We start from the raw sequence: 57,671 nt of genomic DNA, 5'->3' as shown, positions 1-57,671 counted from the left end.
CATCCGCTATTGAGACTATGGAATAACGGCTCTATGATGTAATTCATATTGCTATGGAACAGCAAAATCATTTCGAATTTATTAATTCGCAAACTGGAAATGCGATCTGCTACCTATCGGTACCTACAGATCTTCCCTATCAGGAACTTCAAAAAAAGTTAGAGAAAAAACGAGCGGAACTCGTGGCAAATAACAAGCTTTACGTGGAGCTAATTTATTGGCAGCTAGAAGGTCATGTTATCAGATGATAAACCCAATTTTATGCAGGCCTGATTAGTTAGCGCTACGTTTCAAATATTCGGTAGCAGTGCGCCCGGTTATTTTTTTGAACGAAGCAAAAAAAGCGCTGCGCGATGCAAAGCCGGCCTCGGTAGCAATACCTTCGAGGGTGAAACGCGTCCAGATATCAGTTTGTAATAATCCAATAACGTGGTTTACCCGGTAAGTATTTATCCAATCGGTAAAGCGCTGATGATAATGGTTGTTAATAATGCCTGAAAGCTTTTTGGCAGGTATGCGCGTTTCAATTGCCACATCATTTATAGACAATCGCTTACTTTTAAAGGCTTTATGTTGGGTCATATACTGCTCCAGATCCTGTATCAGGAGCTCTTCGGGGTTTTGACGATACGTGTTTGGAGCGGCTGCAATCATCATAATAAAGGAGCGATAAGTTAGGCGCCAATGCACCTTAAGTAAGCATTCAATAGTTATTACAAGTTTATTTAAAGGCATCTAAAAATGTTATACGCAAAAGCCCCGGTTTGTTAAAACCGGGGCTTTTACCATAAGCTAGTATTTTTACTAGTTAGATATATGTTGTTTTAACCCACTTCATAAGCTTAAAGCGAAGTAAATTTATTTTTCAGGGCATATTTTATCAGCCCTACTACGTTGCGGCTATTAGTTTTCTTTAAAAGATTAGCACGATGAAAATCAACCGTTTTTGCACTTATATGCATCCGCTCTGCAATTTCTACATTAGTATACTCTTCACAAATCATTTTTAGCACTTCCACTTCCCTGCTGCTAAGTGCCTCGGGCAGCTGAGGTTCAAAATCCGTATGCGTAAATTTTCGGGTTAAACTTCTAAGAGTGTCCGCGTTCATGTAGTAGCCAGTTTGATAAACTGTTTTTATGGCTAAAAAAAGCTCTTCCTGCTTGCAGCCTTTATCTAAATAAGCGGCAGCACCGGCGTGTATCATGTTGGCAATAATGCGCTCTTCGGTGTGTTGCGAAAGTATAATAGTTTTTATATGCGGGTAATCTGCCTGTATTTTGGCGTTTAACTCCATGCCATTCATTTCGGGCATATCGATATCTATAGTTGCAATGTGAGGTGCAGGGTGGCCTTCGGTAAGCGACTTTATAAACTCCACGCCGTTCTCGTAAGTGCCGGTTACTGCAAATTCGCCGGATAAAGCAATGCTTCTGCTCAACATTTGCCTGAAGATGTTTTGATCGTCAACTATGGCGACCGCTATCTTTTCCATAAACAATTATACAAATACTTAACAGGTTCGAAACAAATTGAATATAATATAATTTTTTTAGCAGATAAAACGATGCCGGATTAATATTTTTTAAATAAAAGCGCAGGCAACTCACAACGTACTAAATACACTAAGCCTTTTAATTTTAACCACCAAAGTATATTCATTTTAGTCATTATTCGGCTCCGACGATATTTGATCATATTAAGTGATAAATTTCCGCCTTACGCCGTTTTATTGAAAAATTGATGTAAAACCAACGGATTATAAGAAACCAAGAATTGAAGAAATGGCCTTTAAAGCACAATATGCGTGTTAATTTGCAAAAATCCCGCATACCTACGAAAAAAAAAAGGTAATGGTTTTTAAAAAGTTCTACTTGTACAATTTGGCTAAAATGAACAATACGTGAACAAAGTGTTTGAATCCTTTTTATTGTGAGCGCGTTACATTTACCTACACAGATACACAAAGTTACACAGATAGATACACGAACCCAATTAGTAATTGATATGAGAGTTAAACAGATTGTGCAAACGCCTTCCATTAGTAATGACGGGCGTTCCTTCAGATTGGTTGATAACTATCCCAACCAGCTGAACAAAACAGATTTACATTACCAACCCTATGCCTACATTAATAACGGAAAAAAAGATGGGGTTGAAAACAACGACAGCGCAACAAGCGTGTATAGCATTATGAGACTCAGCCTCCTGACCACCACGTTTAGGATGATGAAGCGCGTATTGTTGCGTATATGGGACTTAACCAAAAGCACTTTATATTTTGTATTTGCCGTATTGAAGTTTATGTGGTCGGCATTAGAATTTATCGCGCTGTTTATTAAGTTCTTTTTTACACAAAAGCATTGGACTAACTAGTTCTATTAAATAAAAACTATCTGAAATTTTAGCAAAAAAAGCAATCGATTAACCTAACCTTCCTGGATACTAACTAAGCTAATTGCGCCCTCCAATACCGGCTAAAAGTGTTCCATGACCAAATCCAATAGAAAGATGAAAATAGTATTGCAACATGATCTGGAAAACCTAAAGCAATGTCTTTTAGACACCGCCGGCATAACCTCGGTTACGCCTTCTATTTTTAGAGACCTGTCTTTACAGATCTACAAATCAACTAAAAAACAAGTAAGCGATTCTACCCTAAAACGCATTTTCGGCTTTGCTGCTTATACGTTTCAACCGTCGTTATATACATTGAACGTACTCGCCGAATTCTGCGGCTTTGTAAGCTGGAACGAGTTCTGCTCAAAAAATAAACAAAAAGAACATGCGGCAGGTAAAGCCACCGAGCTACCTACCGAAAGTGATGTAATTTATAAGGCGTCGGAAATTTCGCAACATACATTACAGGCCCTAAAAAATAAATCGGGCATTCCGTTCTCATTAACTATCCCCCGCGATTTTTTAGACGAACACCTTGAGATTTTCTTACATACCGAATACCCCCTTACTATACTTACGGCTTCGGCTGGCTACGGTAAAACCATTGGCTTATGCCATTGGGTTGAAGAACAATTAAATTTTAATCGCAAAGAAGCCAACGGCAATATGATTGTTTTTCTGAGCGGCAAAGTATTAAACCGCATCAGCAATCAGGAAGACCTGCACCATTGGCTATTGGCCTTACTGGGCATCCCAATGGGCAATATCACCCTTGCCGAAAACTTTCAACAACAGATAAAACAGCACAAGTTTTATCTGATCATAGATAGTTTTGATGCTAACTCCTTTAATCAGGAACAACTGGACACTTTATTTAGCATGCTTTCTGATGTAATTTCTATTTACCAGGGCAACCCCAACTTTAAAATCATCCTCACAATGCGATCTGCATCGTGGCTTAACCTTAAACGGGAGCTGCAAATGCAAAACAAATTGGATGATTGCTTTTTAGGCTTTATGGCCGATCAGAACGAAGAGAGCAACGTTAGCCCCTTTAATGGTCACGAAATTCAACTCATCAGCAACAAAATAAAACCGGGAATAAAATTAGCCCACATGGACTCCGAACTGGTATCACTATTCGGCTATCCCCTGTTTTTTCAATACTACTACCAAAAACATCCTAAAAACTTTGCACTCAATGAGCTGGATATCTTTAGCACCTATGAAGTAATCTATAATTATATCTTAGATAAAATATACACAGGCCGCTACTGTACAGAAAAGGTATTGCTAATACACCTATTTGTAAACAACGGGAAATTCAGAAAGAACAAGTTCTGCATAGATAAGCTTAAAGTTTACGAAGAATTAAAAAATTACAGTGCAGCTTATCAAGATCTGATTAGCATAGGTATTGTACGCGAAGTAAACTTTAGCGACGAAAGTGGTTATACCGAATGTATTGAATTTGTGCACGACCGTATATTAACCTACTGTATTGCGGCAAAACTGATTTACGACAACAACGAAGTTTTTGATGAAAAGTTAATTGATGCTATCAGCGTTAAGCTCAACTGCAAATTCCGTCTGTGGATTCTAAAATGGTGTATCTATATCGCGCTTAAAAACAAAGAGTACGGCATTTTTGACGCCTTACCTCGAATTGAGCTGGTTGCCCTGGAAAAAGCAAGACTTATTAAATTCTTGAGTAAAGTAATTGAGCAAGGTTTCTTTAACAAAGCTGAAGATGATATGGATGTTTTGCCGTTCGATATCACCCGTCCGCATTTATTTGATTACTTTTTGGGACTCGAGCTTATTTCGCCCGAATATACGGATGCCTTACAAAGCTTACTAAAACTAAACCTGCAGGACACCAGCAAAATATGGATTCATACCAGCATCGGCATTAGTCACGTAATTGGCCTAAACAGCGAGGGGCTCGAAAACAGTATCGCCTCTCTAAAAAGATTCCCGACCGAAGCATTTTCAACCTTTAACATTAATCCCTTAAACTGTCTGGAGACACTTTACTACTACTTAAAATACAACGTGGTTAAAAAAGAAGCACTTGCCGAAATAACCCACTTTATGTTTAACCCGCCTTATGGGCGCAAGCAGCTTTATCAATTAGGATCAAATTATGTATTAAATCTGCTGGCATTACACACGCTTTCTGTTGCAGGCAGTCCAAATAAAGTACTACGCTTTATAAAGGTATTGCACAACATTCATCATCAAAACGATCATTTTGTGCCCGAATATCACTTCTTCTTACTAATCAACAAAGCACATATCTATGTAGATCTTGGCAAGGTAGATGAGGGTGCGAGTATCTACGACCTTTTAATGATGGATTTTCGCGATGATGAAAGCAAATTTACCCCATACATGCGTGTTTGCCTGGAAAACCTTGCCGCTCATTTAAGTTCGTATATCAATAAACCGCAACAGATAACCAACGCGGTAGAACGATTGGCCAGCCATATGGAAACATCGCCATACAAAGTTCAACAGATAAACACACTGGTTTACTATCTGACCGCCGATAAAGCCGATCAGAAATCGCCAGCACACAAAACGCTTTACTTCAGGCTCATTAAATTAATGCGCTCTAATGGCTTTAATCCTAAAAGTTTCGTACATTACTACGAAAGCTTAAGTCCACAAGACAACAATATTACCTTGCCGATACTTCGATAAACGTTTTTAACTGACTCTTGTCAGCCAAAAACGCTCCGCGGCATGTGTTAGCAATAACACATGCTTTTTTTATGCCTTTTATACAACGGTCCGCTTAGGCCTGTTAACCGGCGACCATTTTTCTAGTAAGCCAATCAATATCTCAATTTGTAGAGGTTTTTGCATGTAGTCGTCCATAAAGTCGGCTATATACTCTTCGCAATCATGCAGTGCGTTTGCGGTTAGGGCTATAACTATAGGCTGGGTGCCGTTTCTTTTACGTATAATTTTGGTAGCTTCTAAACCATCCATTTCGGGCATTTGGATATCCATTAACACTACATCAAAATGCTTTTTGGCAGTATAATCAACCGCTTGTCTGCCATTTTCGGCTACCGCAGGTTCGTATCCCAGTTTACGCAGCAGTTGCACTACAAGCAGTACATTGATCTTGTTATCATCTGCCACCAATATTTCCATTGGATGTCTTTTAGCAAATGAGGGCAAAAGTAGCGATCTCACTTTATTTTCGGAGGTTGCAGGCCTCGATGCATTCTCCAGTGCATTGAGCAGATGCTTACCTAATTGGTACTGTTTAACCGGTTTAGATAATATGCTGGTAAAGAGCCCGATGTTTTCGGGGCCATACTCGTCGCCGATGGAGCTTAACAGCATTATGGGGATATTGGGATATTGTTCTTTAACTACTGTGGCAAACTGGATGCCGCTCATACCTGGCATCTGCGCATCTGTAATGATCATATCGGGCAGCGGATCGTCAGCCAGCCGCATCAATGCATCTTCACCAGATGCAGCAATTATTGGTTCTAAACCCCAGTTTTCGATCTGTGCTTTTAAAATAATTCGATTAGTTTGGTTATCATCAACAATAAGCACTTGTTTGCCAACATGCTCAAACATGTTGTTCTCCTTTTGCTTTTCTACTTTATTGGCACCAGCTTCGGCCAGTATGGTAAAGGTAAAAACCGAACCAACTTCAGGCTCACTTTTTACCCGGATGTTACCGTTCATCAATTTCACCAATCTTTCGCAGATAGCCAGACCGAGACCCGCACCTGCATATTTACGATTGTGCGCTGAGTCTACCTGCGAAAATGCTTTGAATAAACACCTCACCTTATCTGCCGGGATACCAATACCCGTGTCGTAAACCGCAAACTTCAGCTCCAGGTTACCGTGGATATTATGCATTAACACATCAGCTTTAATACACACTTCGCCCTGCGGGGTAAATTTAAGGGCGTTGCCGGTTAAGTTAATAAGCACTTGCTGTAAATGCCCTTTATCACCAATAACCTGGTTCGGCATGTCGTTATCGATGTCGTAAGTAAGCTCAATCCCTTTTTGGGCGGCTTTTGCGCTAAACATATCAACCACCTCTTCTATGCAGTTATGCATATTAAATTCCTTTTGCTCTATCTCAATGCTCCCGGCTTCTATTTTTGAAAGGTCGATAATGTCGTTGATAACCGATAGCAAGCTCTCGCTGCAATTGGTGATGCTGTTAACAAACAGGCGTTGCTGCTCTATTAAGGGTGTTTCGGCCAATAAGTAGGCTATGCCGATCATCCCATTTAAAGGTGTGCGGATCTCGTGACTTATGGTTGCTAAAAAAATGCTTTTAGCTTTATTTGCCTGTTCCGCTTCGTATTTGGCCTTCTGCGCCGCCTCGCGCGAAAACTTGAGCGCCTGATTAGAATGGATAAGATGCTTATTATATCTTTTAAGTGCATCCTGCGCACGTTGGCGTTCTTCGTTAATAACCGAAAATTTCTGCAAACGCATCAACTGAATATGCTGTATGATCTGGTTTTCGGCATTACGTTTTAATTGATATGCCCACAGCCCGCATACAAAAAATATAAATACCGTTAAAAAAATGTGAATGGCAAAGACCTGCAGGTCGAACAGATCGTTCCGAAAATAAACTTGTTTAACCCCGATATTTTGTAGATAACCAAATGTGGCATGGTGCAATAGCACTACAAGAAAAATAGGTATCTGCAACTTCCATTTTTGGTAAGTGATAAGCAATGCGCTGCCTATAAAAGCAAAAAAATGCATTTCGGCCATGCCATGCATCTGATAGATGAACTGGGCCATAAATATGCCTAGCACAGCGCTTAGTACATATTGGTAAATATCCGACTCGGGCAACACAAATTTTGCCGAATAGTAGGCCACTATCGAAATGCAACCCACCATTAGGGCAATATTCCAGGTGCCGTAATAGCCCGACAATAACAGCCCGATAACGAAATAGAAGGCTAACAAAAAATCCATCCAACGGTCAGACCGCTTCTTCGTTTCGGCATTCAGCACTTCACGCTGTGCCAGAAACTCCATATCTGTGTAGGCAATGTGCATAGTTATCGGGTACAATCTGGCAGCTGGCAACCATACGCTTGCCATGCTAATAAATCAATATTTTTTAATGGTTGTTGTTGCAGCATATCCTGCAAGGCCATACGGGCGTATTCGGTCTTCTTGTCTTCGCAATACCTGCTTCTATTATAATTACCGCGGTAGTATAACTGCTGCTTTGCGTTGATGATAACCGCTTGGGGGGTAGAGTAAACCCCGCACATTTCGGCGATATGGCCCCGTGGTAAAACCGGGATATTAATATCGAACCGCTGCTGAATTTCGGCCGCGGCGTAGGGCTTATTGGTCATAAGCACCATTACAAAATTAACCTTGTTGCCATACTGGTTAACAAGCGATTTAAAATGTGCCATATTAAACCGCGAGCATGGGCAATCAGGGTTAAAGAAGTGCAGGAAAACAGGTTTGTTATTATGGAAGTTTAGTTGTTTTACAAGATGGATGGTTGTACCCCTTTTCACAGAAACGTAACCCTCGGGTACAGGTGTGGGCAAGCTGTATCGATACTGGTTGTACCAAAATAACACAACTACAGTTGTGGCTAATATTACAAGCCATGCGATAAGTAATAGTTTCTTCATTAAAGCCCCCCGGTTGAATGAGTTAAGCATCTGACAATAAAAACGGCCTCACATAGCACAACCGTTAACGCCTTTTTTGTAAATTTTGCAAAATACAATTACAATGCCGCCAAACATTTTATTCATTTGATAATCAACACCCCTAGTAGAATAAATGAATAAAATGACGAGCGATTTAGTATAACTTGGTAATGGCTATTATTTCACGAAGCCTGGTTTATATAACATTGTAAACGCAGGGCAATTGCTAAAGGTTACAATACTGTATTGCTGCCTTTTTTTACCGATATTCGGTGCTAATAACTAACTTGTAGTTATTCATTTACCAGCCAATTATGGATAAACAACAGATACTCGAATACTTACAGCAACACGATATTAAGCACATCAAATTTGCTTTTGCAGATATAGACGGCATTTTACGGGGCAAGGTTATCCATACAAAAAAATTCACCGACGGGCTGGGCCAGGGCTATGGTTTTTGCGATGTTGTTTTCGGCTGGGATGCTAACGATACCTGCTACGATAATGTAGATGTTACGGGCTGGCATAGTGGCTACCCGGATAAGTACTGCCATATCGATCTTTCGACTTTCCGCACTATTCCTTGGCAAGATAATATTCCTTTTTTCCTGGGTGATTTTAGCGGCGAGGGTAACGAGAGTGTACCTTGCCCACGCACACTGCTTAAAACGATTACTAAAGAGTGCGAAGATCTGGGCTTTTACCCTGAGTTTGCGCAAGAGTTTGAGTGGTTCAATTTCCGCGAAACACCAGAATCATTACACGACAAATCCTTTAACCACATAGAGCCGCTCACCCCTGGTATGTTTGGGTACTCTATTCTGCGCCCGTCGCAGCAAAGCGATTTCTATTTCGACCTACTTAACCTTCTCGAGCAATTTGGTATCCCGCTGGAAGGCCTCCATACCGAAACCGGCCCCGGCGTTTACGAGGCGGCCATTATACACGACCATGTGATGGCAGCAGCAGACAAGGCCGTGTTGTTTAAAAACGCGGTAAAAGAAATTGCCAGTAAACATGGCATTGTAGCCTCATTTATGGCTAAATGGACCGATAAGTTACCAGGCTGCAGCGGCCATGTACATCAAAGCTTGTGGAGCCCGGATAAAACAACCAATTTGTTTTATGATGCGGCCGCCGAAAATAAAATGAGCGACCTGATGAAGCATTATCTGGCCGGCCAACTATACTGTCTGCCGCATATTGTGCCTATGTATGCGCCTACCATTAACAGTTACAAACGTTTGGTAGAAGGCGCCTGGGCGCCTACCACCATAACATGGGGTATAGAAAACCGCACCACAGCATTCAGGGTTATTAATCCTTCGCATGCCTATACCCGTTTAGAAACCCGCATACCTGGTTCAGACACCAACCCATATCTGGCGCTTGCTGCTGCGCTGGCCTCGGGCTTGTATGGTATAAAACATAAATTGCCGCTTACTATACAGCCAACAATCGGTAATGGTTATGCCGAAAAAGGGAATGGCAGCATTGCGGGTAACCTATTGGATGCCGCCACAACCATGGCAACATCGCCTGTTGCAAAAGAACTATTTGGTGATATCTTTACAGAACATTTTAGCCGCACCCGCATATGGGAGTGGCGCCAGTTTAGCAAACATGTAAGCGACTGGGAACTAAAGAGATATTTTGAAATAATTTAACCATCCTGGGTTAAATACCAATTATGGAACACGAATTAAGTACGCTTATTATTACAAAAGCGTGGGAAGGATATGATGCATCGCGCACCATACGGAGCATCGAAGACATTAGTGCTAATGTATCAACCAACCAGGTTTTTCGCATTACGTTTGAAGATGATGACATTATTATAGCCAAGCTATCCAGTTTTGGCAAGTACGATCATTTTAAAGAAGACCATCGAATTATACAGAGTTTATCGAACAATCTTTTATATCCATTCGAGAACTTTTTGGCGAGGTCTTTACTTAAAAACAACCGCGTTTATATTTACCGTTACCGCCAGGGCCGCACAGATGCATGGGTAGTGTTTTATAACCCAACGCGCATTCTAGAGCGTATGCCACGCCGGTTAGACGAGGGCCATATCCGCAAGCTGGCACAGCAGGCAGCTAAATTTCATAAGGCGTGTTCGCGGGCGAGTAAGGTGTTACCAAAATCGTCTAAGACCATGCGTACGGATATTAATGCCTTGTTAGACCAGATCAACCGAGACGAAAGTAGTTTTGGTACCCGCACCCAAGTAGACCAATTGCGTTATCACTGTGATCTTTACCTGAAAGGCCGCGCCAAATATGCTGCCAATACTTTCGAAACCATTCCGGTGTTTCTGGACTGGAATATTGGTAACTTCTCCGTAAACAACAAAATGGAGTTTTACTCGCGGTGGGATTACGACTGGTTTAGGATGAGTAACCGCATTATGGACTTCTACTTCTTCAGCCGTGTAGCATCCAACGTGGGCGACCGCACGGTTTTCAGTTACTATATCACTACGCTGATGGAAGATCGTTTTATCATCTTTTTGCAGGAGTATCATAAACTAAATCCGCTTACCCTTAACGAGGTTGGGTTTATGAAAGAAGCTTATCGTTTCTTTATCCTCAATTATGTAATTAAAGATGGCAAGCATTTTTTTCACGAGCAGTACGCCCAAAAGCTACAGCAGGAAGCGTATGATATTTATCTGCCCTCGGTAGATCGTGATTTTGACGCCCGCGTAATACTCGATGCCTTAAAAATTAAATACTAACAATTATTTGCAGCTCCCTCCGATATGATACCTACAGCAGATTTTAAAAGCATTATCGATCAGTACAAGGTTATTTTTTTTGATGCCTTTGGCGTTATTAAAACATACGGAGGACTGGTGCCGGATATCCATAAAACGTTTGATTATCTGCAAAGCGAGGGTAAAGAATACTACATAGTAACTAATGATGCATCGCGCAGCCCAATGCAGCTGTCGGCCTCATTTAATAGCCTGGGGCTGGAAAGTATCACCCCCGACCGTATCATTTCCTCGGGCATGCTGGCCAAAGAGTATCTGGATCTTAAGGTAAATGATGGCATTGTAGCTTACCTGGGCACCAGTAACTCTGCCCATTATATTGACAATTCAGGCCTGCATACGCTGCCTGTTAGTGCCATAGATGAAAGCAATATCGATCAGGTAAACGCCCTGGTATTTTTAGATGATGAGGGTTTCGACTGGTTTCGCGATCTCAATAAAACGGTGAACTTATTAAGGTACCGCAACATACCTACCATTGTGGCCAATACCGATTACGCTTACCCGCTTAATATGCACGATGTATCTATAGCCATTGGCGGTATTGCCAGTATGATCCATCAGATTGTAGGTAAACGATTCATTAATTTTGGAAAGCCCGATTCGCTGATGTTTACGTTTGCTTATGATCTGGTGCGAAACAGCCAGCCCGATATTACCAAGAAAGATATTTTAATGATTGGAGATACCCTGCAAACAGACATATTGGGTGGCAATAAATTTGGACTGGATACCATGCTGGTACTCACAGGTAATACCCTACCCATTGATGCGCAAACACGCATTAATTCATCGGGCATTGTGCCAACATTTATTTGCGAAAAAGCAGTATTGTAGCATTCGGCATCCAAAGTTTCCATAGCCAACGCTATGGAACTTCAGAGTACCGCTCTTTACATCAGTTAATTAATTAGACGTTGGGCGTTTTACGTAATACGTTGGACGTTGCTGTTGATGTCCCGGTGCTTTGTATGTTTTACGTTGGCCGTTTTACGTTGACCGTCCAACGCTTAACTTCCCACGTAAAACGTCCCACGTCTAACGTCCTACTAAAACAACCTCCCGAGGTATGGGGGCGGATTCGAACCGCCGTTAAAGGTTTTGCAGACCCCTACCTAACCACTCGGCCACCCTACCTTGTTTTAAACGGGCCCGTGCCCTCACAGCAGGCCCGTTCCGGCTTGTAAATATCAAACCGGTGAAGTGCCGCAAAAACCCATAATTGCAGCAAACTTGAGTATCTATAATAATTGGGGAATAACGCGATCAGAAACTGAAGCTTGTCTTAACAACAACAACACCCACCAGGCAAAAGCTGAGCTTGGTTTGAAGCTATCGCCGACCATGCAAAATCGGGAAATGATTTTGCGGCTGGTCTGTTATTTGGTGTTAATTGATTTATCATAATATCTACTAAATCCATAGATTAAGTATACAAATATGATGATTAATATTGAAACTCAAAATATTTATTCAAAAAAATTTTATTGCCCGAGCTAATCGCTTTGTAAACATTCTACAACAATCAGACTCAACAATCGTTATATGTTGTTTAAACATCTATACCTCCACGTTAATGAAAGCAAAACCTATCCCATCGCTCAGTCGCCGATATTTTATCAGTAAAGCCGTTGCCGGGTCTGCCCTATTACTCGCGACCCCTTTACTCAGTGAGGCGCACTCTTATTTGCCAGTGGACAATAAGGTTACCGTTGGCCAAATTATGGATCTGTTTATTGGCGAAGTTCCGGGAGCGCCATTTGAAGGCACTGTAGATACGTTAAAATCGGGCAGCCGGGATATTGTTGTTACCGGTATAGTAACAACAATGTTTGCCACTATAGATGTTATTCGCAAGGCCATAGCGTTGAACGCTAACTTTATTATAGCCCATGAACCAACCTTCTACAACCACCGCGACGAAACTAATTGGCTAGAAGCTGATGATGTTTATCATTACAAAGTCGATTTACTTAAACAACACAACATTGCCGTATGGCGCAACCACGACTATATACATAGCCTCAAAACAGATGGCGTTAAGAAAGCACTTTCGGAGCAATTGGGCTGGCAAAAGTTTGCTGATATTGATGAACGGGATATTTATAACCTCGCCCCTGCGCTTACCTTAAAAGCTTTGATTGCCCACGCTAAAGCCAGGCTAAATATAGCCGAAGTACGCTACATTGGTAACCCGGAGCAAGTTTGTAAAAAGGTATTATTATTCCCTGGCGCGGCCGGAGGCACCCGCCAGATTACCGCTATAATTAAAACAAAACCCGACGTAATGATGTGTGGCGAAATATCTGAATGGGAAACCGCCGAATATGTACGCGACGCACGGGCTAAAGGAAAATCGCTATGTCTTATTGTATTGGGCCACAGTGCGAGCGAAGAGCCGGGGGCCGAGTTTATGTTAAAATGGATAAAAGATAAATATCCTGCCATAACTGTTACGCATATACCATCTGGCAGCGCGTTATCGTTTATGTAAACGGGCGCAGAACCACCTCATTACTTAAATAAGTAATTGATTATTATCGGTTTAAACACCAAATTAGCAGATTGCGACCCCGCATTTCTTTTTTTTTCTTTTAAAGAAACTTCATTAATACTAACTAAATCCATACGGGTAATACATCCGTATGTATTTTGAATGTATAGCGCAGGGTTGTGATGTTAACTCCAGGTAGAGTTTATGAGATATGCTATTTTAATTATTAATCATGTTTCGCCGAAGCAAACTCGCAGATTAATCGAGAGGTTAAACAACGATTACTTTGACTTTTATTTGCATATTGATAAAAACACCGACATTAAACCTTACCAGGAGCTCAAGCAATTACATAACGTTTTTTTTATTAAGAAGCGGGTAAATGTTAAACCCGGAGGTTATAGTGCTTTAAAGACCAACATGACCGGCCTTACCCAAATCATCAAATCCGGAATCAAATATCACTCCGTTACCCTGCTTAACGGCAGCGATTACCCTACCAAGCGAGCCGATGAAATATGTGAGTTTTTGAACGCCCATAAAGGCAATCAGTTTATTGCTTACGATGAAGAATGGAGCAAAGATATTGAAGATAAGACAAATAAGTATTTTCTTACAGATTACAATATACCTTGCAAGGCTTTTCTCGAGCGATTCTTAAATTCGTTTTTGAATAAAACTCCTTTACCTAAAAATCTTAACGTAGTAGGTAAATCAGCATACTGGACCATTACCTTAAATTGTGCGCAATATATTCTGGCTTATATTCAACGAAACCGCCTGTACAGTAGCTTAAAATTTGTACATGACAGCGACAAATTTATCTTTCAGTCTATTATTATGAGCTCTCCTTACCGGGATGAAGCAATAAATAACAACTATCATTATTCTGATTGCAGCACGTGTACCGCCGAAAGAAAAACCCTTACCGTAAAGGACTTCAATAAAATCATATTTTCAGACAGCATTTTTGCCGGCCATTTTAACGTGGACGTTGATAAAGAAATTTTGGATATGATAGACCGCGCCAATGAGATAAAAATTACTTACAGCGCCGAGTGATCGAAGGCGCCTAAAATATTTTTTGAATAGGAAAAGAGAGATAGAATGTTGATCCTTCGTGCTCTGCACTTTCAAACCATATTTTCCCGTTAAAAGATTCGACTATACGTTTAGAGGTATGTAATCCTAAGCCGTATGATTTCTCGCCTGCAGTACCCCTGCGCTTAGCGTCGGTAAATAAATCAAACAAGCTTGTTTTCAAATGTTCGGGGATGCCAATGCCATTATCTTTTACACTTATTTCTACCATATTATCTTTATGCTGCATGTTAACATAAATAGACGAATGGCTGCGGCTAAACTTTATGGCATTTACAATTAAGTTATTAATTACGCGCCACAATTTCTCGCGGTTAATCTTTACATAAGTCTCCCCCGGTGTGCCTAAATAAATCTGCTGATCTTTCTCCATGGCCCGGTGCTTCATCAACGCCACGCTGTTAAAGAGCAGCTCTTCAACCTCAATTATCTCATGGTCTGCCTCACTCAGGTCAGGATTTGTATTAATCTCCAGCAAATCATTTGTTATGATGATCATGTCGCGGCTGGCTATCCTAATCAGGTCAAGCAGTTCAATCTCTTCCTCTGGTCTATCTTCTTCCAGTTGTAATATTTCGGCCATGTTGCCAATAGCCGTCATCGGGTTCTTCAAATCGTGGCCCAAAACATTTAACAGCTGCCCAAAATCTTTATTTCGTTGTTCCAAAGCGCTAACCGCAAGCTTTAGCTGCTTGTTGTAAGTATCAACATTATCCATCTTAGCCCATGCCCTACTTCGGGTCTTTATAAAAAATACAATGATAATGCTGCACATAATGCAAAAAACAATTGCGTTGATCAGGTAGGTGGTTTTTAGCTGATTGTCTTTCTCAAGGGTAGCAAACTTATATCGCTGGTCGAGCAATTCGAAGTCTTTGTTCGGGTCGGCCTGATATAAATTATTGCTGTTTATCTCATCCTGTTTTTTAACATTCAGATATTTTTCTAATGTTCCCGTCGCCGATTTAAAATTTCCGGTTGCTTTAAAATAGTCGGCTTTTAATTTCAAATACCTAAGTAACGCAACCGTATCTAACCGGGTGTTTGCTTCAATAACCCTCAACATCAGGTTGGCGCTGTCTGGTCTGGCAATTTTTAAATATAAACCTGCCAAGCCAATGTTTGCATAATTGGCATCGGCATTTTCATAACCATCCTGCGTATTAATCTTAATGCTTTGCTTATAGTCGCCTTCGGCTGCGGAATACTGTTTTTTATATTCAAAAGCCTTAGCTCGGTTGCCATAAATAACCCCTATTGCACTTTCTATAAATCTCTTCTTATCCGGGTGAAGAGCTCTGTTATGATCAATAAAAGCCAGAGCTTTATTATAATATTTAATAGCGCTATCGGGCTCATTATTACCCATAAAACTTAGCCCAATGTTATCCAGGTTGTTCTGCATAGAAGCAAAACCCTCCGTGCTATTATCACACCCTACTAAGCTGGTCACAGTTTGCTTATAAAGCTGAACAGCATCTTTATAATGCTGCTGCTTATAACTTACACTGGCTATGTTACTATTAATAAGCGATAAAATATGACGATGCTCGCATGTATTCGAACTTTCTGTCATTAGGGAGCGTGCCAGGTAAAATGTCCGCGAGGCTTCACTATATCTGTTAATTCGAAGCAATATCCCCCCCTTAATTATATTGGCCTGGGCGTATAGTAATTTATATTGAGGGTCGTGGGTATAATTTCTTATTACCCATATGGCACTATCTGCATAAGTTAGGGCGTAGTAAAAGTCCAGATCGTGCTTACTGCACATGGCTAATAGGTTATATCTCTTCCACAGATCGCCGGCGCCTACCTGCTCCATGTCGGCATATACAGAATCAATATAATGCGCCCTCGCCTCGCTGTGGTTCAAGCCAGCATTGGTCATTTTATTAATAGCGTCAAGGGCTTTTTTATGATAGGTTATTTGGGGTTCTACTTTCTCATGGCACGCCGCAAATAGCAAAGCGAACAAGAGTGTGATAAACCGAAAATTGAACCCTGAGTTAAGCATAATGATAAGGCTACTAAAGCTATGCATTTTATACCATAACGTCCATTTTTGTTAAAAAATACACTCCTATGGTACAAAGTAACAACGCAGCTATGGTTACTTGTTTAAGTAATAGGCAATTTATACTTAATTAAACATCTTTGCAGCCGTTCTTATTATTAAATAACAAGAACGCGGTTGAATTTTATTTAACTTTAACTACGCTCCACCCCCCTTAGGTTAAATGAAAAATATTGGCTTAATAGAAGACGATAGTGTTTTAGTAAATGCTTATTCTAAGTATTTTAAAATTACTAAGACTTTCAATATTGCATTTTCTGTTCCCGATGTTTCTGATGCCTTAAATTTAGCCATCGCCGATCCGCATATAATCTTACTGGACATCAATCTCCGGTCGGGCTCTGGTATTGACGGGATAAAGGCACTTGCTCAACATTTTCCGAAAAGTAGTATTGTTATACTGTCCAGCCTCGAAGATGCCAAGCTAACTCGGCTTGCCCTAGAAAATGGCGCGGTTGGCTACCTTTTAAAATCGAGCAGCCTGGCTTATATCACCGAGTCGTTATTGAAATTGGACGAAGGGGGAATACCTTTTTCGCCAGTCACCATAAGCCATTTGATGCAGGGTGGCGCTCCAACACTCACCGAACCCGATACAGCCGGACTTACAAAAAGAGAGTTAGAATTAATTAAATTATTGAGCGAAGGCCTGGCTAATAAAACAGCGGCACATCGTTTAAATGTTACTTATTTTACGATAAACCAGCACCTCAAGAATATTTATAAAAAACTGAAAATCAATTCAAAATCAGAATTGATTGCCTGGTATCTAAACAAGTCATAAAAGGATAAGACAAGGTCAACAAAACGCCCCACATTTCGCTTCTATTAAGAACTACCGGGTTCGCCCCCCTGTCTAACGCCAATGCCTGGTACTGATAGTTTATCTCAATTTACGACAGGCAGGACCTCACCATCGAATTATTCAGTTTTGAGCAGGGACAAGATCAATCGGGATCACCTGGCGCTATTTAAGCATTAGAAATTAGCTGCACTTACTGCTGAGACAGAATGGGTGGAAATAGTTAACTGATGACAAATCAGATTCAAATAGATTACTCAGTTTTTTTTATTTATTGCAGACCACATTTGCATGAACCTTTTCCCTTATCATTCGCAATTTTCAGGCGATTTTTTTTTCGCCATCACAATTTAGCCTACCTTATTACGAATTATTTTTCACTGCTAGTTTTCATAATTAATTGCAGATCAAGTATTTAATACATGGCACGGCTTTGGAATGCCTTGGTATGTGATTAAGTCCCTTAAATTAAAAATGAAAGCTTATGTACAACGATAACGAGTATTCTCAGCCCGGTTACGAATCAAATTATGAATTCAATCCTCAACAAGAAGCGGGCTTTGAGATGGAAAATTATGAGTTTAATAATGAATATGAGTTTAACCCGGAACTGGAGCAGAATTACGAAGATGCAAATGAATTCGAAGATGAATTTGCAAGGCAGAACAGATATGTAGTTCGCGATCACAGAAGCGGTTATAACCCAGGTTCGGGGCGCGGGTATAATCTATCAAGGTCTGCCCGCACAGTTAATGTCCCAACATATAGGGGCTCGTCGCATCCGAATTTTTCTGCCAGATCTCAACGGTATCCATATTACAATTATAGAGGTAACAATTATTACAGGCGTGGTAATTATCCATGGTATAATCGATATCGCCAGGGATGGAACAATTATTACGGCATGAGATACAATCAATATCCGGACATGTACGGCACCAGTCAACAAGACATCCCTGCTGATCCGGGAGCTTCAACTTCGGTAAGCTCAGGCAGTAATATCCCTGGTTATATTTTCGACACCATTAAAAATCTTTCGCAACAGGTTGCTTCTACCAACGCAAACGTAGAAGCCCTGCAGCAGTCCCTGTCTAATGGCCCCAACCAGGGTAATAACCCTCAACCCCAAGGGGGCAGCCCACAAGCCGGCGCGCCTGGTGCAAATGTAGGCCCGATTAATCAGCAGCCACCTGCCGATCACGAAATGGAAAACTATGAATACGAAATGGAAGATGAAATGATGAATTATAGTGGAGGCAATGAAATAAACGAGATGGAACTCGCCGCAGAATTGTTAGAAACTAATAATGAAATGGAATTAGATCATTTTCTGGGAGGCCTTTTAGGAGGAGCGGGCAGCGGACTGGGCAGCCTTTTGAAAGGAATTGTAAAAAAGGCCCTGCCGATTGCGGGCGCGGCTGCGGGCTCATTTTTTGGTGGCCCATTGGGAGGAATGGTTGGTCAGAAAATAGGAAGCGCCGCCTCTGGGATGTTTGAACTCGAATTAGAAGGGTTAAGCAACGAAGATCAGGAGTTTGAAATTGCCAGATCGGTTGTTCGGCTCGCAATGGATGCAGCCAGGGAACTCGCAGAAGGAAACAATACAGGTAATCCCGATGAAGACGCAAAAAACGCCTTAATACGATCGGCAATACGTAACGCGCCCGGCCTTTTGGTAAAGAAGCATTATCAGGGTAGTAATGGCCCGCATGGCCATTGGCACCGCAGAGGGAACAAGATCATTATCGAAAACGCATTTTAACTGATGTAAGAGAAATTTGATCATGCAATATTCATTCGAATATCTTAATAATGAAGCCTGCTCATTACTTACAAGGCTAAATCAGGTACAGCCCTTTTCGATGACAATGCCTATGGTGAAGGGCGCTTCAGTATCAGCCAAAGCCTTTAAGGAAATTATTGAGTTATTGGAAAATGAAAAGGCAGCACTTAGGAAAAATATTTACAGGTTTATTAAGCAGGTAAAAAGGCAGCAAAAGGCAAAAGCTGATGAAAAGCAATTACAGGCAGCCTTTGCGGTATTAAAACTTCGCTTTAATGATATATTGGATCAACTGGACATTTTTGCAGATGTCTTATCTCAACGGGGGGAAAACGATACAGGTGTGTGGCTTGCCGGCCTTGACGTTTTAGCCGAAGACGGCATGGAAGCAATAAAACTTCTCGCAGATATACCAGCCTTGATGGTATATCTTGATCGCGGGCATGGTGCCGCTATAAGAAGGGCCCGAACCCGGTTGCCAGGCGGAGATGAAAACCCGGTTGCAATAATTCAGGTGCCTCGTGAAAGATTGGTTGGCAGTGGTATTGCTTCCTCATTAATTCATGAAGTGGGCCATCAGGTTGCCTCCCTGCTTAATTTGGTACCATCGCTATCGGCAGTGCTGGCCAGAAAAGTAGATGAGGGCCGCAATGCTGGTGCATGGCAATATTTCAACAGGTGTATATCAGAAATTATAAGCGATGTATGGGCCTTAGGGCATTTGGGGGTATCTGCTACTATGGGATTAATGGGGGTAGTTACACTTCCGAGATATTTCCAATTCAGGTTGGATATGAATGATCCTCACCCTGCACCTTACCTCAGAGTTCAAATCAGCTGCTGGTTTGGAAAGAGATTTTACCCTCATCCTCAATGGGATAAACTTTGGCTGATGTGGAATTCATTTTATCCAAGAGAAGGATTAGATAAAGAATCTTTGCGGATCATGAATGCTATTGAGTTGGAACTGGATGCTTTTATTGAAATTTTAATACATCACTCAACAAAGGAAATGAGAGGAAAGAAGCTCATGGAACTTTTTCCAATTGCAGAAAGGCAACCGGATAAATTAAAACAACTCTATCAATTATGGAACAAAAAAAAAATAAGCTTGAGCGCTATGCCCCCAACACTTGTATTTGCCGTGATGGGCCAGGCTAAGGCAGAGCTGGAGATAGACGCCAGTGCCGAAAGCTCCGTGCTCACACGCCAGTTGCGACATTGGGCTTTTGCGAGAAATTAACAACCACTAAAAAATAAACACATGACAAGAATTATTATAATACCGCAATCAGAACGGATTTATGATCCTTCAGATTTTGAAATTTCTGTCGCGAGAAGAAATAAAGACGGCGCGTACAAATTTTATAAGAAGTTTACGCTAGAGAGAAACTTTAGTGTTGATACGGAAGTGTGGTCTGACGATATGATCGGGGTGGAATATAAAGGAATTACTCAGACCATCAATGAAAAGGGTAATTACATCACCATAGGTAAAACTGTTCCGGAAGAAATAACGCTGAATGTGCAGTCGCCCGACGGAGAAAATTCAAATGTTGTATCCAACATCATCGAAAACGATGTGGATGTCAATGTGAAGTCGATTGATTTTAAAGGGCCTCTGGAAATTAGATTAACTCCGTCGACCGGGGGACCTACGAAAGACCAGGCTTTTTGGGATTTGATCAATAATTACAAGTTTGATTTCAATCATTACCGCAATTTTATTGATGATATTCTTAGCGCCGACCTATCGAAAGGAACTGTACATGAATATCCAGCGCCGGAAAGAAGAGTAGACTCCAGGCGATTGCCATTTAACCGGACGGAAGCCTATAGTTTGCTGAAATTTGCTACCGAGCGATACGTTGAAAGGGTTTATAAAATAAAAAACCATTTGCACGATAGCGACTATGAAAAATATGATATCGGCGATTACCTTGGCAGGGATAAAATTATACCCTACTATGATCTGATAAAATCAAAGCTCAAAGAATATTTTGTAACCGATCCGCGCGCGCAGGAAACAGGTTTTTTACAGGCCGATGCTGACGCAACGCTTATCGAATTGATTTGGAATTACTGGTACGAAGAGGGGAAGGTTAATCAATCGATGGCTGCCATAGCAAGAAGGTTTCAAAATATAAAAAATGGTTTCAAAGACCCTCTGCTCAACTTCGCTTTAGATCCTTTGCGCCCGCTTAATAATATTTTATGGGGCTTCATTCAGGATGCACAGCATCGTTTAACATCTACCCGCCGAAATTATGAATATGCCAGTGAGTATGACTTGTGCGTGCTGAGCAATATGAAACCCGGCTTTAACCCCGCCGACAGGAGATCTAATTTTTTGCTGTCGTTTAACCAACTATTATTTGAAGCCACAGAATATTTTGTACAATCGGATAACACAACTATAAGGCCCGACGGCTTTAAATTATTAAACGCGCTGAGAGATACACACCGCGTGCTGGCCGAAGGTGCCCATAATCAGTATGGCGACTTGCCAACCGTTGCCAGGGTAGAGGCGTTAATGGAACAGTGGATACTTGCCAGGCCAGAAGTGAGGGAATTTTTAGGCGGCAGGATCATGGTGCCGTATGAAGAACCGTGGATGGATAGGGTAGATAGCATGAAAAGCCTGCAGGGCTGGGATAATACCAGCATAAGTTTTTACAGAGACCTGGCCGTTTACGGAGAAAAGATCACTCTAGGTATACGCCTGGGCGACTGGACAAACAAGAGCCGTAGAGACCATGCCACTAATTGGGCTGATGCTTTCAGGGATGCTATTCAGCGATATATTCACAGTTATTATACCGTAACGGGCATTGATCTGGCTGCTCCGAATATAAACATCAACCCGGCAGACAAATATCTTTTGCCCGGCATGCTGATACACCAGAAGCATATTAAGCAAAGGCAATTTTTGAGAAAGTATTAATCATTTTTCGTTAACAGTTTTTGGAAACGCCATGATTATTGACTGTCATTGCCACGCGGGAAAAGGAGATGGGCTAACTGGACCATGGGATACCAGTGCATCATTAAAAGATTATTTAATGTGGGCCGACGAATATGGTATCACTAAAACCAATCTTTTCGCTGCGTTCCATTCCAATTATTCCCGAGCGAATTATGGGGTCTCACAAATAGTTAATCAAAGTCCCGACCGCTTTTACGGTTTTGCTTTTATTCACGCAGTTAGGGATGCTGGCAAGGTTTACGAAATGGTAAAAACTGCAGTCTTAAATTACAATTTCTGCGGGCTGAAGGTGCACCGTTATGATGCAAGGATTTCCCGGGAGATATGCGAAGCAGCTAAGAAGTTTAAGATACCGGTTTTATACGACCCCATGGGCGAATTAGGTCCGGTCGAACTAATTGCGAACGAATATCCGGAAGTAAACTTTATAATCCCGCACTTAAGCAGTTTTGCCGACGACTGGAAGGCACAGGTTGGCTTTATCAGTATTTTAGAAAGGTATAAAAATATTTACACGGATACTTCTGCCGTGAGGAGGTTTGATGTACTGCAGGAAGCTTTGCAACGAGCTGGGCCGGAAAAGATTTTGTTTGGCAGTGATGGCCCCTGGATTCACCCGGGTGTAGAACTTACCAAGATCTATGCACTTCATTTATCAGGCGAAGCGGAAGATATGATATTAGGAAGGAATTTTTTAAGGTTAATTAAATCGAACGTAAACAGATCACTTTACACTAAAAACCATAACCATGCAACAACAATATGAGTTTAACCCTGAGTATGAAAATTATAACCAGGAGTTAGGATACGAATTGTCTCCCGAATTTGAGATGCCAAATCAATCGGGTTATCCCCCACAAAGAGGAAGTTCCTCTTCAAACAATCGGATTATACGGGGCCCCGTTCACAAAAAAATCCGGATTGGTGCCATTCGGATCCAGGCGCCAAGGGGCCTTCAGGGCGAGGTTGCGCCTCCCATACCCGTTGTGGGCCCGGCAATTGCGGCCGCTTCTCTTGGATATACGATACTCAAAGATATTTTTAGCAACCAGGGAGATATCAGCTGGAACTTACAAAAACTCGATGGTATAAAATCGCCATTTGATCAGGCGCGTTATCAAAATGCCGGGCAATGGGTGCAACGTACTATAGCTGTTAAACAAAGCAGGCTGAATGTTTTTGGTATGGAAAAAATTTCAGCCCGGTTTGAAGTGCGATACTGGACCAATGGCTATTCCATCGGTAGTATTTCTATGGTAAACACAAACACCAATGATGCCTTAGGCTGGGGGCTGAGTGTTACGGGGGAAATAATGCCAGACGCAGCCAGTTATATAATTAATGGAGTACAACCAATTGCCGCCGTTTCTGTAACCTTTGTTTACCGTTTTAGCAAGCCTATCTTTAACGATGATATTTATATACTTGAATTAAAACTTTACGGAAACGGACAATTTGATCAATCCGGAAAGTGGACTCAATAATAAAAGTTAGCTAGTTATCGGGGTAACAAACTGCTTTAAGTCGAAATGCCCTTCTTCTTAACATATTGTTGTACCGTTCTTACATCTACACCAAGCCGCTCTGCGGCTTTTTGCTTGTTGTTAATTTCCAACTCCAGTGCCACCTGTATGGCAGTTTCTGATATCTTATTTTTGAGGTTCCACCAGTTTTCGCCACTTAACAACGCTTTACGGATAAACACATTTATGCTGTTTTTTTCGACTTGGTTAGTATCTATGCATAACGCGCCCCTATCTTCGGGAGGGACTTCGCCTATGGTTATCTTTTTATGCTCGATGTGTTTTAAAGATAGGCGTTGTACCAGTTGTTTAAGTTCGCGCACATTGCCTGGATATTTTCTTTTTAAAAGATATTCCATCACTGGCTTATCTGCATCGGGGCATTTTTCTTTATCGAAAAATTGAGATAAAAAATGATTTACCAATACCGGTATGTCATCCCGCCTTTCTTCCAGCGAGGGAACATGGAATTGGCAATCAGAGATTCTGAAAAATAGGTCTTTTCGAAATTTTCCTTCCTCAACCAATACTTTTAAATCTCTGTTGGTAGCACATATCAGCCGGAAGCTGGTTTTTTGCCAGTTGTTGCTGCCAACTCTTTTATAGGTGCCTTCTTGTAATACACGTAATAATTCCGCCTGCAGCATTATAGGTAGTTCTCCAATTTCATCTAAGAAAAGTGAGCCTCCGTTTGCCAGCGCAAATGCGCCTTCTCTTGATTGTATAGCGTTTGTATAAGAACCGCGTTCATGCCCGAATAGCTCGCTGCCCGATAACTCCGGAACAATGGTGGTGCAGTCCACAATAATCAATTTTTTCTTATCCGGGCGATTGTCCAGTGCATGAATCATCTTTGAAATTAATTCTTTACCCGTTCCGGATTCGCCGATCAATAAAACAGAAGCATTGGAAAATATCGTAGTTTCTGCTATTTCGTGAAGGAAGTTTTTCCATATCATACTGTCGCCAATAAGACAATTTTTTACTTCCGGTGATTTCAGTGCTTCGTCTATAAGTTTAATTCGTTTAAACTTTGATTCAAGATAACAGACAATTTCTTTTTCATTTGTCCACTCAATAATGTCATCAATACCTGTTGATAACAGTTGAAGATGATTAGCAAGATCACTGGTAAGTCGCTTATTTAGGATAAGGATAATAGATTTTAAATTCGTTGGATAAGTATCGCAGTTGCTTAACAAGCTTTCCAGTTCCTGCCTTTCAGGGGTATGATCGCAGAAAATTACAAAAGGAAAAAATGGAAAGTTTTTTTTTGATTCACAGTAATTTTCCAAAAAAATCGATTGATCATTTCTTGTATCTGATAGAGAAACAAATCTCCTTTGATGAAAGATATGGAAGTTTTCGATCACAGTAACTAAAGTTGAGGTTAAGCGAGTGATGGAGGAACTGCTAAGAAGGTATTTTCTTGCCGGTTATGGATTTACTGATTCTTAAATTGTGGTTAGTTGCAAAGAAGATCGCGGAGACGCCAACTGTTTAAATTAAAAAGTAGGCTCTAAAACTGCGGAGTAGTCTTGATGATATTTATAAAGATAGTAGATAACAATTAAAAATAAAAATCAATATCAAGTGGCTGAAGTAATTACACTCCTAATCTTCCAGTGGGAACTACTGGGCTCGAACCAGTGACCTCTCCCGATGTAAAATCGGGATGCCCTAATCGCCAAACCGCGGCAAAGTATTTTCAACAAAAAAGCCTAACATCTCTGTTAGGCTTCTAGTGGGAACTACTGGATTCGAACCAGTGACCGCTCCCGATGTAAAATCGGGATGCCCTGACCGCCGAACCGCAGCAAAGTATCTTCAACAAAAAAGCCTAACATTTCTGTTAGGCTTCTAGTGGGAACTACTGGATTCGAACCAGTGACCCTCTGCTTGTAAGGCAGATGCTCTGAACCAGCTGAGCTAAGCTCCCGTTTCGTAAACATTTCCCAGAGGAAACACTTACGATATATGTTGAATGCCTTCCTAGCAGACCCGATTAATCGACGGGTAGCTCTGCCGGTGCAGCATCGTTCCCCAGCTGTTTGGGGACTGCAAATATAAACGCTATAATTTATATTACAAGCCTATACTTATAAAAAAAGCTAACACAACAATAAACCCCTTGATAATAAGCTCAAAGGGTTTTGTTTTTATAATGAATATATGCTTAATTACCTCCACTATTGGTAAAAAAATCGCCTCTTCCGCCCTGATAAAATTCAAAATTCTCCGGACTTTGCGACGACCGAACCACTTTCGACACATAAAAATCATTTTGATAAGTTGCAAGCTTTGGCGTGTTTCCATTTAGCGTGTACACTGTTAAATAATTTTTGAAGAACAGCGGTGTATTAGCTTTATCGAACTGCGCCACTTTTGCATTTAAGCCAGTAGCGCCGAAACTGGATACCAATTTGGTTTTCACGAAAGCGCTATCGGAAATATATTGAAAGAAATGGCCGTTAATTTTAGAGGCCGTTTTACTAATCTGGGTATGCGGCGGAATAAAGGCAACATTTTTAGGCAACGTTGCCTGGGCGTTAATGCTTGAATTTGAAAATGTAAGCCCTCTTCCGATAGAGGTACTGGTAGCATCGCCGCTTATCTGTACCGTTTCGTCGGCATAGCTGTAACTGCGTTCGCCGGTAATTAATGCAGAGCGTTCCCAGTCTACATAAACCGGCTCGTTAAGCTTATTATAAATATTCATGTGTATTGGAGCATTTTCGCCGGCAAAAGAATAAACAATTCGTATGGAATCGTTCTCGAATTTAAATTCCCCGGTCTTATCGTCGTGTTGGGTATTAGTACTGCTAACAGTGTTCATCTGATAAGTACTGCAGGCTGAGAACATAGCCATAGCGGATAAAGAAATGATAAGTAGCTTTTTCATAGGTTTTAAGTTTATATACTAATATACCTTAGTACCTACATTTTGTGCTTCATTATATTGTAATAAGTGTGTTATGATTTGGTTAGCAAGTAGGAGGCTGCGCTGTTCGCATTTAACATGGGATTTATTTACAAATCTATTAGGGCTAATCTTCTCATAGTTAGCAGAAAAGAACAAAACAGCAAGCACAGAAGCTTGAGTTTAAAACCAGAGCGGATAGAACATCTCTATTGTCAAACTAAACAACCTATAAACTTGTGATAAGTTAGGTTAACAAAAAAGCCTAACAGTTCTGTTAGGCTTTTGATGTGGGAGCAACAGGATTCGAACCTGTGACCACTCCCGATGTAAAATCGGGATGCACTAAACCAGCTAAGCTATGCTCTCTGGCTAACTAGTTTTTGAATCATTAGCTTGCTTTTCCAACCTTTTATTTGCTTTTCCCTCATCAGGGCCGATTCCCAATTTGGTAAGTTTTCCTGATAAACCAACTCCCAATCAGATGCACGGGCTGTAAAACCTTTGTGATTGCTCAAATGACGGCGCAACCGCTCTGCTACGTTCTGTGTAGAGCCAATATAATAGCGATCGAGTATTGCAGAGTGAAGAATATAAATGTGATACATAAAGATTAGGTCAACAAAAAAGCCTAACATTTCTGTTAGGCTTTTGATGTGGGAGCAACAGGATTCGAACCTGTGACCCTCTGCTTGTAAGGCAGATGCTCTGAACCAGCTGAGCTATGCTCCCTTTTGGGAATGCAAATATAGAAACCTTGATTTATTATTCAAAATAAATTTTCAAAAAATCCATATCACATTTTAATCAACTCATTTACTGCGATTTAAATCTAATCAACAAACTAAAGACAAAACATCGGCAGACCAAAGCTGTTATAAAAATAAACACCAACGCTATGACCGACAACACAAATAACACTCCTGATGGCAAAAAAAAGTTCAGCATGAGTTATTCTGATCGCGAATTGGAATGCACAGTAGATAAAGAAGGCAACATTTTACATCTGCATATAGACAACAACATCAATGCAGACCTGGAAATACAACCAGATGGCTCGTTAATACAAACTTCCGGCCCAGAGCTACCGCCATCTAATATTGATTTTATACGCAAAACCGTGCTTGGGCAAGATGCCCAGGGCAGCGTGGTTGCAGAACCGGGCAAATAATATTTTAAAAGCCGGCAAGCAAATTTTGCCGGCTTTTTTAGCTTAATACTTCTTCCAATATCTCGTTAGAGCGGATGTTGCCAAAACCCTCTATATGCAGCGCGTAATAATCCATTAGCTTACCAATCAGGTAACGTCGCTCATCGTTATTTAATTTAAGCTGATGCATATCATCGTAGTTAAATTTTAAAAGCGCATTAAAGTTTTGAGTATGTGGCGGCGACAGATATTGTACACCATCAGGCTTATAACGGGTAAACACACCATCTTTCATATCAAAATAATCGCACCCTGCGGTATTGCTATCATCCGGGTAAAAACCAAGATAGCGCGTTAAACCTACCAAAAACACCAGATGAAAGTTAACCAGGTTGCCCTGGCGGTTATCCAGCCATTCGATAGAATGAAAAATATACTCGAACAATTGCTCGTCGGGCGACTGCATTTTTACCGACTTGTAAAGCACCTCGTTTAGGAATATCACAATGCTGCTTTTCACCACATCGTAAGGAATGGTTTGCAAAACTACTGCGCTTTTAAGTTCTTTTATCCGCTGCACGGTGTCGTAACCTTTATGGTAAACCACCATATCCAGCAAATGCAAGGGTTGCAAAATATTACGTGATATTTTGGCTTTCGGTTTCTTCACGCCGTTAATGATGTAAGATTGCATCCCGAATTTCTCGGTAAACACCTGTACAATTACACTACTCTCCTGGTAATCGGTTACCTTAAAAACTATTCCGAGGGTTTTGTGCAGCATGATTAAAATTTCGGGATAAAAATTATGGCACCCACGATAGCGGCGAATATCGCTGTTATTAAAACTGCAGCAGCAGATACATCTTTAATATGCCCGGCCTTTGCATTGTATTCGGGCGAAACCAGGTCTACCAAAATCTCTATTGCCGTATTCAGCAATTCAGTTATCAATACGGCAGCAATGCAGGCCACTATCCAGCACCACTCGGCGGTAGAAATATGAAGATAGAAACCCAATGCCAGCGCAATAAGCATAGCGCCCAGGTGTATCCTGAAATTTAACTGGGTTTGCGCAGCATATGCCAAACCCTTAAAGGCATAACCAAATCCCCGGATCAGTTTCTTCATCAATCCAAAAATACATATTCTTATTTACAGACAACAGATAACCGGCAACAGACAACCCAATGCCAACGCATTGTCACATTCTCATTAGCCAAACGCCTCATTTGAATATTTTTGTAGTTTTGCCGCCTTATTTGTTCATTACTATTTAATAAAGCATGATCTGGAAAAAGATTGCTGACCTCATCCTCAAAAACCGTTTAGCGGTTATCATCATAGTTACTCTGCTTAGTGCATTTATGGGCTTCAAGGCCAGCCAGGTAAAGCTTACTTACAATGCAGGCAAAGTATTGCCGGTAACAGATTCTGCCTATATCAGGTTCACCAAATTTCAGAAAAAATTTGGGCAGGATGGTACAGCACTGGTTTTAGGCATCAAGTCCGACAACCTTTTTCAAAAAGATCTTTTTAACGACTGGTATCAGTTAGGCCTAAACGTACAACACCTTAACGGCATTAAGGCTGTGGTTTCGCTGGCTAATATTTACAACCTTACCAAAGATACCGTTCAGCACAGATTTGTTTTAAAACCGCTGATCACCCATAAATTAACTTCGGATCAGGAATTAGATAGCGTTCGTAACCAAATCTTAGGACTGCCGTTTTATGACGGTCTAGTGTTGAGTGAAGACCACAAGTCGACCTTAATGGCCATTACTTTTGATAACAAGGTAGTTAACTCCCCTGCCCGAATCCCGGTTATTAACGAGATTATGCGCCAGGGTAAACTTTTTGAGCAAAAACACCACATACAGGTACACGCCTCTGGCCTACCGTTAATCCGCACTGTTGTAAGCGATCTGGTATCGCACGAGTTTGCTTTATTCTTAGGTTTATCGTTGCTGATTACTGCTATTATTCTGCTGCTGTTCTTTCGTACGGCCTACGCAGTTATTTTCCCGGTTTTTGTGGTTGTGTTGGGTGTAATATGGAGCCTGGGCTTGTTAGTGCTTAATCATTTTAACATCACGTTGCTTACTGGCATTATCCCTCCATTGGTAGTGGTTATTGGTATCCCTAACTGTGTTTTTATCCTTAATAAATATTATCACGAGTTTGCCTTAACGGGCGACAAAATGAAGTCGCTGTACATTGTGATAGAGAAAGTGGGCATTACTACTTTTATTGCCAATGTTACTACGGCTATCGGCTTTGGCGTGTTATGCTTTACCAACAGCCAGATCTTGATGGAATTTGGCCTGGTTGCCTCGCTAAGCATTATGGCAACATTTGCTTTAAGTTTGGTGTTGATACCAGTTATATTCAGTTACTTGCCAGCGCCAAAGCAACGTCAAAGCGGTATTAAAGACCGAAAGTTTATCAGCTTCTTTTTGCAGAAGATAGACTATTTGGTGCAAAACGCCCGTCCAGCTATTTATATAGGCACTACCATATTAGTTATGATATGCTTTTATGGCATGAGCCGCATTAATGTAAACGGCTATATAGTTGACGATTTACCTAAAAACAGCTCCATATTAAGCGATCTTCGTTTCTTCGAAAGCAGCTTTAAAGGAGTATTACCTCTTGAGGTTAGCGTGGAGTCGAAACATAAAAATGGCTTAACCAATCTTGCTGTAATGCGCAAGGTAGAAAAACTGGAAGACCTGATCTCGTCGTACCCAGAGTTTAGTAAGTCGTTATCATTAATACAAGTACTTAAATTCAGCACCCAGGCATTTTATGGCGGCAAACAAGAGTTTTACCGTTTACCTGATGGCTTAGAGCAAAACTTTATTTTAAGCTACGCAGCCAACTCGGGTAAAGGCACCAATATGCTGAAGAACTATTTGGACAGCACCAAACAAACCACCCGCATTAGTTTCCAGATGGTTGATGCCGGCTCTAAAAAACTGAATAGTCTTTTTACCGAACTGCAACCACGCATTGATTCTATCTTCAACCCAAAAAACTTCCATGTAGAGCTTACGGGTAGCAGTGTCATATTTGTAAAGGGCAACAACTACCTGATTAAAAACTTATACGAAAGTTTGGCCCTGGCCATTTTCCTGATCGGTATTATTATGTGGATTCTGTTCCGCGGGCTGAAAATGGTGTTGATCTCGTTATTGCCTAACTTAATCCCATTGATTATTACTGCCGGCATTATGGGCTTCTTTGGCATCCCGTTGAAGCCGTCGACGATATTGATCTTCAGCATTGCAATGGGGATCTCTTCCGATCAAACTATCTATTTCCTAACCCGCTACCGTCAGGAGTTGCACAATGGTAAAAAGAGCATTTCGCAGGTGGTTTCAGATACCATTCGCGAAACGGGTGTAAGTATGATCTATATTGCAACGGTGTTGTTCTTTGGCTTTGGTATTTTTGCGGCTTCTACCTTTGGAGGCACAGTAGCATTGGGTATTTTATTGTCGATCACTTTGTTAATTGCAATGATCACTAACCTTACGCTACTTCCTGCTTTTTTACTTAGCTTAGAGAAACGCAATAAGAAAACAGAAGCCATTGCAGAGCCGCTTGCAGAAATGGAAGCACCCGCTTTATAAGAACAAGCTACGCTGATTATTGTTATTGCTATAGTCCCTATTAAATCAACTTATGGATTTAAAACTAAGCAATAAAATAGCCATTGTACTAGCTGCCAGCAAAGGCCTGGGCAGAGCTATTGCTACCACCCTGGCCGACGAAGGTGCAACCGTGATCATTAGTTCGCGCAACCAGGAACAACTGGATGCCACCGCCGCTGAGATTAAAGAAGAAACCCGCCGAAGCGTAACAGCCATTGCTGCCGATGTTTCTAATCCAGCGGATATCAAGTCGCTGATTGAGCAAACAGTTGAGCGATTTGGAGCCATCGACATCCTGATCAACAACACCGGGGGCCCGCCCTTTGATAAGTTTGAGAACTTTGACGACGAGGCCTGGAAAAAAGCTTTCGATGATATTTTATTGGCCTTTGCGCGCAACAGCCGGTTAGCACTGCCCTATCTTAAAAAGTCAGATTCCGGCCGTATCATTAATGTGGTTAGCGGTTCTATTAAATCAGTCTTAACTAATTCCGTTCTTTCAACCGCCATGCGAATGGGCGTTGTAGGCATGGCCAAAATGATGGCCGATGAATTTGGCCCTTATAATATCACGGTAAACAACGTGGCGCCGGGTTTAATTTTAACTGATCGCATCAAGCATACCATTCCCAAAGATCAGGACCCGGACGAGGCCATTAAGCAAAAAGCCGCCAGCATCCCACTGGGTCGCATCGGCAAACCTGAAGAATTTGCAGCAGCCGTGGCCTTTTTGGCTTCCGAGCAAGCATCTTATATTACCGGTACAACTTTGCAGGTTGATGGCGGTGCAAGCAGGGCAATATATTAAGACGCCCCCCAGCCCCCTAAAAGGGGAGCACATACACTACGACCCCGATTGCCATCGGTGTGGTAGCACTTGGTTAAGGTTCCACCTTACGGAAGCTGAAAGCTTTCAACTGTCGTATCACAAGTTACGCTATGCTAACCTTGCGACAGCAATTAAAGGTTTGAAATTTATTATTTGCAGAAACTCACGCTAATCCCTACCTTGCATATTGTAAAAATGACACTACAGCGCCATAACATCATTATAATTATTATTACTGCCATTTGCAACAAATGGAGGGTGATATAACTATATAGATCAACGATATAGAAAAGCCCTCCGAAAACCGGGGGGCTTTTTTTGTAGTCTGTTATCCTTCATTTACAGGATGCCTTTGCTTTATAGGGAATTAGGCAGGGCAATTCCTTTTTAAGATATAATTTCCGTAATTTTGCACCTCTTAAAATTGAGGCGAACACATTGATGTACAAGGAATATAAGCAACTTAATTTACCCCAGATAGGCAAGGATGTACTGGAGTTCTGGAAACAGCACAACATATTTGAAAAAAGTGTAAGCAGCCGTCCGGCAGATAACCCTTATACTTTTTACGAAGGTCCACCAAGTGCCAACGGCATGCCGGGCATTCACCATGCTATGGCGCGCTCTATCAAAGATATTTTCTGTCGTTATAAAACGCTTAAAGGATACCAGGTTAAACGTAAAGGCGGTTGGGATACCCACGGTTTGCCGATTGAGCTTGGCGTTGAAAAAACTTTAGGTATTACCAAAGATGATATCGGCAAAAAGATCTCTATCGAAGATTATAACGAGGCCTGCCGCAAAGAGGTAATGAAATTTACCGACGTGTGGAACGACCTTACCGAAAAGATGGGCTATTGGGTTGACCTTGATGATCCGTACATCACGTACAAAAACGAATACATCGAGTCGCTTTGGTGGATCTTGAAAGAGATCTACAAAAAAGGATGGTTGTATAAAGGTTATACCGTGCAGCCTTATTCGCCGAAATCGGGTACCGGTTTAAGCTCGCACGAGCTGAACCAGCCGGGTACATACAAAATGGTGAAGGATACTTCTATTGTTGCCCAGTTTCACTTAAAAAGTGATGAGCAGCACCCTTTAATCCCTACCCTATTTGAAAGCCCTGACGAAGATACCGTAATTTTAGCATGGACCACCACCCCGTGGACCTTGCCATCAAACTGCGCCCTTGCCATTGGCGAGAAAATCGACTATGTAAAGATCAGCACCTTTAACCCATACACCTACCAACCGGTAAGCGTTGTATTGGCCAAAGTACTGGTTAGCAAATATTTTAAAGCAGAAGGCGAAAACGCGTCTTTCGAAGATTATAAAGGCGGCGATAAAGTAATCCCGTGGGTTGTTAAGGCCGAATTTAAGGGCAGCGACCTGGTTGGCTTACACTACCATCAGTTAATGAACTATGTTACAAATGCCGACCTGGAGCAAAACGCTTTCCGCGTTATCCCGGCCGACTTTGTGACCACTGAGGATGGTACCGGTATCGTACATACTGCATCTGTTTTTGGTGCGGATGACTTTAGAGCTTGTAAAGAAAATAACGTACCATCTGTAATGGTGCTCGACGAAAATGGCAAGGAAGTTCCACTGGTGAACAAACAAGGTCGTTTTGTTGACGAGGTTACTGATTTTGCAGGCCGTTACGTTAAAGAAGAATATTATAGCGCCGAAGAACGTGCAGTAGAAGGCTTTAAGCCAACTGACGTATTGATCTCTATCAAACTAAAAGAAGATAACAAGGCGTTCGACGTTAAGAAATACGAGCACAGCTACCCGCACTCATGGCGTACAGATGAGCCTATCTTATACTATCCGCTGGATAGCTGGTTTATTAAAACCACTGCCGTTAAGGATAAACTGATTGAACTTAACAAAAGCATTAACTGGAAACCCGAAGCTACCGGTACCGGCCGTTTTGGTAACTGGCTGGAAAACCTGGTAGACTGGAACCTGTCGCGTTCGCGCTATTGGGGTACCCCACTGCCGATCTGGCGCGAGGAAAATGGTTCGGAAGAAAAATGTATCGGTTCTATTGCCGAAATGAACGAGGAGATCGAAAAGTCTATCGCGGCAGGCTTTATGCCGGCGGGCTTTAAACTCGACGATATGCACCGTCCGTTTGTGGATGATGTGATCCTTACTTCATCAAACGGCAACAAAATGTTCCGTGAGCCAGACCTGATCGACGTTTGGTTCGACTCTGGCGCTATGCCTTACGCACAGTGGCACTTCCCGTTTGAGAACAAAGAGCAATTTGAAAATGCCTACCCGGCAGATTTCATCGCCGAAGGTGTTGACCAAACCCGCGGCTGGTTCTTTACTCTGCATGCGATAGCAGTAATGCTTAGCGAAGCCAGCGACGAAGTAAAGGCAGTTAACCAATTAGTTGGAAACCCGGGTGTAGCGTTTAAAAACGTGGTATCAAACGGTTTAGTGCTGGATAAAAACGGCAACAAAATGTCTAAGCGTTTAGGTAACGCTACCGATCCGTTCGAAACTATTGAGCAATACGGCGCAGATGCTGCGCGTTGGTACATGATCAGCAATGCATCGCCTTGGGATAACCTTAAATTTAACATTGAGGGTATAGACGAGGTTCGCCGTAAATTCTTTGGTACGCTTTATAACACCTACTCGTTTTTTGCGCTTTATGCCAATATCGATAAGTTTAACTACAGCGAGGCCGAAATTGCCCTGGCAGACCGCCCGGAAATTGACCGCTGGATCATTTCGTTATTAAACACCTTAACCCAGGAGGTTGATGGTTTTTATGCCGATTTCGAACCAACCAAAGCAGCCCGTGCTATACAGGAGTTTGTTGACGAGCATTTGAGTAACTGGTACGTACGTTTAAGCCGTCGTCGTTTCTGGAAATCAGACAACTCTAACGATAAGCTATCGGCTTACCAAACTTTATATACTTGTTTGGTAACTATTTCTAAGCTGATGTCGCCCATCGCACCGTTCTTCGCAGAGCGTTTATATGGCGATTTAAACAGCACCACCGGTAAAGAAAACTTCGAGTCGGTACACCTGGCTAACTTCCCTGTTTACAACGAGGAATTAGTTGATGTTGAGTTAGAGCAGCGTATGCAGCTGGCACAGGATATCTCATCGCTGGTGTTATCGCTTCGCAAAAAGGTGGGTATTAACGTACGCCAGCCATTGAGCAAAATTTTATTGCCGGTATTAGATGCATCATTTCAGCACCAGGTAGATGGCGTTAAAGATTTGATCCTTACCGAAACCAACATTAAGGATATAGAATTTATTACCGATACCGCCGGCTTTGTTAAAAAGAAGATCAAACCTAACTTTAAAGCCCTGGGTAAAAAAGTAGGCAAGGATATGAAGCCCGTTACCGACGCCATTAACGCCTTTGGCGATGCGGAGATTTCAGGACTAGAAAATGAGGGTGAGATTGCAGTACTTGACGGAAAATATACTATATTGCTATCAGAAGTAGAGATTTCGGCCGAAGACGTACCGGGATGGCAAGTTGCAACTTTAGGAAAACTAACTGTTGCTTTAGATGTTACCATTACCGAAGAGCTTAAGCAGGAAGGAATCTCCAGGGAACTGATAAATCGTATCCAGAACCTGCGTAAGAGCAAAGATTTTGAAGTTACAGACAAGATAAGTGTCCGCCTCAGTGAGCATCCGTTGATCAGCGGAGCGGTAAAAAACAATTTGTCATATATTTGCGCCGAAATTTTAGCCGATAACATTCAGTTCGACAGCGATTTAACCGATGCCGAAACCGTGGTTATCGACGATGTTGAATTATTGATTGCTATAACGAAAATATAATGAAACCAGAACAACCAGAAAAAACCAGATATTCTGATTCAGAATTACAGGAATTTAAAGAACTAATATTAGACAAGATCCGTGGTGCACGCGAAGAGCTTAATGCCCTGGCATCATCACTAAGTAACCCTAACTTAAACGGTACAGACGATACTGCCGGTACTTATAAAACTTTAGAAGATGGATCTGCAACTTTAGAAAAAGAGTCGATAAACCAACTGGCAGCACGTCAGAAAAAATTTATTGAGCAATTAGAAGCTGCGTTGGTTCGTATTGAAAATAAAACCTATGGTGTTTGCCGCGAAACCGGCAAACTGATCCAAAAGGAGCGTTTACGTGCTGTGCCTCATACTACTTTAAGTATGGAAGCAAAATTGAAGCAATACTAAATGAGGGCTGTTTATACCAAACCGTTTTTCACTGCACTGCTTATAATTCTGGTAGACCAGGCTGTTAAAATATGGGTGCACTCCCATATGTACCTCGGCGAGCGTATAGAATTTTTAGGCAGTCGTGGTATGCTTTTATACACCGAAAATAATGGAATGGCCTTTGGCTGGGAACTGGGCGGCCAATTAGGCAAATTAGCGCTTACCCTGTTCCGCATTGGTGCTGTTGTAGGTATTGGCTATGGCCTTGTATACCTTATCAAACACAAATATCATCGTGGTTTGATCATGAACATGGCTTTGATATTTGCCGGCGCAGTGGGTAATATTATCGACTCTACCGTTTACGGTATGATCTATGGCTACGCACCTGTTTTTCAGGGCCGCGTGGTTGATATGTTTTATTTCCCCATTATTCGTGGTACGTTCCCATCATGGGTGCCTATATGGGCTGGTCAGGATTTTGAGTTTTTCCGCCCGATATTTAACGTTGCCGATTCGGCTATCTCAGTGGGGGTAATTATGATCCTGCTTTACCAGAAACGCTATTTCAAACATCAGGAAATTGAGATCAGCAGCCCGCACAGCGAAGTGTTGGAAGAATAATATTTGTGGATTTGAAAATCCGATAATTTGCGGATTTGAAGATAAATTTAAAAGAGCCGTACCCTTGTGGTATGGCTCTTTTGTTTTGATCCAACATTCCATTTTCTTTTAAATCTTCGAATCAACACACCATCAACTTCAAATCGACATCTCATTTTCAAATTTTCAAATCAGCACATCTTCAAATCATTCTGTTATCTTTAAGCTTAATCCCTTAGCATGAAAAAGACTTTACTCCTTTTACTACTCAGCGGCAGCTTATTTAGTCTCAAGGCTCAGCAAGGCACCCAAGCCATTACCGTAACCGACATGACGCGCATTAAGCAGATCAACAGTGTTACGTTTTCGCATAGCGGTAAACAAATCGCTTTCAGGGTTACCTCTATCGTACCAGATGAAACCAATAAGGCTGAATATGCATATCGTAACCAAATTTGGCTGGTACCGGCAGATGGCAGCGCACCTGCCCGCCCACTTACCACAGTTGCACTAAGCAGTGGGCAGCCTGCATGGTCGCCGGATGATAGTGAGCTGGCCTTCACACGTGTAGTAAAAGGTAAAACACAAGTATTTATAATGGCGCTTAACGGTGGGGAGCCTATACAACTAACCAACGATAGCCACGGGGCGAGTATGCCACAGTGGTCGCCGGATGGGAGCAAGATATTGTATTCGGTGAACCTCTCCTACCCCGAAATGCTAAAGGATTCTATCTTAAATCCCGAACGCAAAGCCCCCTACTGGACTGTGGAGAAACCTGGGTTTAAAACCAACCTTCCACCATCAAAAACTAAAAAGAACGCTAACGGCAACCTCGACGAGATCCGTGCGTTTTTAACGCAGGATGAGGCTGATAGCAAAGTAAAGGTATTCAATAAGTTAAACTTTGAAGGAGAGGCCTCAACAGAGCCCGATTTCAATTTTAACCATTATATGGTTATCGACGCCAAAGCAGGTGCCAAAGAAAAACCGTTGACTTTTGGCTTCCATAGCTACAACGGCGCAACCTTTACGCCCGATGGTAAAAGCATTATTTTAACCGGCATGGCCGATACCACTCTAAATCCCGACCGCAGCCGCACATCTACAGTTTATACCATGCCTGCATCGGGCGGTTCTTTAAAGCAGTTGATTAACATGCCCGATATGGCGGTCAGCAATAGTTCTATCTCACCTTCGGGCAGGTATGTAGTTTACCAGTTTGATACCGAAAAACAGATCAGCATTCCGCAAGTGGCGATCTACGACTTCCAGAATCCCGGTAAAAAACTGCTAATACCGGTGGATAGAATAGTTACGGGGTTTGCATGGTCTAAGGACAGCAAGTTTTTATACTTCACCGCGCAATCAAACGGAGGCATACCAATATACAAGGTAAACATGGCCACGCTTAAGCCCGAGCAATTGAGCAGTTTCGACGAGGGTTTAAGCGGACTGGACATCAGCAAAACACAGATGGCTTATGTTAAAACCGAAGTAGCTAACCCATTTGAGCTTTATGTTGCCGACCTAAATAACAAAGCCCCTAAACGCATTACCTCTTTCAATTACGAATGGCTGAAGGATAAAAAACTAAGTTTCCCCGAGAAGAAATATTACACCAATAGCAAGGGATTAAAAGTAGAATACTGGGTAATGAAACCCACCAATTTCGACCAAAATAAGAAATATCCGCTAATGCTGCAGATTCACGGAGGGCCAACCGCTATGTGGGGGCCGGGAGAAAGCAGCATGTGGCACGAGTACCAATTCTTCTGTGCACAGGGCTATGGAGTAGTTTATTCTAACCCGCGCGGCTCAGGAGGCTACGGGCTCGATTACACCAAAGCCAATTACCAGGACTGGGGCACCGGCCCAACCGAAGACGTATTAGCTGCCCTCGACGGCGCATTAGCCGAAGGCTGGGGCGATAAAGATCGTACCGTAGCCACCGGGGGCTCGTACGCGGGCTATTTAACGGCATGGCTGGCGGGGCATACTAAACGCTTTGCAGCCATATCATCGCAACGCGGGGTGTATGATCTTACTACCTTTTTTGGCGAAGGTAACGCATGGCGATTGGTACCCACTTACTTTGGCGGCTACCCTTGGGACGAAAACATCAAACCGATACTGGCCCGCGAGTCGCCGTTTACTTATGTAAACCAAATAACCACCCCATACCTGATGCTACATGGCGAAACAGATTTGCGCACGGGTATTGTACAGGGCGAAATGATGTATAAGGCACTTAAAGTTTTAAACCGCCCGGTAGAATATGTACAGCATCCGGGAGGCACACACGAGTTAAGCCGATCGGGCAATGTACGCCAGCGGATAGATCAGATGCTGCGCATTTATGAATTTTTTGAACGGTATATCACGCACTAAAAAACGCTCCCCAAACGCGGCTATTTTTATTTTGAAGCACATTATAGTGGTGCATGTGGTGCAATGCACCACATGCACCACTGTGTTCCTACTTAAAAGTCATTTTCGTTTGAAATGATTTTCAATTATCTGAATAACAGACAATTGAAAAACAAAGATTACCCCACAAATAAAACAATGCACCACTTTTTAGGACTTTAAAGTCATAAAAGTGGTGCATTGTTGCAGGCGGACGTCATCAGAATCTACTTAGCAGAGAATGCTATTAACAAATCGACAAATTATCTAATTGATAAATTACCTCGATTAATCCTTTCGTAAAGGCGGCAGTCATACTTCCAAACATTAGCATTATATTTTATGTTGATGAGTTACACTTTACAGGTTCGGCTCGTCTAAACTTTAAACAAACTTTACAAATGAAAAAATTACTTTTAATAGCAGCCCTTACTACGTTTACATTCGCTGCATTTGCGCAAACTGTTGATATGCGCCGCAAAATTTCCGTAACCGGTACGGCTGAGCAAGAAGTTACGCCCGATATTATTTATGTATCTATTTCGCTTAAAGAATACGTGGACGGCAAAAACAAAACCACTATTGATGTGCTGGAACGCCAGCTGCAAAAAGCAGTTGCCGATGCGGGGGTGGCTAAGGAAGATTTTACGATCAACAGCCTGTCATCATACAACTATGTCACCCAAAAGAAAAAGAATCCAGATTTTCTGGCCAGCAAACAATATCGCATCAAGTTTCACGATTTGAATGCCTATAACCAGATCCTGAGCGAGGTTGATGCCAAAGGTATCCAAAGCACCAATATCGATAGCTACGATTACTCCAAGATCGAAGCCCTTAAAAAGGACTTAAAAATTAAAGCCCTGATGGCTGCTAAAGAAAAAGCAGGCTACCTGTTAACCGCCATCGGCGATCATTTGGGTAGTGCATTGGATATTCAGGAAGTATCGAATGATGTTTACCCTCAACCTGTTTACCGTGCTAACGTAATGATGATGAAAGCCAGCGCCGACGCCGCTCCCCCGGCAGATGATATCGATGTTAAGAAGATCAAATTAAGCTCCCAAATGAATGTGACTTTTGAGATTGTGAAATAAACAAATAAGGGTATAAAACTAACAAAGGCCGCCAATAATTGGCGGCCTTTGTTGTGTTAGTGAGTTGTCATTCAGAACGTAGTGAAGAATCTTCTGCGCCATGTATATTGAACTTTGCTATTGAAGAAGATCCTTCGCTGCCGCTCTGGATGACAAACTCCTATATTGTCTTACCTAATCTTCAGCAAATAATGCTTCTCTAAAACCTGCTGTCGTGTTGCCGGGTTTAAGAATTTGCCAGTTAGGCGGGTGATACCATAATCATCGGCGCCGAAGGCAGTGGTTGTAGTTAATCCGGCTTGCTCTAATTGATCTTTACCTTGTTCGGTGGTATAGATCCAGAACTGCCTTTTGGTGGTATCTGCATAAGCCTTAACCGTATCAATGCCGTTCATTGCTGGCGTAAGATGTTGCGAGTGGAAGTTGAACGATGAGCTATGGATATTGTAGTTATAAATCGTTCCATCCGGGATCTTTTTATCGTAGGCTATCCTTCCCAACGTTACACCCGACTGATACTTGTTAAGCAGTTGCATATACACATTGCCGTTAAGCAACACATTAGTGAGCGAAGCCAACAGCGTTGAAACAATTACAATCTTTCCAAATACTTCGGTTTTTTTAGCAATTACGTAAACCATTAAGCCCAGCAAGGCCACTGCTACAATACCAACCAGCCACGATTGTACTGGGAAGCACCACAGGTTAAGCAGTATCAATAAAAACATCACTGCACCAACTACAAAGTATTGCGTGTAGAGGCTGTATTTTAAGGTAGTGGTTTTATTTTCGTCGGCCTTTTGGGTAAGCATGCCTGCGGTAAGCACCGCAAAAATTGGGAACAGCACATTTAAGTAATGTGGCAATTGATAACCTGATGAAGAGATAATTGCAAATATGATGATGATGGTACCTACGGTAAGCAGTTCCATCTTCTTCACGTAGGCAAATTTACTTTTGATAAAGAAACTAACCCGATCAAAAAACGCGTAGTACGTTAACAGACACCAAGGCAAAAACGCCCAAAGTGCGGTGTGGAAAAAGAAGAAATAATCTTTATGCCCTTTGCCCCAATGCTTGCCTTCCAGGCGCTCGAAATTTTGCGACCACAGGATAAACTTAACACCCGAAACATGGTCCATTCCACGCACTACCTTTTCGGGATGCAGGTCGTATTGCAGATAATAACAGTACACACATGGCGATATAAATACGCCCCAAAGCAGCAGTACGACTATCCACCGCCAGTCGAACATGCGCTTCCAGTTGCGTTGGTATAACAGCAAAAAGAACAAGGCAACGCAAGGCATTACAAAGCCTATCATACCCTTGGTACAAAAACCAATGGCCAGCCCCAGGGCAGCGAGTACATAGTTATACCATTTGTTTAAATAAATAGCTTCAACCAATTGCCAAGTTGCCAATATGATGCCGCTCATCAGCAGTGCATCCATGCGTACATCGTTATTGGCCAAAAACTCGGCTTGAGCAGCGGCAACGATCAGGGCTGCAACAAGGCCGGTTTCGTGATTGTAAAGCAACCTGGCTAAACGAAAAGTAGAATACACGGCTAATATCGTCATCAAAAAAGATGGCAGTTTATACGCTATGTCTGTTACTCCGAATATGTTATATGATAATGCCGCCAGCCAAAAGTGCAGGTGCGGCTTATCGAGGTAATCTTTACCAAGGTCATCTACCAGATTCACATAATCGTGATGCTGAAACATGTGCAGAGCAATGTTGGCGTGGTGCGAGGCGTCTTCGTCCATTAGCGGAACAAATAAACCGAACACATAGGCTACAAACAGCGCCGCAAACAACCAGAAATAAACGGGAACCTTAATTTTTTGATGGATCATGCTTGATATATACCGGCCTCAGCAATATACTGTTAGCCGTGTGAGTCGCAAAATTAATCAAATAATCAGTATTGAATATCGGCCTTAACAAAACATTAACAGAAAGCCGTCGTTAATAATTTATCTAATGACGAAACACTATGAGCGAATTAAAAATCAAAGCACCCTTACCGGTGCCCAGTTTTAGCATAGCGGCATGCGATATCAAACGCAGTTCGGCTACATTAGGCGGCAGCCAATACACCAGCACGGCCCCAAAAAGCAGGTTGGATGTCTCTTTTAATAATACGGCAAAAAAATTAGGTAGCGATTCTCTCCGTCGCGATAAGGTCAAGCTTTAGGGGCTTATGATTGCCAATATGGCAACAGCCTAATTAAAAGTTCAATTAACGGGATGTAACTTATTACCATCACTTTACGTAATGAGTGCTGTTTGTTATATTAATGTTAATTAGTTGACAAACTGCTTTTTACAACCTATATTTATTACTCCTAATTGATTTAAACGTAATGATCCGTATTAAAGCCAAAAAAATACTATTGGTTGCGCCAGAAGTCTTTTCTGAGCCGCTAATAGGTAAAAAAAATGAAGTAAAACATGTAACCAGTGTGAGCCAAATTTTTCCGGTAATGTATGATATGAACCCCGATCTTATCGTTTTTGATTACGAACATCTCGGGCCGGAATTTGAAAGGATATTAAGACGAATCCGCACCAACTCTTTCTATAATAAGACAAAAATTTGCTGTTACAAGCCCAAGGCCGAACGTAAAACGGACAGCCTTTTGCAAACCCTGGGCGTAAACTACTTTCTGCACGAAACCGTTACCCCGGCTTATACAGATACTTGTACGCGCAACTATTCTTTACCCGAGAGCATCAGCATGCTGTTTAAATCGGCAGTGTTGAATCTCGAATTGCAATAAACATCTTAGTTATGATACAAAAAGGGGGACTTGCCAATAGCAAGTCCCCCTTTTTATTTTTATCAGGATTACGATTAATTGATCCACTCAAACTTAGTGTACGGCACCAATACCTCCGGTATTTTAATACCCTCTGCAGTTTGATTATTCTCTAAAAGTGTAGCTACAATACGCGGCAAAGCCAATGCGCTACCGTTTAACGTATGCGGCTGTTGTGTTTTACCCTCGGCATTGCGGAAACGAAGTTTTAAACGGTTAGCCTGGAAGGTTTCGAAGTTTGAAACAGATGATACCTCTAACCAACGGCCCTGTGCTGCGCTCCAGGTTTCCATGTCATAGGTAAGTGATGCAGTGAAGCTCATGTCGCCCCCGCATAAACGCAATACACGATAAGGTAAGCCCAATTTTTGTAACAAGCCTTGCACGTGAGCGCTCATTTGTTCTAACACATCATAAGATGTTTCGGGATTAACTACTTGTACAATTTCTACCTTATCAAACTGATGCAAACGGTTCAGTCCGCGCACATGCGCTCCGTAAGAACCCGCCTCGCGACGAAAACATGGCGTATATCCGGTATTTTTAATTGGAAGCTCGTCTGCTTTTAAAATTACATCGCGGTATAAGTTGGTGATAGGCACCTCTGCAGTAGGAATCAGGTACAGGTTGTCTGCGCCTACATAGTACATTTGTCCTTCTTTGTCGGGTAGCTGCCCTGTTCCGAAGCCAGATGCCTCGTTAACCATTAATGGCAGCATGCGCTCATCATAACCTGCTTTTTCAGCTTCGTCTAAAAAGAAAGCGATTAATGCACGTTGTAATTTTGCGCCTTTGCCTTTGTAAACCGGGAAACCTGCACCGGTTATTTTAACGCCCAGTTCAAAATCAATCAGGTTATATTTTGCTGCCAGCTCCCAGTGCGGTAAAGCATTGGCCGGCAATTCGGGCTTTTGGCCGTTTTCTAAAACAACCTCGTTTTCTTCGGGTGTAATGCCTTTAGGCACAGAACTGTGCGGCAGGTTAGGCAGCAACACCAATTTTTGCTGAAGCTCGGCTTCTATCTGTGCTAACTGATCGCCCAGTTGTTTAATCTCTTCTTTCCAGGCCCCGGTTTTACCCTTAATGGCTTCGGCCTCATCTTTTTTGCCGTTGCGCATCAGCTCGCCTATTTGTTTTGCTGCGGAGTTAGCTTCTGCCGATACATTGTCTAAACGGTTCTGAGTCTGACGACGGCTGTCGTCCAGTTTAATTACTTCATCAACCAGGTCTGTTTGCTTGAAATTTTTTACAGCCAAACGTTCTAAAACCTGTTCCCTGTTATCGCGGATATAACTAACTTGCAGCATTATTTTATTTTTTGAACAGCAAAGATATAATTTGTTCATAGTTTATAGTTCATAGTTCATGGCTTTTCCTATGCTAACTATAACATACTATGATCTATTAGCTATCATCTATGAACCCAGAAACTGGTAAACTTTACTTAGTACCCACCCCGATAGGCAACCTGGAGGATATTACCCTTCGTGCCATCCGCATATTAAAGGAGGCCGATATTATTTTGGCCGAAGATACCCGCACCTCGGCGCCTTTGCTAAAGCATTTTGGTATAGAGAAAAAGGTTTTTGCTCACCATCAGCATAACGAACACCAGGCATCAAGCGAGATTGTTAAATTTTTGAAGGAAGGCAAAATGATTGCGCTGATTTCGGATGCCGGTACTCCTGCTATATCCGATCCGGGATTTTACCTGGTTCGCGAAGTGTTAAAAAACGAATTGCCTGTAGAATGCCTGCCGGGAGCAACCGCCTTTGTACCTGCCCTGGTTAACTCAGGTTTCCCGACCGACAAGTTCTGTTTCGAGGGATTTTTACCCCTGAAAAAAGGCCGCCAAACCCGATACAAGGTTTTGGCCGATGAAGAGCGTACCATTATATTTTACGAATCGCCTCATCGCCTGATGAAAACCATGGACGAGATGGCTACCTATTGGGGTGCCGATCGCCAGATCTCCGTTTCGCGCGAGCTCACCAAAATGTTTGAAGAAACAGTTCGCGGTACTGTAACAGAAGTAAAAGCCTACTTTGAAACCCACCCTGCAAAAGGCGAATTTGTGATCTGTGTTAAGGGAAAAGAATAATACCACTTCATGAAAAAGAACCTCCTCCTCGCCATATTTTCCGGTCTTTTACTTTGGTTGGCCTGGCCGCCTACGCAGTACATTACCTTTTTTCTTTTTGTTGGTTTGGTGCCCATGCTACTGGCAATGGAAAACATTATCCAATCTACATCAACAAAAAAAGGGAAGCAGATTTTCGCCACAACCTTTCTGGGTTGCTTCGTGTGGAATGCCTTATCTGTATACTGGGTATACAATTCTATTAAAACAATTGGGGCTGTTATTGCCATACCGATTACGTTAATTCCCTATTCGTTGGGGCCATTGCTAATGGCAACGGCTTGCTGGTTATATTTTAGGTTACGTGTAGCAACCAATCGAACCGTTGGTTTGGTTGGGCTGGTATGTTTTTGGATCGCCTATGAATACTTGCACCAAACGTGGGCACTAGCCTTCCCATGGATGACTTTGGGTAACGGCTTTGCAACAAGCCACCAATGGGTGCAATGGTACGAGTATACCGGCGTATATGGTGGCACCGTTTGGATTTGGTTAATGAACATACTGATATTCCTATTCTATATCAGCTTAAGAGAAGCTCAAACCACAACCTACCGCAAAAAAATTATTATAGCATTCTTTCTGGTATTAATACTACCAGTCGGCTTTTCATTAGTAAGGTATTATTCTTACCAGGAGCAGATGAACCCATCTAACGTGGTTATTGCTCAACCCAATATTGATCCTTATGCAAAAGAGTTCAGCATACCCGTTCATCAACAATTGGGTATATTAACACACCTTTCTGACTCCATTGGCCAAAAAAACACCGAGTACTTTTTATGGCCCGAAACTGCAATACCCGATCCTTTTGTAGAGGAGAAAGTCCTTGCAAACGCCTCTTACCAACAGGCTCGCCAGTTCTTGAATAAGTACAAAAACGGCAACATCATCACTGGTGCCGAGACCTATAAAATATATAACAATGATGCCACAGAGACCGCCAGCCCAATGGAAGGCGGCCAGTACTTCGATCAATTTAATGCGGCGGTCACCATCGAGAATTCCGACAATGTGCAGTTTTATCACAAGTCAAAGCTAGTACCAGGTGTCGAAAGCATCCCGTTCAGTTCGCTATCGTTTTTAAAACCTGTTTTTGCTCATTTGGGTGGTGCAACCGGAAGCTATGGATGGCAGCTCGAGCCGGCTGTTTTCTACACGCAAAGTGGTATTGGCAGCGATCCTGTAATTTGTTACGAGTCTATTTGGGGCGATTATGTAGGCAAGGCAGTATTAAAAGGCGCACAATTTATCGCCATTATTACTAACGACGGTTGGTTTGGAAACTCAACAGGCAAAGACCAGCATTTGGATTATGCCAAATTACGTGCCATTGAAACCCGCAGATGGGTATGCCAATCGGCCAATACTGGTATTTCGGCATTTATTAACCAGCGTGGCGATGTGGTTAAACATACCAACTGGTGGGTACGCACAGCCATTAAGCAAGATATCAATCTAAACTCTGACCTTACTTTCTACGTAAAGCATGGCGACTACCTAGCCAAGCTTGGAATGTTCTTAGCTCTGCTCGGAATGATCTGGATATTGGTGAGGGTGAGGTATAAAAAATGAGTAAAGGCGTGAATGATAGAATGAGTGAATATTAAAGCCCTATTCTATCATTCACTCACTCTATCCTTTTATCATTGGCTAGTTGCGGCTCAAAATGAACTGCATCAGATCATTAATAGGATGTTTAATGATCTTGCCCACTTTAATGTGCTGAGCCTCGCAAAGTGCGCGGAGTTCCTCGCCAAATACATCAGCGATAGATCCTACAAAGTGGCTTTTGTATTTATGGTACTCGCTGTACGATTTGATATTGGTTTCGATAAACTCGTTCAAGTTCTTCGAGATAATTTCTTTTGCGTATTGAGTATGGCGTATCTGGCCTAAAAAACGCGTAAAAGAAGCTAAATAAGTATTGGCATTAGGCTTCTGGTATACGTTGGTCATAATGGTAGACTTATCCAGATCGTATTCTTCTTTAAACTGCTCGCTTATAATCTCCGGCATTTTACCGTACAGATAATCGGTGATCAGTCTTTTACCGAACGAAGTCCCAGAGCCTTCGTCACCCAAAACAAAACCGAGTCCGTGCTTACCGGCATGGATTTCTTCGCCATCAAAAAACGAAATATTGGAGCCGGTGCCCAATACACAGCAAAGCCCTTTTTCGTGGCCACAGGTGGCGTAAGCAGAGCCTAAAAGATCGCTATCTACGCTGATGTATGCTTTGGTGAATAACTGGCTGAGGGCATTAGATACAATTTCGTGCCTATCGGGACTTGAACAGCCTGCGCCGAAGAAGTAAATTTCCTGTATAGATTGACCGTATTTTGCAATAAGACCGGGAACCTGATCCTGCAATATTTTTACGATCTGCTTTTCTGTTAAAAAGTAAGGGTTTAGCCCGCTCGATCTGAAATCTAATGGTTCCTGATCAGGGATATGCAGCAACCAATCTGTTTTTGACGAACCGCTATCTGCAACTAAGATCATGTACCGAGTTCTTCGAGTATTTTATGGGTTAATGGCTTGTGGATAAATTGCACTACGTACTTGTTTTCGGTAGAACGTTTTACGTCTGTAGGATCGAGCGATGACGAAAGCATAAATATTTTGATAGCTTCCTTTCCGTCGAAATCTATCTTATCAAACTCATTTAAAAATTCGAACCCATTCATTAAAGGCATTCGCAAATCCAGAAAAATAACGTCTGGTTTTACCGAACCATCTCTTAATGCATCTATAGCCTCTGTTGCAGATTGACGCACAGCTATAGCTTCGACGAAATTGCTACTTTCTAAAATTCGACGCGTAACAAAGTTGTCGATATAGTTATCGTCAATTAACAAACAATTTTTATAGGTCGCAGGCATTAACTTCAAAAATAGTTATTTAGAATTAATAATCCTTATAAAAAAAACTTAGTCGATGTTAATTGTAGCAGTGATTTGTTTCAATGTGATCTCTGCAATTTTCGACTGGTATTGAGCTGCAAAAAACTTCGATTGAGCATCCAAATAGTTACGTTGTGCTTCTCTTATCTCTAACGGTGTAATGTTACCTATCTTATATTTTTCTAAAGATATATCGAGGTTACGCTTGGCAATTACCACATTGCTTTGCCCTAATTTTATCAAATCTAAACCGGTTAGGTAGCTGGCATAAAGCGTATTGATCTGCGCGTTAACATCCAGTTTAGTTTGGTCGTTATAAATGCCGGCGCTATTCATTTGCAGCTTGGCATTGCGTTCGCGCCTCCATTGGTTAAAGCCATCAAAAATATTGATGGTTGCAGTTAAGCCATAAGACCAACCGTTTGATTTTTGGATCTTGGTAAAACCTGCCGGGGTATTGCTATTGTTCACTGTGTATCCACCATTTACAGCAACCTGTGGATACCGGGTTGATTGCACTTGCTTTAAACTGATTTCGGCCAAACGCTTATTGATTTCCGAAGCAATAATTGCAGGGTTCTGATTTTGCGCCTGGTTAAGGATATCGCCCAACAGCAGCTTTTGGTCAACCACTATGGTATCGGCTACTTTAAACTGGCTCTGCAAATCGCGGATCATTAATTGGTTTAATTTGATCTGGCTAGTTTTATACGCCTGCAGTTGGGTAATGTAATTTGCGGTATCGGTATTATAGTTTACCTCGGCGTTCAGTACGTCCAGGCGTGATACCCGGCCTACCTTAAACTTATCATTAGCATATCGTAACTGCACACGCGAAATAGCGATGGCGCCACGCAAGGCTTTCAACTGTTCATTTTGGTTTACCAGGTCGTAGTAACTCGATAATACACTTGCAATGGTAGCCTGCACAGTATCGCGCAGTAAAACTTGTCCCAGGTTATTACGCTGTTTCAAGGCGTCGTAATTGGCAAACATGCCAAAACCATCAAACACGGTCCAGTTTAAATTTGCGCCATAGTTGGTGCCCGTGTTGTTGGCATTATTAATTGCGTTAATGCTGTTATCGGCACGAATTTGTCGCGTATCCTGAATACTATTGCTTGATGTGAACTGACCGTTAACCACCGGCAGCATACCTGCTGCACCCGGGGTAACGTTATTTTTAGCAATGGCAGCATTATTTTGCGATAGCCTGATGTTATAATTATTCTTCAGCGCAATTTCAACGGCATCCTTTATAGTAAGCATGGTGGTGTCCTGCGCGTGCAGGTTACCTGTTAAAATAAGGCAGGCCGTAATTAGGCTTAAGCTTAGTCTTACTTTCATACTTCTTATAAATTTTCTATCAGTTTAGGTTCGTGGATTTCTTCTTCTACAGGCGGTTCCTCGTTAGGATCGTGGCGTGTTTTCGACGCAAACATCAAATACATTACCGGGATAATGTACAGGGTAAGGATAAGCGAGAAAAGCATCCCACCCATAATTACTATACCTAAAGACACACGGCTTTTAGCACCGGCACCCAGTGCAAAGGCAATAGGCACAACACCTAATATTACAGCCAAACTGGTCATTAATATCGGGCGTAAACGCGCAGTAGCGGCCTCCACAATAGCTTCGTATTTGGCAACACCGTGTTCCATGCGCTGGTTGGCAAACTCAACAATGAGGATACCGTTCTTAGTTACCAAACCTACCAGGGTAATCATACCAATCTCACTAAAGATGTTCAGCGTTTGATCAAACAACCATAACGATATAAATGCACCTGCAATAGCCAGCGGCACGGTAAACATTACAATGAACGGATCTATGAAGCTTTCGAACTGCGCGGCCAGTACTAGATAAATAAGCAATAGCGCAAAACCGAAGGCAAACAAGATATTCGAAGAGCTTTCGGCATAGTCACGGGATGGCCCGCTTAGTGCAGTACTGAATGTTGAGTCAAATGTTTTATCTGCCAGTTTCTGCATTTCGGCAATACCATCGCCCACCGTGTAACCCGGTGCTAAACCTGCCTGTACAGTTGCCGATTTATAACGGTTAAAGTGGTAGATAGACGGCGGTGTAGCATCTTCGGATACTTTAACAACGTTATCCAGTTGCACAAGCGTGCCACGGCTGCTGCGCACATAAACAGATTTCAGGTCGAGCGGCTGATCGCGGTTAGCACGGTCTACCTGCGCTATAACCTGGTACTGTTTACCATTAAGCAAAAAGTAATTTAAGCGGCCGGCACTATAGTAAAGCTGTAGTGTGGTGGCTATATCGTTAACGTTAACACCCAAATCACGCGCACGGTCGCGATCGGTAACCACTGTAATTTCGGGCTTGGTGAATTTTAAGTTTACGTCTGATGCCGAGAATACCGGATCTTTAGAAACCTCGGCGAAGAAAGTAGGCAAGGCCTTACGGATTTTCTCAAAATCCTGATTCTGGATTACAAACTGAACGGGTAAGGAGGTACGAGCACCACTACCACCACCGCTTATGGTTTGCTCTTGCACAACCAAAGCACGGGCATCGGGGTAACGGCTTAATTTTTTGGTTAGCCAGTCGGCAATTTGCTGTTGGCTTCGCTTCCTTTGATCTGGCGCAACCAAGCCCACCCGGCCAAAGCCCGAGTTGGCAGAACCACCACCGCCACTACCCGGTGAAACAACAGATATGTTTACGTTAGCTTCGGGGATAGAGTCATCAACCAATTGCGAAATATTGTTCATGTACTTGGTCATAAACTCATAACTGGCACCTTCGGAGCCGGTTACACTAAAACGTAATAAAGAGCGGTCGTCAAGCGGAGCTAATTCAGACTGGGTAGATTTTGCCAGTACACCGATGATCACCAACGAAATAGCGATGATAACCAGCGAGATCCATTTGCGCTTCATAAAGTTAACCAGCGTTTCGGTATACGCATTGGTCATCTTTTGGAAGAATGGCTCGGTACGGATATAAAAATTCGACTTCTTCTGATTTTTGCGAATCAGTTTTACGTTAAGCATTGGCGTTAACGACAGGGATACGAAAGCTGAGATCAATACCGAACCGGCAACCACAATGGCAAACTCCCTGAATAATCGCCCTGTAAAGCCTTGTAAGAATACGATTGGTAAAAACACCGCCGCCAGCGTAACCGAGGTTGATATTACCGCAAAGAAAATCTCTGCCGACCCCTCGAACGCCGCCTTTCGGATCGGCATGCCCTCCTCTACCTTCTTGTAAATATTCTCCGTGACCACGATACCATCATCCACCACCAAACCCGTAGCCAGTACGATACCAAGCAGGGTTAGAATATTGATAGAGAACCCGAAGATATACATGATAAAGAACGTACCGATTAAGGAAACCGGAATGTCTATCAGCGGGCGGAAAGCGATGAGCCAATCGCGGAAGAACAGGTAAATAATAATTACCACGAGAATAAACGAGATAATCAGCGTTTCTTCTACCTCATCGATAGACTGGTTAATAAAGCGGGTGTTATCCAACGCCACTTTAACTTTAATATCGGGTGGCAGATCTTTTTCTATCTGCTTTAAACGCACATAAAAATCCTTGGCAATTTGCACGTAGTTGGCACCCGGTTGCGGCACAAGGGCGAGACCCACTTCTGGCACACCCGACTCTTTCAGCGAAGTTTCTTCGTTTGACGAACCCATTACCGCATAACCCACATCGCGCAGGTGAATAACACGGTTACTGTCGGCACGGATAATAAGGTTATTAAATTCTTTTTCGGTCGACAGCTTGCCCAGTGCACGGATAGTTAATTCGGTATTGTTGCCCTCGATCTTACCGGCAGGCAACTCCACGTTCTCATTATTTAGCGCATCGCGAATATCGGTAGCGGCTAATCCATAAGATGATAATTTAGCCGGATCTATCCATAAACGCATCGCGTACTGGCGTTGACCCTGAATATTGATAGAGCTCACACCCGGGATGGTTTGCAAACCCTCCTGTAATACGTTTTCCGCGTAATCATCCACCTGCATAATGTTGCGGGTGTCGCTGCTTACGGTAATGGTAATAATGTTATCTGAATTGGCATCGGCCTTGGTAACTACCGGCGGGGCATCAATATCCTGTGGTAACTGGCGTTGTGCCTGTGATACCTTGTCGCGCACGTCATTGGCCGCAGTTTCCAAATCTGCATCGAGGTTAAACTCTACCGTGATGGTGCTGCTACCTACAGAACTTGTTGACGAAATGTTGCGGATACCTTGTACACCATTAATGGCTTTCTCCAAGGGCTCGGTTATCTGCGACTCAATTACCTCGGCATTTGCACCCGAGTAACTGGTTTGCACAGTAATAATAGGCGGATCTACCGAAGGGAAATCCCGCGTTCCTAAAAACTTGTAGCCGATGATACCGAAAACAACAATTACTACAGAGAGTACTGTTGCCAACACCGGCCGCTTAATACTGGTTGAGGATAAACTCATGATAATGCTTACTTAATAACTTTAACAATTTTTAAAGGCACTTTTGGTCGCATTTGTATCAGACCCGAAATGATCAGGCTATCGCCGGCTTTTAAACCGTCGGTAATTTCAATTTTTGTATCTGTGCGCAGGTCAGTTTTTACCGGTCTGACAACGGCCGTTCCGTTATGGGCAATGTACACTTTGCTGTTTTTCAGATCGGGAATTACGCATTCGGTAGGCACCATAATAGTTTTCGGGATCTGATCGAGCGTTAAGTTGATCTTGGCGAAACCACCCGCGGTAATCAGGTTTTTAGGATTGGCTGCACGTGCACGTACGGTAACCGTACGCGATGTTTGATCAATGGCCGGCTCAATGGCATAAACAACAGCTGTAAAATTCTCTCTCGAACTCGCAATGTTAAAGCTAACCTTGCTGCCTGGTTTAATTAAAGGCTGATAGCGTTCGGGAACCGAGAAGGTAACCTTCATCGGATCGGTGCTAACCAGGGTAGCAATGGATGTGGACGGTGATAAATAACCACCGGGGCTAACGTTTCTTAATCCAATAACTCCCGAAAACGGTGCACGGATTTCGGTACGGGCAATCTGCGCTTTAATTACATCGCCCTGTGCCTTTAATGAGTTATAATTTGACAATGACGTATCATACTCTTGCTGGCTTACGGCTTCTTTACTTAATAATACCTTGTTACGATACTCGTTTTGTTGAGCAAGCGTAATCTGATATTGATTTTGCTTTAACGATGCCACCAGATCGGCATTGTAAACTTTTACCAGCACCTGCCCTTTGCTTACACGGCTACCTTCCTGAAAGTAAATGCCCGTAATGTTGCCCGCGGTTTGGCTAACCAGGTTTACCTTTTCGTTAGGATCAATAGTACCGGTAAGATCTATATTGTTGGTTACCGCGGTATCCTTAACAATCATTACCTTAACCGGCACCGGGCCGTTTTTCTTTTTGCCGCCTTTGGCGCCGGCAGCCTGGCCCGAAGCCTCTTTGCTTTTGCCGTTGTGCAGCTTGTTAAATATTAAAAAGCCTACTACTAAGGCCAGTGCAATATATACGATGTACCTGGTTTTCATAAAATATGGTATCGCTTAAGATTTGGTTTCTACGTTGGTTTCTGTTAATGTGTGCGCTCGCAAGTTCTCTTCCATCTGCGCCAGCACCCGGTTAAAGGTTTTTAAATCAGCAGCAGATATATTTTCGGTAGTACTGTTATTAATGCCCTCAAACGCCTTTATAATTTCCGGCACTTCCTGTTCGGCCTTTGCTGTTATTTTAAGCAGTTGTTCGCGACGGTCGGCAGGGTTTATTTCGCGGTATACGTAGCCCTTTTCGGTAAGCAGATCAATAATGCTTACTAACGACGACTTATCTTTATCCAATAACTGGCCCAGCGCTTTTTGTGTAAGCTGGCCATTGTGTAAATAAATCAGGGTTAAAAAATCGTGGTAACGGTTAATATCCAGATGATCTACCTGTTTTGCCAAAGCATGCAGGTAAATGCGTCCGAGATGAAGTAGCTTGCGCGATATTGGCTCCGTTATGTCCATAAAAAAGGCGCAGCTAAAGTAAATAGTTATAATATATAATAGTTGTGTGTATCAACCATTTTACAACGTAATATTACTGCTATAAATGCTTAATAAGTAGTTTTTTATAAATTGCGCCCCATGAAAAAAACTGCTTTATTTTTTATTGCACTATTTACTTTGCTAATGACAAATTACACCGACAGCATAGCGGCCGAAAATGTGAAGATCAGCTATGAGGTGAAATTCACCGAACCGCAGGCACATTATGCCGATATTGAAATGACCGTAAGCGGTCTCGCCCAAAACGCTTTAGACCTTAAAATGCCCGTTTGGACTCCAGGCTCGTACCTGGTGCGCGAGTTTGCCAAAAACCTCGAATCTTTTGGAGTTGAAGCAAATGGTAAAACTATTCCGTTTGTAAAAACCAGTAAAAATACCTGGCATATTAACACCACCAACATTAATTCGGTGAAGGTAAAATACCGCATGTATTGCTTCGAGATTTCGGTTCGTACTGCTTTTATTGATGTTACGCATGCCTTTTTGTCAACTTCAGGGATGTTTTTATATCCAAATGGTATGCTGATGCACCCATCAACCATACATATTACCCCTTACAAAAACTGGGATAAAGTATCTACAAGCCTGGAAATGGTAAACAACGATCCGTTTACCCGCACTGCACCTAACTACGATATTCTTTTCGATTCGCCGATTGAGGTGGGTAACCAGGATGTTTTTGGGTTTAAAGCTGCCGGCGTTGATTACGAAGTAGCCATGTATGGTGGCGGCAACTATGATAAAGAGCGCCTTAAAAAAGATATGGCCCATGTAGTTGAATTAGAAACCGCTGTTTTCGGCGAAAACCCTAACAAGCATTACACCTTTATAGTACATAACTATAACCGCGGCGGCGGCGGGTTGGAGCACTTAAGCTCTACAGTACTGGGCGCTTCGCGCAATAGTTATAATACCGAATCGGGTTACCAAAACTTTTTGAGCCTGGTGGCGCACGAGCACTTTCACCTGTGGAATGTGAAACGTTTACGCCCGATTGCCTTAGGCCCGTTTGATTACGACAACGAGAACTACACTACCGATCTTTGGATTGCCGAGGGCTTCACTGCTTACTACGACAACATGATTGTTAACCGCACCAAGCTTTACAGCACAGATAATTATTTAGGTGTACTGGCGGCGGATATCAACATTGTAGAAAACTCACAAGGCGCCAAAATCCAGCCACTATCTCAATCGAGCTATGATGCCTGGATCAAGGCCTACCGCCCTGACGAAAACTCGGCCAACACAACTATCTCGTATTACAACAAAGGTTCGGTAGCGGCATTTTTGTTAGATCTGGAAATTATCAGCGACAGCAAAACCAAGTACAGCCTTGATGATGTAATGAAATACATGTACAACGAGTACTATAAAACCAAAAAGCGCGGCTATACCGATGCTGAGTTTAAACAAGGTTTAGAGAAATTTGCCGGTAAAAACCTGGATAGCTTCTACCAAAAATACGTTAACGGTTTAGACCAAATAGACTATAACAAATACCTTGGCTATGCAGGCTATAAATTAACCGACGAATTTGCTAACACCAACATCCCGACTTTGGGCATTAAAACAAGTACTGTTGCCGGTGTTACCAAAGTAATTGGCGTTAGCCGCGGAACTGCGGGTTGGATAGACGGCATTAACGTTAACGACGAGCTGAAAGCCATCGACGATCAGCCGATAACTGATCCTAAAAACCTGCTTGGCGACAAAAAAGTAGGCGATAAGGTAACCGTTACCGTTATTCGCGACGGACAGACGCTTAACCTGCCGGTTACACTGTTACGCAATAACGACTTTAAATATAAAATAGAGAGTATCGATTCGCCTTCTGAAACACAATTGGCAGTTCGTAAAAAGTGGCTTATTTATAATAAAAACACGCCATCTATCTAAACAGCATATTTTGCTTTTGGAGCAAGTAAGAAAGGTTTTCAGTATCAAAAACTGAAAACCTTTTTTTGTTTATCAACTTATATATACAGTACTTATTTTTTAATTAACTAAAAAGGAGTCTACCATGAGATCATTATTGTATATCGTTGCCGTTATCCTGATTATAGGATGGGCATTAGGCGTATTTTTATACTCAGCGACGGGTATTATCCATGTATTGCTGGTAATTGCCATTATTTCGTTCTTACTGGGCATTATCAGAAGTCCGAGCACTGTTTAACATTTGTCTTTATTAAAATACCTAAGGGCTCTCTAATATAGAGGGCCTTTTTTTGCACGTTCTTTTAAATAAAGTTCAGTACTCGAGAGATATTCCATTGCATAGCCCTCTTAACCCCATTCGAGAGGGAATTCTAATCCGCCTAATTCTTCTCTCTTGACTCCTGAGTCTCAATTCCCGACTCCCTTTCCCCACCTTTTTACAAATATTTAAGCGGAATGGTGTAGAATTTCTATCTTTAATTTTTAATTAGAAATAAACTATGTCAATTAGAAAGAAAGTCATTGAAGACGATCTTGCACAAATATTCACTCAACGACTTGAATCTACCCTATTTTATTTGTTGGACGATGATGACCCGGTTAACATATATATGCTTACGGAAATTGGTAAATTATTGAAAATTGACGTAAGTAATCTTTTCCCATCAACTTTTAAGTCAGGCGCTTATAACCTTAAAGTATTAAGTCAGGGCGACATAGACAGAGCACTGAATGTAGCCGAAGCTTTGTACGAAACCTGCATTCGTTTTCAGAAATTTGATCTCGCTTTAATTGTAAACTCAGAGGTAAGTCGGGCTATCAATGAAACCAGCCTGCCCTTAAATTGGATCGACGGAAAATTCATCGGATAAAGAAAACATGCTTTAAGCACCCTTTCTATTCAAACTAGCCATTAGCTGATCGTACAGATCATCACTTGAGGTTTTTACCACTTTCATTTTCTTAATGGTTGGTCGTTTGCCTTTGGCTTTAGCTTTGATAATTTTCAGCAGCTCGTCGGTATATTGATCTTTAAATTTCGATACATCAAATTTTTCGGCGTACTGATTGATCAGGGCCAAACCCATATCCAGTTCTTTTTTACTGAGCTTGGTTTCTTTGGGGATGTTCAAATCTTCCGTACTTCTGATTTCCTCCCCAAACCTTATTCGCGTAACCACCAGCACATTATTTTCGGGATGGATAATGCACAAGTTTTCGGTATTGCGCAGTACAAAACGGGCCAATCCGGCCTTTTTGCTTGTA

General features: G+C 42.1%; 48 protein-coding genes and 3 tRNA genes (2 of these 51 cut by a window edge). 29 read left to right on the top strand and 22 right to left on the bottom strand.

Annotated elements, in window-relative coordinates:
• Nucleotides 1–26: the end of a hypothetical protein gene (locus tag GSY63_RS05165; protein ID WP_208094465.1), read on the top strand. 328 nt of this gene lie to the left of the window's left edge; the window shows 26 of its 354 coding nt (coding positions 329–354); its start codon lies off the left edge, out of view; it ends in the stop codon at nt 24–26.
• Nucleotides 27–273: 247 nt separating this feature from the next.
• Here the strand turns inward: GSY63_RS05165 and GSY63_RS05160 are convergent, their stop codons facing one another.
• Nucleotides 274–657 (bottom strand): helix-turn-helix domain-containing protein, encoded by a 384-nt coding sequence (locus tag GSY63_RS05160; RefSeq protein WP_166584754.1) that lies wholly within the window; start codon nt 655–657, stop codon nt 274–276.
• 185 nt (nt 658–842) lie between these two features.
• Nucleotides 843–1,493 (bottom strand): response regulator, encoded by a 651-nt coding sequence (locus GSY63_RS05155; RefSeq protein WP_166584753.1) that lies wholly within the window; start codon nt 1,491–1,493, stop codon nt 843–845.
• Between the two features lie 512 nt (nt 1,494–2,005).
• On the opposite strand from GSY63_RS05155, the gene GSY63_RS05150 reads away from it, so the two are divergent.
• Both GSY63_RS05150 and GSY63_RS05145 read left to right on the top strand, forming a co-directional pair.
• Nucleotides 2,006–2,374, top strand: a complete 369-nt coding sequence (locus GSY63_RS05150) for a hypothetical protein (protein WP_166584752.1) — start codon at nt 2,006–2,008, stop codon at nt 2,372–2,374.
• A gap of 135 nt (nt 2,375–2,509) precedes the next feature.
• A complete protein-coding gene (locus tag GSY63_RS05145) occupies nt 2,510–5,104 on the top strand; it encodes an NACHT domain-containing protein (protein ID WP_166584751.1) in 2,595 nt (864 codons plus the stop codon).
• Between the two features lie 78 nt (nt 5,105–5,182).
• Here GSY63_RS05145 and GSY63_RS05140 read toward each other — a convergent pair whose 3' ends face one another.
• Complete coding sequence (locus GSY63_RS05140; RefSeq protein ID WP_166584750.1) at nt 5,183–7,471, bottom strand: response regulator; 2,289 nt, start codon at nt 7,469–7,471, stop codon at nt 5,183–5,185.
• A 2-nt stretch (nt 7,472–7,473) separates the two neighbouring features.
• Nucleotides 7,474–8,070 (bottom strand): TlpA family protein disulfide reductase, encoded by a 597-nt coding sequence (locus tag GSY63_RS05135; protein ID WP_166584749.1) that lies wholly within the window; start codon nt 8,068–8,070, stop codon nt 7,474–7,476.
• A 335-nt stretch (nt 8,071–8,405) separates the two neighbouring features.
• Here GSY63_RS05135 and GSY63_RS05130 point away from each other — a divergent pair, with 335 nt between their 5' ends.
• The 3 genes from GSY63_RS05130 to GSY63_RS05120 are packed head-to-tail and all read left to right on the top strand — an operon-like array spanning nt 8,406 to nt 11,710.
• Nucleotides 8,406–9,761 (top strand): glutamine synthetase family protein, encoded by a 1,356-nt coding sequence (locus GSY63_RS05130; protein ID WP_166584748.1) that lies wholly within the window; start codon nt 8,406–8,408, stop codon nt 9,759–9,761.
• Between the two features lie 23 nt (nt 9,762–9,784).
• The gene (locus GSY63_RS05125; protein ID WP_166584747.1) at nt 9,785–10,834 is read left to right on the top strand and encodes a hypothetical protein; all 1,050 of its coding nucleotides are present in this window, start codon (nt 9,785–9,787) and stop codon (nt 10,832–10,834) included.
• Nucleotides 10,835–10,858: 24 nt separating this feature from the next.
• Nucleotides 10,859–11,710 (top strand): HAD-IIA family hydrolase, encoded by an 852-nt coding sequence (locus GSY63_RS05120; RefSeq protein WP_208094464.1) that lies wholly within the window; start codon nt 10,859–10,861, stop codon nt 11,708–11,710.
• 228 nt (nt 11,711–11,938) lie between these two features.
• Here GSY63_RS05120 and GSY63_RS05115 read toward each other — a convergent pair.
• Nucleotides 11,939–12,010, bottom strand: a tRNA-Cys gene (locus GSY63_RS05115).
• Nucleotides 12,011–12,449: 439 nt separating this feature from the next.
• Between GSY63_RS05115 and GSY63_RS05110 the strand changes: the two genes are divergently transcribed.
• Complete coding sequence (locus tag GSY63_RS05110; protein ID WP_166584746.1) at nt 12,450–13,367, top strand: Nif3-like dinuclear metal center hexameric protein; 918 nt, start codon at nt 12,450–12,452, stop codon at nt 13,365–13,367.
• A 204-nt stretch (nt 13,368–13,571) separates the two neighbouring features.
• A complete protein-coding gene (locus GSY63_RS05105; protein WP_166584745.1) occupies nt 13,572–14,429 on the top strand; it encodes a beta-1,6-N-acetylglucosaminyltransferase in 858 nt (285 codons plus the stop codon).
• Nucleotides 14,430–14,439: 10 nt separating this feature from the next.
• On the opposite strand, the gene GSY63_RS05100 is transcribed toward GSY63_RS05105, so the two are convergent.
• Complete coding sequence (locus tag GSY63_RS05100) at nt 14,440–16,485, bottom strand: tetratricopeptide repeat-containing sensor histidine kinase (RefSeq protein WP_166584744.1); 2,046 nt, start codon at nt 16,483–16,485, stop codon at nt 14,440–14,442.
• A 223-nt stretch (nt 16,486–16,708) separates the two neighbouring features.
• Between GSY63_RS05100 and GSY63_RS05095 the strand changes: the two genes are divergently transcribed.
• The 6 genes from GSY63_RS05095 (at nt 16,709) to GSY63_RS05070 (ending at nt 23,600) form a co-directional block, all read left to right on the top strand.
• Nucleotides 16,709–17,329, top strand: coding sequence for a response regulator (locus tag GSY63_RS05095; RefSeq protein ID WP_166584743.1), 621 nt, complete (start codon nt 16,709–16,711; stop codon nt 17,327–17,329).
• Nucleotides 17,330–17,831: 502 nt separating this feature from the next.
• Nucleotides 17,832–19,109 carry a hypothetical protein gene (locus GSY63_RS05090; protein WP_166584742.1) on the top strand — a complete coding sequence of 426 codons (1,278 nt, stop codon included), beginning with the start codon at nt 17,832–17,834 and terminating at the stop codon, nt 19,107–19,109.
• A 22-nt stretch (nt 19,110–19,131) separates the two neighbouring features.
• Nucleotides 19,132–20,373 carry a hypothetical protein gene (locus tag GSY63_RS05085; RefSeq protein WP_166584741.1) on the top strand — a complete coding sequence of 414 codons (1,242 nt, stop codon included), beginning with the start codon at nt 19,132–19,134 and terminating at the stop codon, nt 20,371–20,373.
• Nucleotides 20,374–20,394: 21 nt separating this feature from the next.
• A complete protein-coding gene (locus GSY63_RS05080) occupies nt 20,395–22,074 on the top strand; it encodes a hypothetical protein (protein WP_166584740.1) in 1,680 nt (559 codons plus the stop codon).
• Nucleotides 22,075–22,105: 31 nt separating this feature from the next.
• On the top strand, nt 22,106–22,882 hold the full coding sequence (locus GSY63_RS05075; protein ID WP_166584739.1) for an amidohydrolase family protein: 777 nt from the start codon (nt 22,106–22,108) through the stop codon (nt 22,880–22,882).
• On the top strand, nt 22,866–23,600 hold the full coding sequence (locus GSY63_RS05070; protein WP_166584738.1) for a hypothetical protein: 735 nt from the start codon (nt 22,866–22,868) through the stop codon (nt 23,598–23,600). The genes GSY63_RS05075 and GSY63_RS05070 overlap by 17 nt, the downstream gene beginning before the upstream one ends.
• A 35-nt stretch (nt 23,601–23,635) precedes the next feature.
• Here the strand turns inward: GSY63_RS05070 and GSY63_RS05065 are convergent, their stop codons facing one another.
• The 5 genes from GSY63_RS05065 to GSY63_RS05045 all read right to left on the bottom strand — a co-directional run bounded on the left by GSY63_RS05065 (nt 23,636) and on the right by GSY63_RS05045 (nt 27,291).
• On the bottom strand, nt 23,636–25,012 hold the full coding sequence (locus GSY63_RS05065) for a sigma 54-interacting transcriptional regulator (RefSeq protein ID WP_166584737.1): 1,377 nt from the start codon (nt 25,010–25,012) through the stop codon (nt 23,636–23,638).
• A gap of 491 nt (nt 25,013–25,503) precedes the next feature.
• Nucleotides 25,504–25,578 (bottom strand) — tRNA-Val (locus tag GSY63_RS05060).
• 237 nt (nt 25,579–25,815) lie between these two features.
• On the bottom strand, nt 25,816–26,541 hold the full coding sequence (locus tag GSY63_RS05055; protein ID WP_166584736.1) for a hypothetical protein: 726 nt from the start codon (nt 26,539–26,541) through the stop codon (nt 25,816–25,818).
• Nucleotides 26,542–26,918: 377 nt separating this feature from the next.
• The gene (locus GSY63_RS05050) at nt 26,919–27,197 is read right to left on the bottom strand and encodes a GIY-YIG nuclease family protein (RefSeq protein ID WP_208094463.1); all 279 of its coding nucleotides are present in this window, start codon (nt 27,195–27,197) and stop codon (nt 26,919–26,921) included.
• A gap of 19 nt (nt 27,198–27,216) precedes the next feature.
• A tRNA-Val gene (locus tag GSY63_RS05045) sits at nt 27,217–27,291 on the bottom strand.
• 166 nt (nt 27,292–27,457) lie between these two features.
• Here GSY63_RS05045 and GSY63_RS05040 point away from each other — a divergent pair.
• Nucleotides 27,458–27,730 carry a hypothetical protein gene (locus GSY63_RS05040; protein WP_166584735.1) on the top strand — a complete coding sequence of 91 codons (273 nt, stop codon included), beginning with the start codon at nt 27,458–27,460 and terminating at the stop codon, nt 27,728–27,730.
• A gap of 37 nt (nt 27,731–27,767) precedes the next feature.
• On the opposite strand, the gene recO is transcribed toward GSY63_RS05040, so the two are convergent.
• Nucleotides 27,768–28,493, bottom strand: coding sequence for a DNA repair protein RecO (gene recO / locus GSY63_RS05035; RefSeq protein WP_166584734.1), 726 nt, complete (start codon nt 28,491–28,493; stop codon nt 27,768–27,770).
• Nucleotides 28,494–28,495: 2 nt separating this feature from the next.
• Nucleotides 28,496–28,840: a diacylglycerol kinase family protein gene (locus tag GSY63_RS05030; protein ID WP_166584733.1), complete on the bottom strand. Its 345-nt coding sequence runs from the start codon at nt 28,838–28,840 to the stop codon at nt 28,496–28,498.
• 155 nt (nt 28,841–28,995) lie between these two features.
• Here GSY63_RS05030 and GSY63_RS05025 point away from each other — a divergent pair, with 155 nt between their 5' ends.
• From GSY63_RS05025 to GSY63_RS04995, 7 genes are all read left to right on the top strand, one after another.
• On the top strand, nt 28,996–31,347 hold the full coding sequence (locus GSY63_RS05025) for an efflux RND transporter permease subunit (protein WP_166584732.1): 2,352 nt from the start codon (nt 28,996–28,998) through the stop codon (nt 31,345–31,347).
• A 52-nt stretch (nt 31,348–31,399) separates the two neighbouring features.
• Nucleotides 31,400–32,176 carry an SDR family oxidoreductase gene (locus tag GSY63_RS05020; RefSeq protein WP_166584731.1) on the top strand — a complete coding sequence of 259 codons (777 nt, stop codon included), beginning with the start codon at nt 31,400–31,402 and terminating at the stop codon, nt 32,174–32,176.
• Nucleotides 32,177–32,638: 462 nt separating this feature from the next.
• Nucleotides 32,639–36,031 carry an isoleucine--tRNA ligase gene (gene ileS / locus GSY63_RS05015; protein WP_166584868.1) on the top strand — a complete coding sequence of 1,131 codons (3,393 nt, stop codon included), beginning with the start codon at nt 32,639–32,641 and terminating at the stop codon, nt 36,029–36,031.
• Nucleotides 36,031–36,420, top strand: a complete 390-nt coding sequence (locus GSY63_RS05010; RefSeq protein WP_166584730.1) for a TraR/DksA family transcriptional regulator — start codon at nt 36,031–36,033, stop codon at nt 36,418–36,420. The genes ileS and GSY63_RS05010 overlap by 1 nt, the downstream gene beginning before the upstream one ends.
• The gene (locus GSY63_RS05005; RefSeq protein ID WP_166584729.1) at nt 36,421–37,026 is read left to right on the top strand and encodes a lipoprotein signal peptidase; all 606 of its coding nucleotides are present in this window, start codon (nt 36,421–36,423) and stop codon (nt 37,024–37,026) included.
• A 219-nt stretch (nt 37,027–37,245) separates the two neighbouring features.
• A complete protein-coding gene (locus tag GSY63_RS05000; RefSeq protein ID WP_166584728.1) occupies nt 37,246–39,396 on the top strand; it encodes a S9 family peptidase in 2,151 nt (716 codons plus the stop codon).
• 419 nt (nt 39,397–39,815) lie between these two features.
• Entirely contained in the window at nt 39,816–40,511 is a 696-nt protein-coding gene (locus GSY63_RS04995) for an SIMPL domain-containing protein (RefSeq protein WP_166584727.1), read from the top strand.
• Between the two features lie 170 nt (nt 40,512–40,681).
• On the opposite strand, the gene GSY63_RS04990 is transcribed toward GSY63_RS04995, so the two are convergent.
• A complete protein-coding gene (locus GSY63_RS04990) occupies nt 40,682–42,373 on the bottom strand; it encodes an ArnT family glycosyltransferase (protein ID WP_166584726.1) in 1,692 nt (563 codons plus the stop codon).
• A gap of 140 nt (nt 42,374–42,513) precedes the next feature.
• Between GSY63_RS04990 and GSY63_RS04985 the strand changes: the two genes are divergently transcribed.
• Complete coding sequence (locus GSY63_RS04985) at nt 42,514–42,714, top strand: hypothetical protein (RefSeq protein ID WP_166584725.1); 201 nt, start codon at nt 42,514–42,516, stop codon at nt 42,712–42,714.
• 169 nt (nt 42,715–42,883) lie between these two features.
• Entirely contained in the window at nt 42,884–43,300 is a 417-nt protein-coding gene (locus GSY63_RS04980) for a hypothetical protein (RefSeq protein WP_166584724.1), read from the top strand.
• A gap of 74 nt (nt 43,301–43,374) precedes the next feature.
• Here the strand turns inward: GSY63_RS04980 and serS are convergent, their stop codons facing one another.
• Nucleotides 43,375–44,646 (bottom strand): serine--tRNA ligase, encoded by a 1,272-nt coding sequence (gene serS / locus GSY63_RS04975; RefSeq protein WP_166584867.1) that lies wholly within the window; start codon nt 44,644–44,646, stop codon nt 43,375–43,377.
• A 110-nt stretch (nt 44,647–44,756) separates the two neighbouring features.
• On the opposite strand from serS, the gene rsmI reads away from it, so the two are divergent.
• Both rsmI and lnt read left to right on the top strand, forming a co-directional pair.
• A complete protein-coding gene (rsmI, locus tag GSY63_RS04970) occupies nt 44,757–45,440 on the top strand; it encodes a 16S rRNA (cytidine(1402)-2'-O)-methyltransferase (RefSeq protein WP_166584723.1) in 684 nt (227 codons plus the stop codon).
• A 9-nt stretch (nt 45,441–45,449) separates the two neighbouring features.
• A complete protein-coding gene (gene lnt / locus GSY63_RS04965) occupies nt 45,450–47,054 on the top strand; it encodes an apolipoprotein N-acyltransferase (RefSeq protein WP_166584722.1) in 1,605 nt (534 codons plus the stop codon).
• A gap of 78 nt (nt 47,055–47,132) precedes the next feature.
• Here the strand turns inward: lnt and GSY63_RS04960 are convergent, their stop codons facing one another.
• From GSY63_RS04960 to GSY63_RS04935, 6 genes are read right to left on the bottom strand one after another with little or no spacing between them, the layout of a single operon-like run.
• Nucleotides 47,133–47,984, bottom strand: coding sequence for an N-acetylglucosamine kinase (locus tag GSY63_RS04960; protein ID WP_166584721.1), 852 nt, complete (start codon nt 47,982–47,984; stop codon nt 47,133–47,135).
• Entirely contained in the window at nt 47,981–48,364 is a 384-nt protein-coding gene (locus GSY63_RS04955) for a response regulator (protein WP_166584720.1), read from the bottom strand. Before GSY63_RS04955 ends, GSY63_RS04960 begins: the two co-directional genes overlap by 4 nt.
• Before the next feature lie 48 nt (nt 48,365–48,412).
• Nucleotides 48,413–49,732 (bottom strand): TolC family protein, encoded by a 1,320-nt coding sequence (locus GSY63_RS04950; RefSeq protein ID WP_166584719.1) that lies wholly within the window; start codon nt 49,730–49,732, stop codon nt 48,413–48,415.
• Between the two features lie 5 nt (nt 49,733–49,737).
• Nucleotides 49,738–52,860: an efflux RND transporter permease subunit gene (locus GSY63_RS04945; RefSeq protein ID WP_166584718.1), complete on the bottom strand. Its 3,123-nt coding sequence runs from the start codon at nt 52,858–52,860 to the stop codon at nt 49,738–49,740.
• 8 nt (nt 52,861–52,868) lie between these two features.
• Nucleotides 52,869–53,948 carry an efflux RND transporter periplasmic adaptor subunit gene (locus GSY63_RS04940; protein WP_166584717.1) on the bottom strand — a complete coding sequence of 360 codons (1,080 nt, stop codon included), beginning with the start codon at nt 53,946–53,948 and terminating at the stop codon, nt 52,869–52,871.
• Between the two features lie 15 nt (nt 53,949–53,963).
• Entirely contained in the window at nt 53,964–54,422 is a 459-nt protein-coding gene (locus tag GSY63_RS04935; protein ID WP_166584716.1) for a MarR family winged helix-turn-helix transcriptional regulator, read from the bottom strand.
• A gap of 165 nt (nt 54,423–54,587) precedes the next feature.
• Here GSY63_RS04935 and GSY63_RS04930 point away from each other — a divergent pair, with 165 nt between their 5' ends.
• The 3 genes from GSY63_RS04930 (at nt 54,588) to GSY63_RS04920 (ending at nt 57,277) form a co-directional block, all read left to right on the top strand.
• On the top strand, nt 54,588–56,363 hold the full coding sequence (locus GSY63_RS04930) for a M61 family metallopeptidase (protein ID WP_243749155.1): 1,776 nt from the start codon (nt 54,588–54,590) through the stop codon (nt 56,361–56,363).
• Nucleotides 56,364–56,487: 124 nt separating this feature from the next.
• Entirely contained in the window at nt 56,488–56,643 is a 156-nt protein-coding gene (locus GSY63_RS04925; RefSeq protein ID WP_166584714.1) for a lmo0937 family membrane protein, read from the top strand.
• Nucleotides 56,644–56,905: 262 nt separating this feature from the next.
• Complete coding sequence (locus GSY63_RS04920) at nt 56,906–57,277, top strand: hypothetical protein (RefSeq protein WP_166584713.1); 372 nt, start codon at nt 56,906–56,908, stop codon at nt 57,275–57,277.
• A 12-nt stretch (nt 57,278–57,289) separates the two neighbouring features.
• On the opposite strand, the gene ku is transcribed toward GSY63_RS04920, so the two are convergent.
• A protein-coding gene (gene ku, locus GSY63_RS04915; RefSeq protein WP_166584712.1) for a non-homologous end joining protein Ku crosses the window boundary here: on the bottom strand, nt 57,290–57,671 show its final stretch. It continues 386 nt past the right edge of the window; only the last 382 of its 768 coding nucleotides appear in the window; its start codon lies beyond the right edge, outside the window; it ends in the stop codon at nt 57,290–57,292.

This window comes from Mucilaginibacter agri (assembly GCF_009928685.1).
Lineage (GTDB): Bacteria > Bacteroidota > Bacteroidia > Sphingobacteriales > Sphingobacteriaceae > Mucilaginibacter > Mucilaginibacter agri.
Note: the sequence above shows the minus strand (reverse complement) of the source record. Positions and strands in the feature narration are given on the sequence as shown.

Coding starts and splice junctions, on each gene's coding strand:
- GSY63_RS05160 (WP_166584754.1), bottom strand. CDS start 657: ATGATGATTGCAGCCGCTCCAAACACGTATCGTCAAAACCCCGAAGAG.
- GSY63_RS05155 (WP_166584753.1), bottom strand. CDS start 1,493: ATGGAAAAGATAGCGGTCGCCATAGTTGACGATCAAAACATCTTCAGG.
- GSY63_RS05150 (WP_166584752.1), top strand. CDS start 2,006: ATGAGAGTTAAACAGATTGTGCAAACGCCTTCCATTAGTAATGACGGG.
- GSY63_RS05145 (WP_166584751.1), top strand. CDS start 2,510: ATGAAAATAGTATTGCAACATGATCTGGAAAACCTAAAGCAATGTCTT.
- GSY63_RS05140 (WP_166584750.1), bottom strand. CDS start 7,471: ATGCACATTGCCTACACAGATATGGAGTTTCTGGCACAGCGTGAAGTG.
- GSY63_RS05135 (WP_166584749.1), bottom strand. CDS start 8,070: ATGAAGAAACTATTACTTATCGCATGGCTTGTAATATTAGCCACAACT.
- GSY63_RS05130 (WP_166584748.1), top strand. CDS start 8,406: ATGGATAAACAACAGATACTCGAATACTTACAGCAACACGATATTAAG.
- GSY63_RS05125 (WP_166584747.1), top strand. CDS start 9,785: ATGGAACACGAATTAAGTACGCTTATTATTACAAAAGCGTGGGAAGGA.
- GSY63_RS05120 (WP_208094464.1), top strand. CDS start 10,859: ATGATACCTACAGCAGATTTTAAAAGCATTATCGATCAGTACAAGGTT.
- GSY63_RS05110 (WP_166584746.1), top strand. CDS start 12,450: ATGAAAGCAAAACCTATCCCATCGCTCAGTCGCCGATATTTTATCAGT.
- GSY63_RS05105 (WP_166584745.1), top strand. CDS start 13,572: ATGAGATATGCTATTTTAATTATTAATCATGTTTCGCCGAAGCAAACT.
- GSY63_RS05100 (WP_166584744.1), bottom strand. CDS start 16,485: ATGCTTAACTCAGGGTTCAATTTTCGGTTTATCACACTCTTGTTCGCT.
- GSY63_RS05095 (WP_166584743.1), top strand. CDS start 16,709: ATGAAAAATATTGGCTTAATAGAAGACGATAGTGTTTTAGTAAATGCT.
- GSY63_RS05090 (WP_166584742.1), top strand. CDS start 17,832: ATGTACAACGATAACGAGTATTCTCAGCCCGGTTACGAATCAAATTAT.
- GSY63_RS05085 (WP_166584741.1), top strand. CDS start 19,132: ATGCAATATTCATTCGAATATCTTAATAATGAAGCCTGCTCATTACTT.
- GSY63_RS05080 (WP_166584740.1), top strand. CDS start 20,395: ATGACAAGAATTATTATAATACCGCAATCAGAACGGATTTATGATCCT.
- GSY63_RS05075 (WP_166584739.1), top strand. CDS start 22,106: ATGATTATTGACTGTCATTGCCACGCGGGAAAAGGAGATGGGCTAACT.
- GSY63_RS05070 (WP_166584738.1), top strand. CDS start 22,866: ATGCAACAACAATATGAGTTTAACCCTGAGTATGAAAATTATAACCAG.
- GSY63_RS05055 (WP_166584736.1), bottom strand. CDS start 26,541: ATGAAAAAGCTACTTATCATTTCTTTATCCGCTATGGCTATGTTCTCA.
- GSY63_RS05050 (WP_208094463.1), bottom strand. CDS start 27,197: ATGTTAGGCTTTTTTGTTGACCTAATCTTTATGTATCACATTTATATT.
- GSY63_RS05040 (WP_166584735.1), top strand. CDS start 27,458: ATGACCGACAACACAAATAACACTCCTGATGGCAAAAAAAAGTTCAGC.
- recO (WP_166584734.1), bottom strand. CDS start 28,493: ATGCTGCACAAAACCCTCGGAATAGTTTTTAAGGTAACCGATTACCAG.
- GSY63_RS05030 (WP_166584733.1), bottom strand. CDS start 28,840: ATGAAGAAACTGATCCGGGGATTTGGTTATGCCTTTAAGGGTTTGGCA.
- GSY63_RS05025 (WP_166584732.1), top strand. CDS start 28,996: ATGATCTGGAAAAAGATTGCTGACCTCATCCTCAAAAACCGTTTAGCG.
- GSY63_RS05020 (WP_166584731.1), top strand. CDS start 31,400: ATGGATTTAAAACTAAGCAATAAAATAGCCATTGTACTAGCTGCCAGC.
- ileS (WP_166584868.1), top strand. CDS start 32,639: ATGTACAAGGAATATAAGCAACTTAATTTACCCCAGATAGGCAAGGAT.
- GSY63_RS05010 (WP_166584730.1), top strand. CDS start 36,031: ATGAAACCAGAACAACCAGAAAAAACCAGATATTCTGATTCAGAATTA.
- GSY63_RS05005 (WP_166584729.1), top strand. CDS start 36,421: ATGAGGGCTGTTTATACCAAACCGTTTTTCACTGCACTGCTTATAATT.
- GSY63_RS05000 (WP_166584728.1), top strand. CDS start 37,246: ATGAAAAAGACTTTACTCCTTTTACTACTCAGCGGCAGCTTATTTAGT.
- GSY63_RS04995 (WP_166584727.1), top strand. CDS start 39,816: ATGAAAAAATTACTTTTAATAGCAGCCCTTACTACGTTTACATTCGCT.
- GSY63_RS04990 (WP_166584726.1), bottom strand. CDS start 42,373: ATGATCCATCAAAAAATTAAGGTTCCCGTTTATTTCTGGTTGTTTGCG.
- GSY63_RS04985 (WP_166584725.1), top strand. CDS start 42,514: ATGAGCGAATTAAAAATCAAAGCACCCTTACCGGTGCCCAGTTTTAGC.
- GSY63_RS04980 (WP_166584724.1), top strand. CDS start 42,884: ATGATCCGTATTAAAGCCAAAAAAATACTATTGGTTGCGCCAGAAGTC.
- serS (WP_166584867.1), bottom strand. CDS start 44,646: ATGCTGCAAGTTAGTTATATCCGCGATAACAGGGAACAGGTTTTAGAA.
- rsmI (WP_166584723.1), top strand. CDS start 44,757: ATGAACCCAGAAACTGGTAAACTTTACTTAGTACCCACCCCGATAGGC.
- lnt (WP_166584722.1), top strand. CDS start 45,450: ATGAAAAAGAACCTCCTCCTCGCCATATTTTCCGGTCTTTTACTTTGG.
- GSY63_RS04960 (WP_166584721.1), bottom strand. CDS start 47,984: ATGATCTTAGTTGCAGATAGCGGTTCGTCAAAAACAGATTGGTTGCTG.
- GSY63_RS04955 (WP_166584720.1), bottom strand. CDS start 48,364: ATGCCTGCGACCTATAAAAATTGTTTGTTAATTGACGATAACTATATC.
- GSY63_RS04950 (WP_166584719.1), bottom strand. CDS start 49,732: ATGAAAGTAAGACTAAGCTTAAGCCTAATTACGGCCTGCCTTATTTTA.
- GSY63_RS04945 (WP_166584718.1), bottom strand. CDS start 52,860: ATGAGTTTATCCTCAACCAGTATTAAGCGGCCGGTGTTGGCAACAGTA.
- GSY63_RS04940 (WP_166584717.1), bottom strand. CDS start 53,948: ATGAAAACCAGGTACATCGTATATATTGCACTGGCCTTAGTAGTAGGC.
- GSY63_RS04935 (WP_166584716.1), bottom strand. CDS start 54,422: ATGGACATAACGGAGCCAATATCGCGCAAGCTACTTCATCTCGGACGC.
- GSY63_RS04930 (WP_243749155.1), top strand. CDS start 54,588: ATGACAAATTACACCGACAGCATAGCGGCCGAAAATGTGAAGATCAGC.
- GSY63_RS04925 (WP_166584714.1), top strand. CDS start 56,488: ATGAGATCATTATTGTATATCGTTGCCGTTATCCTGATTATAGGATGG.
- GSY63_RS04920 (WP_166584713.1), top strand. CDS start 56,906: ATGTCAATTAGAAAGAAAGTCATTGAAGACGATCTTGCACAAATATTC.